The sequence below is a fragment of the Alterinioella sp. genome, from assembly GCF_058343375.1.
In genome coordinates, this window is record NZ_JBTUJH010000028.1 from 1 (window position 1) to 52514 (window position 52514).

Genomic DNA, 52514 nt, shown 5'->3' on the forward strand with positions numbered 1-52514 from the left:
TTCATCGCAGCCGTCTCCAGCACCGCCGCAAACTTGTCGCGCGATGCCCAGCCCTCAGGGCCAGCATCGGCATCGGGCAAAAGCTGACCCTTGCTGCGCGCCAGAGCCCGCCACTTGTGCAGCGTTGCCTCTGAGATCCCCCCTCCTGCGACAAGCGCCGCACAGGCAGCTTGTTCGGAAGCAGCATCCGCTTCAGCACAGCTGCCCTGCGTTCCGGTGAATATCCCAGGTCATCACCCTATCCCGCCAACCCGAGAAATAGAGCGGCGGACAACATCCTTGACACAGGGGGCCATCCGAATACTTGCCGGGCAGAGCGGCTTTGACCTGCGAAGCGGTCAGCTTGTTCAACGCGCGTGCGCCGTGGTGCATCAAGATATAGCAATTGGATGCTTCTCGACCGCACCAGTTTCATTCCACTTGCCGCCTTCGGTTGCTTGAGGCCGCTTTGGTCCGGGCTTGATCCCCCCACCGGCAGCAAGATCGCGCGATGTGCGGAATCCTCTCAAGACGGCCTTCGCTTTGATGGAACGAACAGAACCTCTGCCGCTCTGGTCCCGGATCGCAGCTTTTTCCGGCACTGATCCAGGGCGTCATCTCATGACAACCATGGTCTTGACAGCGGCGCAGGATTGCCAGCCTCCTGCGCTGGAATTCCAGGGAGGTGGCACCATGCGGTCGCAATTCGATCACGCGCTGGAGACCCGGCTGATGCGCTATGTTGCCATTGACAGCCAATCCGATGCTGCCTCACCCTCCAGCCCGAGCAGCGCCATTCAACTGGACATCCTGACCGGGTTGAAAACCGAGTTGGAGGAGATCGGGGCGCGCGATGTGCGGCTGACCGATTACGGCGTGGTGCTGGCGACGATCCCGGCCAGCGAGGGCGTCACGGCCCCGGTGATGGGACTGCTGGCGCATGTCGATACTGCCCCCGCCTATGCTGCGGCGGGCGTCAAGCCGGTGGTCCATCGTGGCTGGAACGGCGGCGATATCAGCTTTGCCGATGCGCCCGATCTGGTGCTGTCGCCCGCCGCGTCCGACTATCTGGCGACCAAACAGGGCGATGACATCATCACCGCCAGCGGCACCACATTGCTGGGGGCCGATGACAAGGCCGGTGTGGCGATCATCATGACAGCAGCAGAGCATCTGCTGTCCAATCCCGATATCCCGCATGGCCCCATTCGCATCGCCTTTACCCCCGATGAGGAGATCGGGCGCGGTGTTGACGCCCGGCTGCCCGCCGATCTGGGGGCGGATTTTGCCTATACGTTCGATGGGGCCAGGCCGGGCGATCTGAATTTCGAAAGCTTTTCGGCCGATGGTGCCGAGGTGCGGGTCACCGGCGTTTCGATCCATCCCGGCGACGCCAAGGGCACGCTGGTCAACGCCTTGCACATCGCCGCCCGGATCATCGAGACGCTGGCCCATGCCGCCGCCACGCCCGATCTGACCGAGGCCCGCGAGGGGTTCATTTTCGCAAGCGAGATGGCGGGCAATGCCGCCGAGGCCCGGCTGAGCTTTATCCTGCGTGATTTCGAGCTGGACGGGCTGGCGGCAAAAGGCGCGCTGATGCAGCAGGTCTGCGCCACCATTGCGGCGCAGGAACCCCGCGCCCGGGTGAGCTGCGAGATCCGCCCGCAATATCGCAACATGCGCTATTGGCTGGAACAGGATATGGGCCCGGTCGATCTGGCGCGCGCCGCGATGCGGGCCGAAGGGATCACGCCGCAATCGAAGCCCATTCGCGGCGGCACCGATGGGTCACGCCTGACCGAGATGGGGGTGCCGACACCGAACATCTTTACCGGCATGCAGGAGATCCACGGGCCGCTGGAATGGATCTCGGTGCAGGATATGGCACTGGCGACGAAGGTGTGCCTGCGGCTGGCCGAACTGGCGGGCAAGGCGGATCCGTAGCACAGGTTCCGGAGTGAAAAGGGCGAACCGCCTGGCCCGCCCACTTTCTTTTTGGCTGTTCGCTTGTTGGCCTATTCGGCTGCGCTTGGCACCGGCATGCCGCCGGATCCAGATGCCTCGCGCCGGCCATCCCGATACAGTGCCTTGATCAGCGAGATGCACATCAGCCCCATCACCATGGTAAAGGGCAAGGCACCGATGATCATCGCCGATTTCAGGGCCTCGAACGGGTCGGCCCCGCCATTGGTCTTGCCCGCGATCAGCAGCGTGCCGATAACGGCGGTCAGGATCAGGCCCCAGACGATCTTGTGCTTGTTGCCAACCTCCTGATCGCCGCCCGACATGATCGTGTTCATCACCAGGATGCCGGAATCCGCCGAGGTCACCAGGAAGGTCATGATCAGGATCACCGACATCACGGTGATGGCTGTCAGCAGCCCGCCATCGATCATCTGCGCCAATGTCACAAACAGCTTGTTGGTGTTGGACGCGCCGATGATTTCGCCATTGGCCCCGCCGGTCAGTTCGAGATCGATCGCGGTGGCCCCCAGAATGGTCATCCAGGCGAAACAGACCAGCGCCGGGGCAAAGACGCAGCCGACGATGAATTCGCGCACGGTCCGGCCCCGCGAGATCCGTGCCAGAAACAGGCCCACGAAAGGCGAGAATGCGATCCACCAGGCCCAGTAGAAGGTGGTCCAGCCCGCTTGCCAACCAAATTGCCGCCCGGCAATGCCGGCCTCATAGACCGCCATCAGCGTGGCCTCGTCCAGTTCGGCCGCGCCGCCTTCGAGACCGCCGACAAAGCCGGCATAGCTGCCCCAGGCACCTTGTGCGCCCGACAGGTCGGCGGCAAAGGGGCGGGCGGCTTCGGGCAGGGCGGTGGCAAAGGCATCGGCCGATTGCGGCCCGTAAGCGACAAAGCTGAGCTGCACCAGATTCAGGATGTAATCGACAAAGGCCGTGGCATAGGTCGTCATCGCAAAGAGGAACGAGCCGAAGATCACAAAGACCAGCAGCAAGATGATCGACAGCACCAGGTTGAGGTTCGAGAGGTATTTCACCCCGCGCCCGACGCCCGAGACCGCCGAGACGATCGACAGCGCCATGATCACGCCAAGCCCGGCCAGCAGGCCAACGGTGCCCGGAGCGGGGGCCTCGCCGGTCAGATCCATCATCCAGCCCATGCCGGTGATGGCATACATGCCGTCGATGAACTGGCTGACGCCGAAACCGATGGTGACCGAGACGCCCAGGATGGTGGCCACCACGCCAAGCACGTCAACGACATGGCCGAGAAACCCGTTCATCAGGCCGCCAAAGAGCGGTGTCAGCGCCGAGCGGATCGTCAGCGGCATGTTGCGCGTATAGGCGTAATAGGCCAGGCTGAGGCCGGTCACCACATAGATCGACCAGGCGCTGAACCCGTAATGCAGGAAGGTATAGCGATAGGCCGATTGCAGCGCTTCTTGTGAATTGGGCGCAACGTCGCCGGCCAGGACCACGGGGTTCGATCCCCACAGGCCAAGCGGTTCGGCGGTGGCAAAGACCATCAGCCCAACCCCCAGACCGGCCCCGAACATCATCGAGAACCATGAGAAATTGGAAAATTCCGGGGCCTCGCCCGGTGTGCCCATGATCCGCCGCCCGGTTTGCGGCAGGATCGCGACGACCAGCAGGAAGAACACGAAAAATCCCACTATGATGATGTAGAAGCTGTTGAAACTGGCCAGAAGCTGCCAGTTCAGGCTGTCCAGCGTGCCATTGGCATTGGCCGGAAACAGCAATGCCCAAAGCACGAGCGCCACCATGATGCCCTTGCTGATCAGTGCAATCTCGATGCTGTGGCCCTGATAAAAGCCCGATGCGGCCCGTTGTATCTGGAGGTCGGTAAACGGTGGTTTGATGGACATGATGCCCCTCCCTGTTTTCGCGTGTATGCAGCGTAGCCCCGAGGTGATGGCGCGATAGCTGGATTCTGGCAGGTCGGGGCCCGTTTGCGACATTTCTTATATCAGATACGTGTTTCACCCGAGGATGGATGCGATTCTTTCCAGCGTGGCTATGCTGACCGTGACGCCGTTTCGGGGCGCGTTGGCGCGCTTGGCGCGGTGCCCGTCACCGGGCAAATGCGCGCCGCCCTGGGCCCGGATTGCGGCGATGCGGCCGGCGTTTCTTATAGAATAAATGCCGCCGCTGGTCGTGTCGGGATCGATGGCGATACAGCATTGGCCGGTATTGGGCGGCCCGCCTTTGGTGCCCGAAAACGGGGCCGCATGGATGCCGACCAGACCGGACAGGTCCGAGGGGTTGGGGTTCTCGATCTCGGAGCTGCGCGCACCGGCGATGAGGTTGAGCCATGTCGGCACCATGGCAGCTTCCTTTGGCGGGCAGAGGTCGCGTGCAGGAGGGGCCGCAGGGGCGGCATCAGTCAAATTCAAGGAAATGAATGGTATTTCAGAACTATTGAAGGGGGGCGGATATGGGCCGGTCAGGTCATCACGTCAGGGTCGCTGCGCCCGGTCCATTTCTCCAGACCGATCATGGATTTGACGGCCCTGTTGACCGGGTTCAGGGCGCGTTGGGTCTCGACCCCCAGATCGCCATCCGGGGCCACGTAATGTTCAAGATAGATCCGCAAGGTCGCGCCTTCGGTGCCGGTGCCCGACAGGCGCAGCACCGCGCGGGCACCGCCGTCAAAAATGATCCGCAGGCCCTGATTGCGGCTGACCGAGCCATCGACCGGGTCGTGATAGGAAAACTGATCGGCGCTGGCCACGCGACAGGTGCCAAAACTCTGGCCCGGCAGGTCGGCCAGGCGCGCAATCAGGGCGTCCATCAACCCCTTGGCGCGGGCGGGCGCAATCGCCTCATAATCGTGGCGTGAATAATAGTTCCGCCCGAAACGCGCCCAGTGGTCGTGCAGGATACCCTGCACCGTCAGCCGCCGCGCGGCCAGGATATTCAGCCACATCAGCACCGCCCACAGCCCATCCTTTTCGCGCACATGATCGCTGCCGGTGCCGGCGCTTTCCTCGCCGCAAAGCGAGACCCGGCCGGCATCCAGAAGGGTGCCGAAAAACTTCCACCCGGTGGGGGTTTCATAGCAGTCCAGCCCCAGGGCTTCGGCGACGCGGTCCAGGGCCTGGCTGGTCGGCATCGACCGCGCCACACCGGCCAGACCGCCTGCATATCCCGGCACCAGATGCGCATTGGCGGCCAGCACGGCCAGGCTGTCAGACGGCGTGACATAGATGCCGCGCCCGAGGATCATGTTGCGATCGCCATCGCCGTCCGAGGCGGCGGCGAAATCGGGGCCGGTATCGGACATCACCAGATCGACCAGCGGTTTGGCCCAGATCGGATTGGGGTCGGGGTGGCCTTTGCCGAAATCGACCGAGGGTATGCCGTTCAGCACGGTGCCCGCAGGGGCCTCCAACAGGCCCTCCAGAATGGCCGTGGCATAGGGGCCGGTCACCGCATGCATGGCGTCGAATTTGAGGCTGAAGCCGCCGGTGATCAGGTCGCGGATGGCGTCAAAATCAAACAGCTCCTGCATCAGGTCGGCATAATCGGCCACCGGGTCGACGATCTGGACATCCATGCCCCCAAGCGGGCGCGACCCGATCGCCGCAAGGTCCAGATCGGGCGTATCAAGCGTGTGATATTCGGTGATCGTTTCGGTCTGGGAAAAGATCGCGTCGGTGACCTGCTCGGGGGCCGGTCCGCCATTGGCGATGTTGTATTTCAGGCCGAAATCAGCGTCGATGCCGCCCGGATTATGACTGGCCGACAGGATCAACCCGCCATTGGCGCGGTGCAGCCGGATCAGATGCGAGGCGGCGGGCGTCGAGAGCAGGCCGTTTTGCCCGACAATGGCGGATTTGGCATCCCCGGCGGCGGCCATGCGCAGGATTGTCTGAATGGCCTCGGCGTTGAAGTAGCGGCCATCGCCACCGATCACCAGCACCTTGCCCGCAACCCCGCCAATGGCGTTGAAAATGGCCTGCACGAAGCATTCCAGATAATCGGGCTGCATGAAGACGCGGGTCTTTTTGCGCAGCCCCGAAGTGCCGGGTTTCTGGCCCTCGAACGGGCGGCAGGTTTTGGTCAATCTGGTCATCTGGTCCTCGCTCACGGTTCAGGCCGTTTTGATGTCAGGCGGTTGGCGGCCCCGGTCGGCTGGCATCAACCGGTCCAGTTGGCGCAGGCCGGGGGCGGCGCCCAGATCCTCCACCGGCAGGGGCAGGCGGCGGCGCCAGTTGGGGTGTTCATCGATCGTGCCGGGCAGGTTCTGCGCCGCGCCCAGGCCCAAAGCATCATCCAGCTGGATCGCCAGCAAGGCCGAGGGCGCGCGGGCCAGGGTCTGGTGGATCGCCTGCGAAATGGCGCTGCAGGGCGCATCGGGGGCAAGGCCGCATTGGCTGCGCAGGCTGGCCCGCTGGCGTGACCGGTGGGCGTGACGGGCGCGGGCCGTATCGGCATTGATCCAGCCAACCCGCTGCCACCATTCAATATCCTCGCCATACCAGAACCCTTGCAAGGTCGGGGTGTCATGGGTGGCGAAACAGGCCAGGCTGTTGGCGGGCAGGGTCTCGGGCGGGCGCAGGTGGCCGCTATGGTCGGCCTCGAACTGCCACACGGAATAGCTGTAGAGGCCCGCGCGGTTCAGCATGTCGCGAAAACCATCGGGGACCAGGCCCAGATCTTCGCCCACGATGATGCATCCCGCCCGCTCGGCCTCGATCATGATCACCGCCAGAAGCGCCTCGATGGGTTGGCTGACATAGCCGCCGGGGCTGCCATCATCGGGCAACCAGAAACTGCGCAAAAGGCCAAGCGCATGGTCGATCCGCAGCAGGCCGCATTGCGCCATCAACCGGCGCAGCATGGCGCGCAGTGGCGCATAGAACGCTTGCGCCAGCGGGCCGGGGGCATGGGCGGCCAGCGCCCAGGATTGGCCCTCGGGGTTGAGATGATCGGGCGGCGCGCCGATGCTGACACCGCGGGCAATGGTATCTGCATTCATCCAGACCTCGGCCCCGCCGGGGCGCGACCCGACGGCGAGATCAAGATAGAGGCCAAGCGACATGCCCGCATCCAGCGCGGCGCTCTGGGCGGCCTTGATCTGGGTCTCGGCGCGCCATTGCAGCCAGGCATGAAAGCCCCTGCGCGGACCGGCCTGTCTGGACGCCGAAGTGCCGGGGCGGCGCAGATCGGCGGGCCAGGTGCGAAAATCAGGGCCATGGCGTTCGCTAAGCGCCTCGAACCGGGTGAAATCCGCCAGATCGGGGCCTTGCGCCTTGCGCCAATGGTCAAAGGCCCCGGTCTGGGATGACCCGGTAAAGGCGGCATATTCGGCCTGCAACGCGGCGCGGTGGCGGCGGCGAAAGCCCGGATAGTCGATCAGCGCGGCATCCGGCGTTGGCCCCAGCCCGGCATCGGTCGCGATGTGATCGGTGTTGAAAAAGCCGCGATGGCTGGGGGAATAGGGGCTGATCATTGCGTCCGCCGCCCAGCCAAGCGCGTGGATCGGGTTGATGCCCAGAAACTGCGCGCCGTTTTGCCCCAATGCGCGGCCCGCCTGGGCCAGATCGCGGTAATTGCCAAGACCGCCATTGTGGCGGCTGCGAAACCCGTAAAGTGGGGCGGTGATGCCCCAGATCCGCGCCTGACCGGTCTGGCTGTGCAGATCGGGCGCGGTGGCGGGCCGGGCCAGAAGGCGCATCTGTTGCGGTGCCTGCGGGCCGGTCGCGATCAGCGTGTAATAGCCTGCGGGAAGGGCCGCGAGGGTCACGGCCGTGTCGGCCCGGCCTTGGCCGACCTGGGTGCCGGTTTCATCCAGCAGCACCCATTCGCAGGGTGCCCTGACCGGAATGGCCGCGATCTGACCGGCGCGGATGATCTGTTCCTCGGGCAGGAAACGCGCGGCGCTGGTGGCGCTGTGATCTGCCAAGGCCTGCGTGATCTGGGCATCGGTGGCGGCCGCAACCCCTTGCGCGGCCAGAAGCGCGCGCAGCGTGTCGGGGCTGGCGGCGTGATAGTGCCCGTGCAGATCATGAAAGCCGGTATGAACGCCATGCGTCCGGGCGAGGGCGTGCAGATCAGGCTCCGGTGCCGTCATGCCGGCCCCGAAGGGTGCAGGCAGAAGGCCGACAGGGAATTTGCCGGCAGGGTCAGCCTGCCCGCAGGAACTGGCATTGCCGATTGGCGGGCCTGCGCGGTATCAATCTGGCGTATCCAGACCGCCCCACCGGGGTCGGGCAGGTCCAGATCCAGCGGCTCGGATTCGCGGTTGATGGCCAGAAACACCTCGTCGGTCAGGGCGTCGCCGCGCGGGCTGTCGGCGCTGCCGCGCAGATGCAGGCAGAGGCTGGCCAGAGCGGGATCGCGCCAATTCAGCGCGGTGCCGTCAAAACCGCGCCATTCGACATCCGGCCTGTCATCGGATGCGCGCCGCGCGCCATGCAGGAAATCGGGCTGGCGCAGCACCCGATGGTCGCGGCGAAACTGCGACAGGGCGGCGGTGAAGGCGATCAGATCGGGGTCCATGGCGGCCCAGTCGATCCAGGCGACATCATTATCCTGACAATAGCTGTTATTATTGCCCGACTGCGAATTGCCGCCCTCATCACCACAAAGCAGCATCGGGGTGCCTTGCGACAGCATCACGGTGGCCAGCATGTTGCGGGCTCGCAAGGCGCGTTGGGCCAGAATGGCGGGATCGGCGCTGTCGCCCTCAACCCCGAAATTCTGGCTGTAATTTTCGCGATGGCCATCGCCATTCTGTTCGCCATTGGCATGGTTGTGGCGGGTCTCGAACCGGGTTGTGTCGGCCAGGGTGAACCCGTCATGCGAGGCCGCGAAATTGACCGAGGACCAGGCTCTGCGGCCGCGGGTGTCGAAAATATCGGCGGTGCCCAACAGCGCCCGGCCCAGATCCTGGCCGCTGTGATGATCGCCGCGCCAGAACCGGCGCAGCGTGTCGCGGTAGCGGTCATTCCATTCCGCAAACCCGGCCGGAAACCCGCCCAGTTGATAGCCGCCGGGGCCGATATCCCAAGGCTCGGCGATCAGTTTGACGCCTGCCAGCACCGGATCCTGGCGCAGCGCATCGAGAAACCCGCCGCGCCGGTCAAAGCCCTGGGCCTCCCGCGCCAGAATGGTGGCCAGATCAAAGCGGAACCCGTCCACCCCCATGACCTGCACCCAGAAGCGCAGGCTGTCGAGGATCATGCGGATCACGAACGGGTGGCGGGCATCGAGCGTGTTGCCGCAGCCGGTATCGTTGACGTAATAGCGCGGCTGGCCATCGGAGAGCCGGTAATAGGCCTGATTGTCGAGGCCGCGAAAGCTGAGCGTCGGGCCAAGATGGTCGCCCTCGGCGGAGTGGTTATAGACCACATCCAGAATGACCTCGATCCCGGCAGTGTGAAACCGGTCGACCATGGCGCGAAAGCCCTGCACGCCGGAAGGCCCGAAATAGCGCGGCTCGGGGGCAAAGAAACCCACGGTGTTGTAGCCCCAGTAATTGACCAGCCCGCGATCCAGCAGCGCGCCTTCGGATTTGATCGCCTGCACCGGCAACAGCTCGACCGCGGTGATGCCAAGCCGGGTCAGATGGTCCAGCATCACGGGCGCGGCCATGCCGTCATAGGTGCCGCGCTGATCGGGCGGGATGCCGGGATGGCGGATGGTGGCGCCCTTCACATGCGCCTCATAGATCAGGGCATTGTCCCAGCCACGACCCAGGGTTTCGGCATCGGGCGCAAAGAGCGCCGGGTCAGGGACCACGCATTTCGGCATATGGGGGGCGCTGTCGCGGGGGTCGAAAGACAGATCCGCCTCAGCCGCGTTTTGCTGGTAGCCGAAGGTGGTGCTGTCTTGGGTGAAGGAGCCAAAGAATTCATGCGCGTAGGGATCTGTCAGCAATTTGTTGACGTTGAAGCGGTGGCCCCGGTCTGGATCATAAGGGCCCGCCACGCGGTAGCCGTAAAGCGCACCGGGGCGCACGCCCGGAACGTAGCCATGCCAGATGGAACCGCTGCGTTCCGGCAGGGCCAGGCGCTGCGTCTCGGCCCTGCCATCGGCAGAATAGAGGCACAAAAACACCTGCTGGCCGTTTTGTGAGAACAGCGCGAAATTGGTGCCTTCGCCATCGAAATGCGCCCCCAGCCTTGTGGGCGATCCCGGTTCGACCCGGGCCGAGACCGCGCCATGGCGGCTCATGCGGCAAGCGCCTTGTAAAGCGCGGCGTAGCTGGCGGCAGAGGCCTCCCAACCGACCGGGTGGCGCATCGCCGCGCGTTGCATGGCCTGCCATATCCTGGTGTCGCCATAGGCGAGAACCACCCGGTCGATCACCTGTTTCAGATTATCGGGCGTGACCGTATCAAACACGAAACCGGTGGCCGCCTTGGCGTTTATCGCGGCAAGATTGGCATCGATCACGGTATCGGCCAGCCCGCCGGTGCGCGCCACCACGGGCAGGGTGCCATAGCGCAGGCCATAAAGCTGGGTCAGGCCGCAGGGTTCAAACCGCGACGGGATCATGATGGCATCGCTGCCGCCCTGCAGCAGATGCGCCAGCGGCTCATCATAGCCGATATGAACCCCGACCTGGCCCGGATGGGCGCGGGCGGCGGCCTGAAACCCCTGTTCGAGTTCAGGCGCGCCACTGCCGAGAACGGCCAGTTGGCCGCCGCGCGCCACAAGATGCGGCACCGCGTCCAAAAGCGCATCCAGCCCCTTTTGTTCGGTCAGGCGGCTGATCACGCAAAACAGCGGCCCGGTGCTGTTCGGTTCCAGGCCCAGGCGCTCTGCGATGGCGGCGCGGGCCAGGGATTTACGCCCCAGGCTGCGCGCGTCATAGGGGCGGGGCAGCGCGGTGTCGGTCGCGGGGTTCCACACGCCCGTGTCGATACCGTTCAGCAGCCCCGACAAGACATCCGCGCGGGCCTGCAGCACGCCCTCCAGCCCCATACCGAACGCGGGCGTCAGAATCTCGCGCGCATAGGTCGGGCTGACGGTGGTGATGCGGTCCGAATAGACCAGACCGCCCTTGAGAAAGCTCAGATCGCCGTGAAATTCCAGACCCTCGGAGTGGAACCAGTCAGGTTTCAGCCCCAACGGGCCCATCTCATGGCGTCCAAACCGGCCCTGAAAGGCGATATTGTGGATGGTGGTGATGGTGGCCGGGCGCTCGGCCCCGGCCATTTTCAGATAGACCGGGGCCAGCGCTGCCTGCCAGTCATGGGCGTGCAGGATATCGGGGGTGTAGCCCGCGACGGCCCCCATCGCCACGCGCGCGGCACCCTGCGCCAATGCGCCAAAGCGCAGCGCATTATCCGGCCAATCGCGGCCATCCTCATCCCCGTAAAGCCCGCCGGGGCGATCATAGAGCTGCGGCGCGTCCAGCAGCAGCAGCGAAATGCCCTGCGATGTGGCGCGCACCAGGCGGCCCGGCCCGCCCGGCAGATCGTCAAACCGCGCCATCTCGGCCCCTGTGCGCAGCAGCGGAAACAGCGGCGGATAGGCCGGCAACATCACCTGCGCTTTGATGCCATGCGGGGCAAGGGCTGCGGGCAACGCCCCGACCACATCGGCAAGACCGCCGGTTTTCACGAAAGGCGCGCATTCCGAGGCAACCATCAAAACCTGCATCTCAGCCATCCAGCCTGTCGATCATGGCCTGAGTGATCAGGCAGATGCCGTTTTCGGTGCGCCGAAACCGGCGCGCGTCAAGCTCGGCGTTTTCGCCCACCACCAGTTCAGCCGGGATTTTCACGCCGCGATCAATCACCACATTCTTGAGATAGGCATGGCGGCCGACCTCGCAATAGGGCAGCGCCACGACGCCGTCCAGTTGCGAAAAGGAATGCGTCTTGACGCCGGTAAAGAGCAGGCAGCGATGCAGCGACGACCCCGAAATGATGCAGCCGCCCGAGACCATCGACGACACCGCCTGACCGCGGCGGCCTTCCTCGTTATGGATGAATTTGGCCGGCGGTGTCAGCTCTGAATAGGTCCAGATCGGCCAGTCATTGGCGTAGATGTCAAGTTCGGGTTTGAAATCGGTCAGGTCGATATTTGCCTGCCAATAGGCGTCGATGGTGCCGACATCGCGCCAATAGGGTTCGGTCTCCATGCCGGACATCACGCAGGACCGGCTGAAGGGATGCGCGCGTGCGCCGCCCGCGGCGACAATGTCAGGGATGATATCCCTGCCGAAATCATGGCTGGACTCCGGGTTGGCGGCGTCCTTTTGCAGAACCTCGAAGAGGTATTCGGCCTCGAATACATAGATGCCCATGCTGGCCAGTGATTTGTCGGGATCGCCCGGCATCGCGGGCGGATCGGCGGGCTTTTCCATGAAATCCAGGATCTTGTCATTGCTGTCAACTGCCATCACGCCGAATTCTGACGCCTCATCGCGCGGCACGGCAATGCAGCCGACAGTCACTTTGGCACCGGTTTTGACATGTTCCTCGATCATGAAGGAATAATCCTGTTTGTAGATATGATCGCCCGCAAGGATCAGCACATATCTGGGCCCGTAACCGCGAATGATCTCGATATTCTGGGTGACGGCATCGGCGGTGCCCTTATACCAGTTTTCCGCGTCCAACTGTTGCGAGGCGGGCAGGATATCGAGCGATTCATTGCGTTCGGCGCGAAAGAAGCTCCAGCCGCGCTGAATGTGGCGGATCAGGCTGTGGGCCTTGTATTGCGTGGCCACGCCGATGCGCCTTATGCCGGAATTGACCGCGTTGGACAGGGCAAAATCGACGATCCGGGTCTTGCCGCCGAAATAGACCGCAGGCTTGGCCCGGATCTCGGTCATTTCCTTCAGGCGGCTGCCGCGTCCGCCGGCAAGCACAAAGGCCATGGATTGCTGGGCCAGGGTGAAACGATCTTCAATCATTGTTTAGTCTCCCCAATGGGTGCGGCCGGGCCGGGCCGGGTGTCCGACAATCTGAAAAACACGGTCGCCAGCGGCGGCACGGTGATCTCGATGGAGGCCGCGCAGCCATGTGCAGGCAGGTCTTGCGAAACTGCGCCGCCGGGCGTTCCGGCATCGCTGCCGCCATAGATCGCGGCGTCGGAATTCAGCACCTCGTCCCAATGGCCCGGAACCGGCACGCCGATCCGGAAACCGGGGCGCGGCACCGGCGTGAAATTGGTCACCACCAGCACCGGCGGCGCGCCGTCATTGCCAAACCGCACAAAGGACAGGATCGAGTCCGCCGCATTGCCGCCGTCGATCCAGCGAAAGCCTTCGGGCGTGGTGTCGCGTTGATAGAGCGCCGGCGTGGCGCGGTAGAGCCTGTTCAGGTCGCGCACCAGCGCCTGCATGCCGTGATGCGGGGCCTGGTCCAGCAGGTGCCAATCCAGACTGGTTTCGTTATTCCATTCCCCGGGCTGGGCAAATTCGCAGCCCATGAATAACAGTTTCTTGCCGGGATGGCCCCACATGAAGCCGTAATAGGCCCGCAGATTGGCAAACCGCTGCCAATCATCGCCGGGCATGCGCGCCAGCAGCGAGCCTTTGCCATGCACCACCTCATCATGGCTGAGCGGCAGGATGAAATTTTCGGAGAAGGCGTAATGCAACCCGAAGGTGATCTTGTCGTGATGGTATTTGCGGTTGATCGGGTCTTCGGACATGTAGCGCAGGGTGTCGTTCATCCAGCCCATGTTCCACTTGAAGCCAAAGCCCAGCCCGCCGGCCGATGTCGGGGCGCTGACGCCGGGAAAGGCGGTCGATTCTTCGGCCGCCGTCAGGATGCTGTCATCTTGCGCGTAGACCACCTCGTTCATCCGTTTCAGAAAGGCGATGGCCTCAAGGTTTTCGCGCCCGCCATCCTTGTTGGGCACCCATTCGCCCTCCTTGCGGGAATAGTCCCGATACAGCATCGAGGCCACGGCATCGACCCGGAGGCCGTCGATATGGTATTCCTTGAACCAGAATTTCGCGTTTGAAATCAGGAAGTTTCGAACCTCGGCCCGGCCATAATTATAGACCAGTGTGTTCCAGTCGGGATGAAAGCCTTCGCGCGGGTCGGCATGTTCGTAAAGCGCGCTGCCATCGAATTGGCCAAGCCCGTGCGGGTCGGACGGGAAATGCCCCGGCACCCAATCGATGATCACCCCCAGGCCCGCCCGGTGGCAGGCATCGACCATGGCGCGGAATTCATTCGGCGTGCCAAAGCGCGATGTCGGCGCAAACAGCCCCACCGGTTGATAGCCCCAGGACCCGCCAAAGGGATATTCCGAAATGGGCATCAGCTCGATATGCGTAAAGCCCATGTCACAGGCGTAATCGACCAGCCGCTGGCCAAGTTCGAGATAGCTGAGCGAACGGTTGCCCTCTTCGGGCACGCGGGCCCAGCTTTCCAGATGCACCTCGTAGATCGAGATCGGGTGGTTGATTTTCTGCCGGGAACCACGGGTTTCGATCCAGTCGGCATCCGACCAGTCATAGCCCGCCAGATCGCGCACAACCGATGCCGTGCGGGGCGGCAGTTCGGCCCCGAAGCCGACCGGATCGGCCTTGAGAGGCAGCAAGCGGTGTTCGCGATCGAGCAGCTCGTATTTGTAAACCGTGCCATCGCCCAGACCCGGCACAAAAATCTCGTGCACCCCGCTTGGCCCGCGTCGCCGCATCACATGCCTGCGGCCATCCCAGCCATTGAAATCGCCGACCACCGAAACCCGCGCAGCATTCGGGGCCCAGAGGGCGAAATGCGTGCCGTCGACGCCTTCATGGGGTCCGACATGCGCGCCCAAAGCCTGCCAGAGCTGGCCATGGGTGCCTTCGGCCAGCAAATGTTCATCCAGATCGCCCAGACGCGGACCAAACCCGTAAGCATCATATTCGTCCCAGCTCTGATCGCCGCGCGTCAGGCGCAGCTTGTAGGCGAACCGTTTCTTGCGGCGTGGAATGCGGGCGGCAAAAACCCCGTCCGCGCCCGCGACCGGAGCCAGCTCCACGACCAGCTTGCCGGTTTTGGCATCCAGCATTTCGACCTTGTCTGCCTCGGGGTGAATGGCGCGCAGGACCAGCGCGCCGTCTTTCAGCACATGCAGCCCCAGCACGGAAAACGGATCATCATGGTGGCCCGCCACCAGCTTGGCCGCTGCGGCCTGATCGATCGGTTCCGGCGCGGTGGTCATGCGGATTTCTCCAGCGCTTGCCCCGACGCGCTGACATGCCAGATATCGCGGGCATAGCCTTTGATCGTGCGATCCGAGGAGAACCAGCCCATTCCGGCAGTGTTGCGCAACGCCATGGAGGCCCAGTTGCGCGGGTTCTGAAAGGCGATATCGGCGCGCCGCTGCGTGTCGAAATAGCTGTCAAAATCGCAGGTCACAAGAAAATGGTCGTGATCATACAACATGCCGACAAGCCCGTGATAGCGGTTTGGATCCTGCGGTGAAAACCGGCCTTCGAAGATCTGGCCCAGAACCCGTTGCAGACGCGGGCTGGCCTCGATCGCGGCGCGCGCATAGCCATGCTGCGCCCGACGTTCCACCACCTGGGCGGCGGTCAACCCGAAGAGAAAGAAATTCTCGCTGCCGACATGGTCGCGAATCTCCACATTGGCCCCGTCCAGCGTGCCGATGGTCAGCGCCCCGTTGAGGGCAAATTTCATGTTGCCGGTGCCCGACGCCTCTTTGCCCGCGGTCGAGATCTGTTCCGACAGGTCGGCGGCGGGGATCAGGCGTTCGGCCATGGTGACGTTGTAATTTGGCGGGAACAGAATCTTCAGACGCCCATTTGTCACCGGATCGGCATTGACGACGCAGGCGACGTCATTGATCAGGCGAATGATCTCCTTGGCCATGTAATATCCCGGGGCCGCCTTGCCGCCAAAGATCTTGACCCGCGGCGTCCAGTCGCGGCCCGGATTGTCCTGCATCTCGGTCCATAGCGCGACGGTTTCCAGCAGGTTCATCAACTGGCGCTTGTATTCGTGGATGCGCTTGACCTGTATATCGAACATCGCGTCGGGGTCGATCCGAACCCCGCAAATGCCCGTCAGCCAGTTTGACAGGGCAACCTTGTTGGCCCGCTTGGCGGCCTGGAACGCATCGAGGAAAGCCCTGTCATCGGTCTTGGCTCTCAACTGGCCAAGCTGTTCCAGATCGGTGATCCAGCCATCGCCCAATTCAGCGGTGATTAACCCGCTGAGCGCGGGATTGCAGCCATGCAGCCAGCGGCGCGGCGTAATGCCGTTGGTCTGGTTGATGATCCGGGTCGGATGGATCCGGTGCAGATCGGAAAACACCGTTTGCTTGACCAGATCACTATGCAGCGCTGAGACGCCATTGACCTTATGGGCCATGATGAAGGCAAGTTCGCCCATCCGCACCTCGCCATGTTCGACAATGCGCGGGCTGCCGGGGTTCTCGGCCTGCTGGGCATCGTCAATGGCGCGAATGATTTCCAGATGGCGCGGCAGGGTGCGCCCCAGCAGGCCCTCGCTCCAGCGTTCCAGCGCCTCGGGCAGAAGCGTGTGATTGGTATAGGCCAGACAGCGACGCGCCAGTTTGATCGCATCGGGCATCGCCATGGCGTGGTCATCGACCAGAATGCGCACCAGTTCCGGCCCGGCGATGGCAGGGTGGGTATCGTTGAGCTGGATCGCGACCTGATCGGGCAATTCCAGCAGATCGGTAGTGTCGCGCAGGAAGCGGCGCAGAAGATCCTGAAGCGAGGCGGCGGTAAAGAAATATTCCTGCTTCAGGCGCAATTCCTTGCCCGGTTCGGTGGTATCATCGGGATAGAGAACCCGGCTGATGGTGCGCGCCAGCGCCTCGGACCGGCTGGCGGCCAGAAAATCACCGCTGTTGAAACTGGCCAGGTCAAACTGGGTCACCGGACGCGCCGACCACAGCCGGAGCGTGTTGCACCAGCCGCCCTGCCAGCCGATCACCGGCGTGTCAAAGGCCATCGCCAGCACGGTTTCGCCGGGGTGCCAATGGGCGCGCCCGTCATGATGATCGACATGGCCGCCAAAATGGATGCGATATTGCAGTTCCGGGCGCTCAAATTCCCAGGCATGGCGTTGCGCCAGCCAGGTTTCGGCGGTCTCGATCTGCTGGCCTTGCACGAAATCCTGTTCAAAGAGACCATGCTCATAGCGGATGCCATAGCCATGGGCCGGGATGCGCAGGGTCGACAGGCTGTCCATGAAACACGCCGCCAACCGCCCCAGACCGCCATTGCCAAGGGCTGCATCCGGCTCATCATGCACGATCGTATCATAATCCTGGCCAAGCGCTGTCAGGGCCTGTTTGGCCTTGTCGACCAGTCCCAGATTGGCGGCGACATCCTCGACCAGCCGCCCCATCAGGAACTCCATCGAAAGGTAATAGACCCGCTTTTTCCGCTCCGTGCGGGCCTGTTTCAGGCTGTCATGCCAGGGTCCGATCATTTCATCGCGCAAGGCAAGCGACAGCGCCATGCGCCAATCATAGATGCTGGCCGATTCCTGCTGCTTACCAAGCGAAAAGCGGAGACGATCGAGAATTGCGTCTTTCATGAAGGATCCAGCCAAAAGGTTTCAGTTAGCGCTAACATGAGCATCTATTGCATTAACGCCACGTTTGAAACCTACTCTGATGCGATTTCCGTGACCAGTGGCCGAAAGCCGGTCAGGGCCGGGGCTTTCAGATGAGCTGATTGATCATGACCGCAACGAGGCATGCGGGCCGTGCTTTGGGGGCCAGATGGGCTGCTGCCGCCGAAGAAATGGCGCGCGCAGGTCGCGCGAAGCGGAACAAAACAATAAAGCACCTCTCGCAATAGCTGAGACATGACGGTAGTGGGTCACTTTGAAATCCGGGCCCATGCAGCTTTGGCTTGCGACCAGCGCAAGCCCTTCCCAAAACCCCTGGATTGTGAATGCGTGAAGTTTGCAGCCTATACCGGTCCTGACCTTGAAGCCGGGAAGGTTTTTAGCGCCCCCCGGCGCTCATGCAATCGGGGGCCACCTTCCAAGCCGTCAATTCCGGGCCGCGGAAGGCAATGACCGGATATGGCCAAGTTTCCAAATGATTTCGATAAAATAGAGCGCGTCGCGCCGCGCCGAAGGAGGACACAAAGGGGGGCGAAGCCAACGCCACAAAGCGTAACTATTTGATACTATTTGAATATGTGGATTGAAACTGGTGCGGTCGAGAAGACTCGAACTTCCACGGGAGTTACCCCACAGCGACCTCAACGCTGCGCGTCTACCAATTCCGCCACGACCGCACGTGATCAGGTAGGTGGCGGGCTTGTACCCGCCCGCATGGCGGATGTGAAGGGGGATTCTGCACCGAGATTCCGCGCCCGCGGGCAGCATGCAAAAAGGGCCGCACCAGATACCGGCACGGCCCATTTCAAACTGCGATCGCTGGACTTACTTGGTGTCCTGTATCGGGTATTCCGGCGTGATCGAGGCTGCGGTCGGCGGCGCAACAATCACGGTTTGCGCGGGCGGGGCGGCCACATTGGTGGGCTGTGTCGGCTGCGGCGCAACCTGGGCCGACCGATAGGCCATCAACAGCGGCTGGCCATAAAGCCCGGTCTGGGCGGAGCCGCCATTCATACCCCAGTAATAGGCCCGCATCAGCTCGTTGTTCTGATATTCCATATAGGCCCGGCCATTGACCGGATATCCCATGGCCGCCTGATAGCGTTCGATCGCGCCGCGGGTAGTGGGCCCGACCTGGCCATCGACGGCGCCGGCATTGAAGCCAAAATAGTTCAGCGCGGTCTGCGTGTCGCGGCCCAGCTGGGTTGCCGGAATGGCGGCATGGACGGGGGCCTGAGGTTGCGTGGCGACCGGATGCGGGGCGGCGGCCGCGTTGGCGGCGTTATTGCCATTGGCAATCGCGGCACCGATCAGGCCACCGACAATCAGCCCGCCAAGCAATTCTTCAACATCGGCGCTGGCCTCTTCGGCGGGGAAAATTGCAAGGGCGACGGCAAGGGTCGCTGCGGTCAAAGCTTTAAAGATCATGATATGGTCCTCCGAAAATGGATCTCGAACATAGGTCGCAGATTAGCACATCCGGGTTCAATCAAAAGTCCGATTACCTGTCGCTTTGCGCGGAAAACCGAAGGTTTCAGGCGGGTCCGGGTGCCAATCCGCCCTGTTCGCATCGGCACCCAGACCCGGAAATGGACGATTCGTCGCCGTTGGCGCATCCCCGGTGCTGCCCGTTGCCAGCCGCCATGATCTTGACTTTGGCCGTCAGGCGGGCGACCCCGACAGATGGGCGAAACATCCCACATCACAGCACGGAGGCCGGTCAGCAGCCGGGCATGAACATGGTCGAATGGATACGCACGGATCATCCGGTGCCCTACCCGGAGGCCGTGACATGGATGGAGGCCCGGGCCGCCGCCATCGCGCGCGGCACGGCCGATGAAGCGATCTGGCTGCTTGAACATCCCCCCCTTTACACCGCCGGCACCTCGGCCAAAGCCGCCGATCTGACCGATCCCGACCGGTTCGACGTGTTCGAGACCCGGCGCGGCGGGCAATATACCTATCACGGGCCGGGCCAGCGGGTGGCCTATGTGCTGCTGGATGTGGCCGCGCGCGGCCGCGACCTGCGCAAATTCGTGGCGCAGATGGAGGATTGGGTGATCGCGACGCTGGCCGAGTTCAACCTGCGCGGCGAAAGGCGCGATGGCCGCGTCGGAGTCTGGGTGGCGCGCCCCGACAAGCCCGCCCTGCCCGACGGCACCGCGCGCGAAGACAAGATCGCAGCGCTTGGCGTGCGGCTGACGAAATGGGTCAGCTATCACGGGCTTTCGATCAATGTCGAACCCGACCTGGGCCATTTCACCGGCATCGTGCCCTGCGGCATCTCGGGCCATGGTGTGACCTCACTGGTCGATCTGGGCCTGCCGGTAACGCTGGATGACGTTGACGTCGCGTTGCAGAAAACCTTTGCCGATATATTCGGAACGGCGCAAATTGCCCGCCGCAGCAGGGTTGATCCGGCGGTAAACTGACTGTTTCCAAACCGCACCCCAACCTGCCTTTTTTTCGCCACAATTCCTGCCGAAAACCGGCCCCATCGCTGCCCGGCAAGGGGCGCGCCGAATTGGGTAAGGCAATGGGTAAGGCAATGGGTTTGCGGTTAATTCTCGCTCCCGCCTGCGGATGCGACAGCAATCCAGACCGAACACATTCCCGACCTGCCAGACAGTAGGGATCGGTTAATCATATCCGGGCATGGTCCCGGGGCGCTGGCCGGTCGAGACCGGGCCGAAGGACAATTGAAAGGACGGGCATCTTGGATTTCGACGCGATGATCAAACGCAATAACCGCAGCGAGGTTCGAGTGCTGTTGACCGCCCTGTTCGCGATGGCGTTGCTGGTCATGGCCTCGGTCGTGATCGCCGTGAACGATGTCACCAGCGCCACGGCGCGTCAGGATGACACCGCCACCCTGGCACCCGCCTCCGGCAATCGCGCCGCACCCAGCGTGTTCGATTGACCCGCACCGCGCGTTGACCTGCCCCCCGGCTTGCACAAAAGGCCGCTTATTTGCGCCTGAGGCAATTTTTCCCACTTGAACGCTGCCAAACGCATTGCGCGGACTGGCCGGGCTATTTAGAACGGCGGGAAGGAAATGATGCGCGCGTGGCCAGGACCCGCCAGGGCCAGGGGCGCGCAGTGCAAAACAGGAGACGGCTATGGCTGACGCTGCCACGACCGGGCATGACCACGAAAAGCGGAGTTTCTTCGCCCGTTGGTTCATGTCCACCAACCACAAGGATATCGGCATCCTGTATCTGTTCACCGCAGGGGCCGTTGGCCTCATTTCGGTGGCGTTTACAGTCTATATGCGCATGGAGCTGATGCAGCCCGGCGTGCAATTCATGTGCGCCGAAGGGGCCCGTTTCCTGGGCGGTATCGGGGCCGAGGATTGCACCCCCAACGGCCATCTGTGGAACGTGTTGGTCACCTATCACGGCATCCTGATGATGTTCTTCGTGGTGATTCCGGCATTGTTTGGCGGCTTTGGCAACTATTTCATGCCGCTGATGATCGGCGCGCCGGATATGGCATTTCCGCGTCTGAACAACCTGTCCTACTGGATGTATGTGGCCGGTGTGGCGCTTGGCGTCGCCTCGATGCTGGCACCGGGCGGCAATGGTCAGCTTGGCTCGGGCGTCGGATGGGTGCTTTACGCACCGCTTTCGACGCTGGAGGCGGGCGTCTCGATGGATTTCGCGATCTTCGCGGTGCATGTCTCGGGGGCCTCCTCGATCCTGGGGGCGATCAACATGATCACCACCTTCCTGAACATGCGCGCACCGGGCATGACGCTGCACAAGACGCCGCTGTTTCCCTGGTCGATCTTCATCACCGCATGGCTCATTCTGCTGAGCCTGCCGGTTCTGGCGGGCGCAATCACCATGCTGCTGACCGACCGCAACTTCGGCACCGGCTTTTTCAACCCGGCGCTTGGCGGCGACCCGATCCTGTATCAGCATCTGCTGTGGTTCTTTGGTCACCCTGAGGTCTACATGATCATCCTGCCGGGTTTTGGCATCGTCAGTCACGTCATCGCGACCTTCTCGAAAAAGCCGATCTTCGGCTATCTGCCGATGGTCTATGCGATGGTCGCCATCGGTGCGCTTGGCTTTGTCGTCTGGGCCCACCACATGTATACGGTCGGCCTGACCCTGAACCAGCAGGCCTATTTCATGATCGCCACAATGGTCATCGCGGTGCCCACGGGGATCAAGGTGTTCAGCTGGATCGCCACGATGTGGCAGGGCTCGATCGATTTCAAGACACCGATGCTCTTTGCCATGGGCTTTCTGTTCGTCTTCACCATCGGCGGTGTCACCGGCGTCGTGCTGAGCCAGGCGGGCATCGACCGGGTCTATCACGACACCTATTACGTCGTGGCCCATTTCCATTACGTGATGTCGCTTGGGGCGGTGTTCTGTCTCTTTGCCGGCATCTATTACTGGATCGGCAAGATGTCGGGCCGGCAATATCCTGAATTCTGGGGCAAGGTGCATTTCTGGACCTTCTTCATCGGGGCCAATGTCACCTTCTTCCCGCAGCATTTCCTGGGCCGCCAAGGCATGCCACGCCGCTATATCGACTATCCCGATGCCTTCGCACTGTGGAACTATGTCAGCTCGATCGGCGCGTTCATCTCCTTTGCATCCTTCCTGCTGTTCATCGGGATCGTGTTCTACACCATCCGCTATGGCAAGAAGATCGAGAAAAACGCCTATTGGGGCGACCATGCCGAAACGCTGGAATGGACCCTTCCCAACCCGCCGCCCGAGCACACTTTCGAGGAGCTTCCCACACAGGATATGTGGGACAAGCAACCCGGTCACTGATGCCGGTCAGTATTACCCGATTTGACGAAGGGGCCCCGGAGGATTTCGGGGCCCTTTTGCATGACACCCACGGCCCCCCCCGCCTGCATCTGCTGATCCGGCCGCATAAATCGCTGACCCCGCCGGGCTTTGTCTGGTTCATCGGGCTGACTGCGGGGTTGATGGCGCTGCCGCTGATCATGGTTCTGGGCCGCCCGGTTCTGTGGGGGTTGCTGCCCTTTTTCCTGGCCACGATTGCCGCCATCTGGTGGGGGCTGAAACGGTCCTGGCGGGATCTGGAACTGCGCGAGGATCTGGTGATCTGGGATGGCTGGATGCGCCTGACGCACAAAAAACCCCGCAAAGCGGCACAGATATGGCAGGCCAACCCCTATTGGGTGCGGCTCAGGCATATACCCAAAGGGGCCAAGGTGCCCGATTACCTGACCCTGAAGGCGGAAACCCGCGAGGTTGAAATCGGTGCCTTCCTGTCCCCCGCCGAACGCCGTGACCTGCATGCCCTGCTGGAACGCGAAATTCTGCCCATAGCCCGGTCCTGACGCCAGCGTCAAAGCCCGGTCCCGGCATCAGACACGCCTGCCGGAACTGCCTGCTTGACGCTGCATTCTTGCGCCTCTATTGATACTGCGAGTTATTCGCAATAAAAGATGAAACACATGACCGACCGCGCAAACCGGCCTGCCGCCTTTCCCGGCAATGGTGGATGGAAACAGGACCGGCGTGAGCCGTCCTTGCCGGAATCCAATCGCTCGGTCACGGTTCGATCGGGGTCTTTCTGGCGCCGGTTCGCGTCGTTTTTCGGCCCCGGATACCTTGTCGCCGTGGGCTATATGGACCCCGGCAACTGGGCTACCTCGCTGGCGGGCGGCTCGGCCTTTGGCTATACCCTGCTATCGGTGGTTCTGCTGTCGAATTTCATGGCGATCCTGCTGCAGGCGCTTGCCCTGCGTCTGGGAATTGCCAGCGGCCGCGATCTGGCACAGGCCTGCCATGATGCCTTTCCCGGCCTGACCAGCTACGTGCTGTGGGTGCTTGCCGAAGCCGCCATCATCGCCACCGATCTGGCCGAAGTGATCGGCACCGCCATCGCGCTGAACCTGCTCTTTAACATACCGTTGGAGATTGGCGTTATTCTGACCGCGCTGGATGTGTTTCTGATCTTGTGGTTGCAGAACAAGGGTTTCCGCTATCTCGAAGCGGTGGTCATTGCCCTGATACTGGTGATTGCCGCCTGTTTCGCGGTGCAGATGGCCTATGCTGATCCGGTTATCGGCGATGTGTTGGCGGGCTTCATTCCGCAGGTGAGCCTGATCACCTCGCCGGTCATGCTGTATCTGTCGCTCGGCATCATCGGGGCGACCGTGATGCCGCATAATCTCTATCTGCATTCCGCGATCATCCAGACCCGTGATATCGGCGAGACGCGCGCCGAAAAGCTTCAGGCAATCCGCCTTGGCACCATCGATTCCACCGTCGCGCTGATGTTTGCCCTGTTTATCAATGCCTCGATCCTGATCCTTGCCGCGGCGGCCTTCTATACCACCGGGCAGTTCGAGGTCGCCGAAATTCAGGATGCCTACCGCCTGCTTGATCCGACACTTGGCACCACCATCGCCGGAACGCTGTTTGCCGTGGCCCTGCTGGCATCGGGGCTGAACTCGACCGTTACGGCCACGCTGGCGGGGCAGATTGTGATGGAGGGGTTCATTCACCTGCGGGTGACCCCGGTTGTGCGCCGCCTGATTACCCGCGGCATCGCCATTGTTCCGGCCGTGTTCGTCACCGTGTATTTCGGCGAAAGCGGAACCGCGAAACTGCTGATTGCCTCGCAGGTCGTGCTCAGCCTGCAATTGCCCTTTGCCATCGTGCCGCTGATCTGGTTCACCTCTGACCGCAAGAAGATGGGCGATCTGCCGGCCCCGCGCTGGCTGACAACGGTCTGTTGGGTGATCGCGGCGGTGCTGATCATTCTCAATCTCAAGCTGATCTTCGACGTGGCAACCGGCGCTGTCGCGTTCTGAAGCCCAGGGCCGGGCACCGGGCCGGCAAATCCGCCAGGCATTAACCCCGCGTTAGGGGTAATGCCCTATCAATGGTCCCCGGTATACCAATCGCGGATCACCCCGGGCGGCCCAATCTGCCCCGATCCGCAGCGTTTCATATCGGTCAGGTATTCTGCCCAGGACAGCCCCGACAAGGGCCAAGGCAGGTGCCCCACCAGATATCGCTTTGACCACGTGACGCGCGCCCTCTTTGGCGGGCCCGCCAATTCAAGGTTCCTTCCTGGCCGATCGCGCATCGCGCGGCGCGCCAAAGAAAAAGAGGCCAGCGCTTTCTCCCTCGCGCGGCCTCTTTTTTTCGCTTCGTCAGAGCAGCCCCACCTGCCCGCCGCTGTCACACCAGCCGGTCGCGCACCTGTGGGCCGACCGTGCCGAAATCCATCTGGCCGGTATATTTGGCCTTCAGCGCGCCCATCACCTTGCCCATGTCGCGGATGCTGTCGGCCCCGGTGGCGCTGATCGCATCATTGACCGCTTTGGCGACCTCTTCATCGCTCAACTGGCGCGGCAGAAACTCCTCGATAATGCCAATCTCCTCGCGCTCCTTTTCGGCCAGCTCCAGCCGCCCGCCCTCTTCATAGGCGCGCGCGCTTTCCTGGCGCTGCTTGACCATCTTGCCCAGGATGGCCAGCACTTCGGCCTCGCCGACGCCGTCGGAATTGCCCTTGGCGCGCGCCGCGATATCCTGATCCTTGATGGCTGCACTGATCAGGCGCAGCGTGGAAAGCCGCGTTGCATCCCTCTCCCGCATTGCCGTTTTCATACCATCGGTGATCCGTGTTCTGAGTGGCATTCGATATGTCCCTGAGATGTCCAACAGCCCTTGAACATAATGGATGCGCAGGCTCACAACAACCCGTCCCCGGGGTGGCTTGACCACGGCCCTGCCGGTCTCTAGGTTGCGCCAGATTTTGCCCCCCACAATACCGGAGTCTCACCGATGACCGCCCGCCCCACCGCCTGCCTGGTTCTTGCTGATGGAACAGTGTTTTACGGCCGCGGGTTCGGCGCCACCGGCCAGACCGTGGCCGAACTGTGCTTCAACACCGCGATGACCGGCTATCAGGAGATCATGACCGATCCGTCCTATGCGGGCCAGATCGTGACCTTCACCTTCCCCCATATCGGCAATACCGGCGTCAACAGCGATGATGACGAAACCGCCGATCCCGTCGCCGCCGGCATGGTGGTGAGATGGGACCCGACCGAACCATCGAACTGGCGTGCCGAGGCCAGTCTGACCGACTGGCTGACGTCACGGGGCCGGATCTGCATCGGCGGCGTTGATACCCGCCGCCTGACCCGCGCCATCCGCCAGCAAGGCGCGCCGCATGTGGCGCTGGCCCATGACCCGGACGGCAATTTCGACCTTGAGGCGCTGATTGCCGCGGCGCGCGGTTTCGCGGGCCTGGAAGGGCTGGATCTGGCGCGCGAAGTGACCTGCGCGCAAAGCTATCTCTGGGATGAAATGCGCTGGGCCTGGCCCGAAGGCTACAGCCGCCGCGATACCCCCGGTTTCAAGGTCGTGGCGCTCGATTACGGGGCCAAGCGCAACATCCTGCGCTGCCTGGCATCGGCCGGATGCGATGTCACGGTGATGCCCGCCACCGCCACCGCCGATGAGGTGCTGGCCCATCAACCCGACGGCGTTTTCCTGTCAAACGGCCCCGGCGATCCGGCGGCCACCGGCATTTACGCGGTGCCGATGATCCGCGATATCCTCAAGACCGATCTGCCGGTATTCGGCATCTGCCTGGGCCATCAGATGCTGGCGCTTGCGCTTGGGGCCAGGACCGTCAAGATGAATCACGGCCATCACGGGGCCAATCATCCGGTCAAGGATCTGGAAACCGGCAAGGTCGAGATCACCTCGATGAATCACGGCTTCACGGTCGACAGTCAGTCCCTGCCAGCGGGCGTTGTCGAAACGCATGTGTCGCTGTTCGATGGCTCCAATTGCGGCATCCGGCTGCAAAACAAGCCGGTCTTTTCGGTGCAATACCACCCCGAAGCCAGCCCCGGCCCGCAGGACAGCTATTACCTTTTTGAACGTTTCGTGGCCGCAATGCAGGCCCGGGCCGCCGCGCCGGTGTGATCGGGTGGCCGCGCCCGCGGCCTGCGGGCACGGGAAATCTGGCAATTTAATCAAATGTTAAGCAATCAATCGCTTGCTGGTTCTCGGGCAAAAGCTCGGGGACAAGACAATTGGCTGAAAGCCGGAATCTTTCTGAGGCGCGAACACAGCGCACGCGCCACGCGCAGCGGTCGCATTTGCGGGCAGTGGCATCAGGTGCGGATGCGGCCCGGCCCCGGATAGCCGAAATTCTGATTGATCAGGGCGCAATCAAACCCGATGACATGCTGACCGCGCTGGCGCTGCAACGCCATCAGGATCTGCCGCTTGGTGAGATTCTGATGGCGCATGGCGTGATTTCCGAAGTGCAGCTGCTGCGCGCCCTCTCGGCCCAATACGGCACCCGTCTGGCCGATACCGGCGCTGAGGCCCCGGACCCTCGCCTGACCCCTTTGATGCCGGCAAAAACCGCCGCCGCGCTGAATGCGTTGCCATGGCGACGGGCCGGCGCGGCGCTGGTGGTGCTGACCAACCGCCCCGACCGGGCCGAAGCGATCCGCGCCGCCCTTGATCATGATGGTCCGATCCTTCTGGCCCTGGCCGGGCGCGCCCGGATGCATGATCTGCTGACCCAGGCCTATGGGTATGCGCTGGCGCGCCGGGCCGAGGCGCGCACACCGGGCAGTTTCAGTTGCCGCAACTGGCGCTCCGATCGGGCATTGCGGCAGTGTCTTGTCCTGGCCGTGGCGCTGGCCGCGCTCAGCCTTGTCGCGCCCGGAGCGCTGCTGCTCATGCTGTTTGGCCTGGCTATCGGAATTTCAGCGGCCAACCTCCTGATCAAATGGCTGGCGCTTCAGGCCGAATTTACCTCGGCCCCGTTTCGCGCCCGCGAAGCGGCCGCCGCCGATGATCGCCCGGCCCCGATCCAGCGCATGCCGGTGGTCTCCATCCTGCTGCCGCTGCTGGGCGAACGCGATATAGCGGGCCAGTTGATCGACCGGATCTCGCAGCTCGATTACCCACGCGAATTGCTCGATGTTCTGCTGGTGGTCGAGGCCGATGACGCCACCACGCGCGCGGCGCTGCGCCAGGCCACGCTGCCGGCCTGGATGCGCGCCGTGATCGTGCCACCGGGGCAGCCGCGCACCAAGCCGCGGGCGATGAATTACGCGCTCAATTTCGCCCGCGGATCCATCATCGGGGTCTATGACGCCGAGGATGCGCCTGAGGCTGACCAGATCCGCAAGGTCGCCAACCGCTTTGCCGAAATGCCCCCCGATGTGGTCTGCCTGCAGGGTCAACTGGATTACTACAATCCGACGCATAATTGGCTAAGCCGTTGTTTTACCCTGGAATACGCAGCCTGGTTTCGCCTTATCCTGCCCGGCATCCAGCGCCTTGGCCTGTTCGTTCCCCTGGGCGGCACGACGCTGTTTTTCCGCCGCGACGCGCTGGAGAAGATCGGTGCCTGGGACGCCCATAATGTGACCGAGGATGCCGATCTGGGTCTGCGTCTGGCGCGGCGCGGCTATCGCACCGAGATCGTCGAGACCACAACCTATGAAGAGGCCAACGCCGCCGTTCTGCCCTGGGTCAAGCAACGATCGCGCTGGCTCAAGGGCTATGCGATGACCTGGGCCACCCATATGCGCGACCCGGTCGCATTGTGGCGCGATCTGGGGCCAAAACGGTTTTTCGGCTTGCAGGCACAGCTATTGGGGGCGGTTCTGGGCTTTGCGCTGGCCCCGCTGCTCTGGTCGCTGGTGGTCAAGCTGTTCGGCGTGGCGCACCCGTTGGACCGGTTCGTATCGCCCGCTGGCTATCTGGGGCTTGCGATATTTTTTCTGGCCAGCCAGGCGCTGACATTCCTGGCCGCATGGCGGGCCACGCGCCTGGCGCGCCATCGCAACCTGCGCTGGTGGATCCCGGTGCTGGATCTGTATTTTCTGCTGGCAAGTGCGGCCGCGATTCTGGGCCTGTTTGAGCTGATGCACCGCCCGTTTCACTGGCGCAAGACGGCCCATGGCGGGTTTTCGCAAGCCCGGCGCACGGGCCCGTCGCCGCCCGCGCCCACGGCTCAATTCGAGGCCGCTTCCTCCTTCAGCCGCACCTCGAACGCGGTTGACAGGTGATGTTTCAGCGCCGCCGCCGCGGCGTCCCCATCGCGCGCGGCAATCGCGGCAACGATCGCGCCATGTTCGTCCAACGCCACCGGGCCGCGGCCTTTGGCGGCCAGGGACGTGGTCGCCATCAGCGCCATCGAGCGATGCACCAGATCAAGCTGCTGCACCAGATAGGTATTATGTGACGCCAGGTGGATCTGCTTGTGAAAGCGCCGATTGGCCAGGCTGAGCGCGTCAGGGTCACCCAAAAGCGCCTGATCATCCTCCACCATCTGCTGCAAGACCCGGATTTCTTCGGCGGCGGCATGTTGCGCCGCCAGCCGCGCCGCCAGCCCCTCAAGCTCGGCGCGCACCGCATAAAGCTGCGCCATCTGGCCATGATCCAGCGAAGCCACGATCAGGCTGCGCCCGTCACGGCTCAGCAGACCTTGCGTTTCCAGCCGTTGCAGCGCCTCTCGGATCGGCGTGCGCGAGACGCCGAAACGCTCGGCCAGCTCGGATTCAACCAGCCGCGCGCCGGGCCGGTAAGTGCCCCTGTCGATGGCCTGCAAAATCAGCTGGTAGGCGTCTTTTTGCGGTGTCTTGGCTCCGGCCATTGGCAGGTCCCCTTTTTTCGGGCAAGGCTAGGGCGGCCATAGCCCAAGCGCAACCCTGCCCGCCCGCCGCAAGGACCCCGAACATGCCCGCGCATCTGTTTGATCATGTCGCCACCTGGGTCTTTGATCTGGACCACACGCTCTACCCGCCCGAAATGGCGCTGTTCGACCAGATCAACATCCGCATGACCGAGTATGTGATGGCGGCCCTGAACATGGACCGCGACAAGGCCGATCTGCTGCGCCAGACCTATTGGCGCGACCACGGCACCACGCTGGCCGGGCTGATGGATATCCATGGCGTCGATCCCGGCCCCTATCTGGCCGATGTCCATGAGATCGATTTTTCGGTGCTGGAGGCTGACCCGGAACTGGCGGCCCGGATCAAGGCGCTGCCGGGGCGGCGGATCGTCTATACCAACGGCACCGCGCCCTATGCCGAAAACGTGCTGGCCGCGCGCGGGCTGGCGGGGGTTTTCGATGCGGTTTACGGCGTCGAACATGCCGGGTTCCGCCCCAAGCCGGAGGCGCGTGCCTTTGCCGCCATCTTTGCCCGCGACGGGCTGGAGCCCACCCGGGCCGCGATGTTCGAGGATGATCCGCGCAATCTGGCCGCGCCGCATGCGATGGGGCTGCGCACGGTGCATGTGGCACCGCGGCCCGACCCGGCCCCCCATATCCATCACCATACCGCCGATCTGACCGATTTTCTGGAGCGGATCACGCGTGGCTGAGGCCCCTGGTTGGGACCATCTGCCGCTTGGACCGCGCAGGCGCGAGGGCGTAAGCCGGGCCATATGATCCATTTGCGATGCACGAGGCCCCATGTCTGAGACCATCGAAACCGATATCCTTGTCTCCGGCGGCGGGGTGGCCGGGCTGGTGGCGGCGGCAGCGTTCGGCGCGGCGGGGTTTTCCGTGATCTGCGTCGATCCGGCCCCGCCGATCATTGCCGAAGACGCCGACGGGGCCGATCTGCGCACCACCGCGTTCTTGCAACCGGCGCGCGGATTTCTGGACCGCGCCGGGCTCTGGGACCGGCTGGAGCCGCATGCCAGCGCGCTGCGGATCATGCGCATTGTCGATGCCGGTGGCAAGACGCCCGAGCCGCGCGCATCCTATGATTTCGACGCCGCCGACATCTCGGAGCATCCCTTTGGCTGGAACCTGCCCAACTGGCTGTTGCGCCGGGAAATTTCGGCGGCTCTGGCGCTGATCCCGAATGTCGATTTTCGCCCCGGCACCGGCACGCAAAGCCTTTTGGCCCGCGAACGCGAAGCGCTGGTCGGGCTGAGCTGCGGCACACGCGTGCGGGCGCGGCTGGTGGTGGCCGCCGATGGGCGCGGATCGCCGATGCGCGAGGCGGCCGGAATCGGCGTGCGCACCACGCGCTATGGGCAAAAGGCGCTGGCCTTTGCGGTCGCGCATGATGGCCCGCATGCCGGTATCTCGACCGAGATCCACCGCTCCGGCGGGCCCTTCACCCTGGTGCCGTTGCCCGATCATGACGGGGGGCCCGCATCGGCTGTGGTCTGGATGGAGCGCGGCCCCGAAGTGGCCCGGCTGGCGGCATTGGAGAGCGCCGCGTTCGAGGCCGAAATGACGGCGCGATCGGCGCAGCTCTATGGGCCGCTGCGGCTGATTTCCCGGCGCTCGGTCTGGCCGATCATCAGCCAGATCGCCGACCGGATGGAGGGCACAAGGCTGGCACTGGTCGCCGAGGCCGCGCATGTGGTGCCGCCGATCGGTGCGCAGGGGCTGAACATGAGCCTGGCGGATCTGACCGTATTGCAGGACCTGGCCGAGGCTGACCGCGCCGGGCTGGGCGGCCACAAGATGCTGGCGGCCTATCACAAGGCGCGCCACGGTGAGGTGCGGGCGCGTGTGGCGGGGATTGATGCGCTCAACCGGGCGTCGATGGTAGAAAGCCAGGGCTGGCGCGATATGCGGTTGCGGGCGCTGCGGGCGTTCTATTCGGTCAAGCCGGTGCGCACGGGCCTGATGCGTGCAGGGCTTGGGACGGGGCGTGCGGAATAGGGCGTGTCGCCGCCTTTGGCGGCGATCCGCGGGGGCCAGCCCCCGCACCCCCGGGATATTTCCGGCGCAAAGAAGGCCGGATCGGGTGCATATTGGTCAGGTAATCGCCTGATCGAGGGCGCTTTCCAGCCGGGCCATCGTGGCGTCGACATCGTAGAGCTTGTCGAGACCGAAAAGGCCGAGGCGGAACGTGGAGAAGCCTTCGGGTTCGCCCACCTGCAAAGGCACACCGGCGGCGATCTGGATGCCGAGTGCGCCGAATTTGGAACCGTTCTGGATGCCTGGATCATCGGTGTAGCTGACCACCACGCCGGGGGCACCAAAGCCATCGGCGGCCACCGAGCGGATGCCACGGGCCGCCAGCGCCGCACGGACCCTGCTGCCCAGGTCCCATTGCGCGTCACGCAGTTTTTCGACCCCATAGGCCCGTGTTTCCGCCATCGTGTCGCGGAACGCCAGCAGCCCGTCGGTGGGCAAGGTGGCGTGATAGGCGTGACCGCCGCCCTCATAGGCGGCCATGATCGCGTGCCATTTCTTCAGATCGGCGGCGAAGCTGGAGGATGTTGTTTCCTGCAGCCGCGCAAGCGCCCGATCCGACAGCATCACAAGGCCTGCACAGGGGGTGGACGACCAGCCCTTTTGCGGGGCCGAGATCAGCACATCGACACCGGTGGCCTTCATGTCGATCCAGACGCAGCCCGAAGCAATGCAATCGAGCACCATCAGCGCACCGACCGCATGTGCGGCATCGGCCAGCGCCTTGACATAGGCCTCGGGCAGGATGATGCCCGAGGAAGTTTCGACATGCGGCGCAAAGACCACCCCCGGTTTTTCGGTATGGATGCGGGCCACGACCTCTTCGATCGGGGCCGGCGCGAAGGCGGCGGTCGGGTCATTGCCGATCTGGCGGGCCTGCATCACCGTGGTCTCGGCTGCGATATCGCCGATCTCAAGGATCTGTGACCAGCGAAACGAGAACCAGCCGTTGCGCAGGATCAGGCAGGTCTGGCCGGTGGCGAACTGGCGCGCCACGGCCTCCATCGCGAAGGTGCCGCCGCCGGGCACGATTGCCACGCCGTCTGCATCATAGACCGTGCGCAGCCCGTCGCTGATGTCGCGCATCACCTGCTGGAACCTGGCGCTCATGTGGTTGAGCGACCGGTCGGTGAAGACGACGGAAAATTCGAGCAGGCCATCGGGATCAACGGTGTCGAGCAATGCGGGCATCGGGAGGACCTCCTGAAATGGAACCAATTGGGCTTCTTCTTTGTCCAAATACTCACCTTTCACAGCAGTAAAGGCCAGAGGGAGCGGTTCGATTTCCTACGATACCGCCGATTAACCTGTAGCCGCAGCGCGGCGGCCTAGCCGATCGGGCCGGGACGGCGTTCCTCGGATAGAAGCACATTGGCCTCCACATTGCCCACCCCCGGCAAGGTCATGATGCGGCGGCGCAGGACGCGTTCGAAATCGGCCAGGTCGCGGGCGGTGACGCGCAGGCGGTAATCATAAAGGCCAAGCACGTGGCTGACCGTCTGCACCTCGGGGATGGCGGTCACCGCGCGCTCAAAATCTTCCAGGCTGACGCGGCCCTTGGTGGCCAGTTTTATGCCCAGAAACACCGTCACGCCAAAGCCCAGTTTGGCGGCGTCGAGATCGAGCCTGCGCCCGGCAATCACGCCGGCATCGGTGAGCCGCCGGATGCGCCGCCAGGTGGCCGGTTGGCTGAGCCCCAACCGTCGCCCGAGCGTGGAGGATTTCAGCGTTGCGTCATCGACCAGCGCGCGCAGGATGGCGCGGTCGGTATCGTCGAGCTCGATCATAGTGGCAGGCTTTCGGCATCCTTGATGGTGGCGACAGTCATCAGCGCCTCGATATCGGCGATATGGGGCAGCGCCAGGATCCGGCTGCGGTAGATCTCCTGATAATGGCCCATATCGCGGGCCAGAACCGAGAGCCGGGTATCGACGCGGCCCAGAAAGGTCTGGATCTCGGTCACTTCGGCGATATCGCGGGCGGCGGCCAGAAATTCATCGAAGGCGCGCGGTTGGGTCTTGTCCAGCGTGATGCGCAACGAGACCTCGACGGTGAAGCCCAATGCCGCCCAGTTGATCACCGCGCGGGTGGCGCGGATCACGCCGGTATCATGCAGCCGGTCGAGCCGCTTGTAGCAGGTGGCAGCGGCAATGCCGGTGGCGGCCGCCAGATCCGAGACCGACATTTCGGGGTGGTCCTGCAATTGGCGCAGAAGGCGTCTGTCGGCGTCGTCGAGCATGAGTATTTTACCAAAGAAGAAATTTACGAATGATTTTCTATCATCAGGAGGGTTTTATGCCAATGGCCTAGCGTATTTTATCCAGCTCGGGGCGTAGAGTGCGCGCAACATCCCTATCGCCAAGGAGCGAACCCATGCGCGTTTATTACGACCGAGATTGCGACATCAACCTGATCAAGGACATGAAAGTGGCCATTCTGGGCTATGGCAGCCAGGGCCATGCCCATGCGTTGAACCTGCGCGATTCCGGGGCCAAGAATGTGGTCGTGGCGCTGCGCGAGGGATCGGCCTCTGCCGCCAAGGCCGAAAGCGAGGGTCTGAAGGTGATGGGCATTGCCGAGGCCGCCGCCTGGTGTGATCTGATCATGTTCACCATGCCCGATGAATTGCAGGCCGAAACCTATCGCAAATACGTGCATGACAACCTGCGCGACGGGGCGGCGATTGCCTTTGCCCATGGGTTGAACGTGCATTTCGGCCTGATCGAGGCCAAGCCGGGCATCGACGTCATCATGATGGCCCCGAAAGGCCCCGGCCACACTGTGCGCGGCGAATATTCCAAGGGCGGCGGCGTGCCCTGCCTGGTGGCGGTCGATAATGATGCGAGCGGGCGCGCGTTGGAGATTGGCCTCAGCTATTGTTCCGCCATCGGCGGCGGCCGCTCCGGCATCATCGAGACCAATTTCCGCGAGGAATGCGAGACCGATCTGTTTGGCGAACAGGCGGTTCTGTGTGGCGGGCTGGTGGAGCTGATCCGGATGGGGTTCGAGACATTGGTGGAGGCCGGTTATGCCCCTGAAATGGCCTATTTCGAGTGCCTGCATGAGGTCAAGCTGATCGTCGATCTGATCTATGAGGGCGGCATTGCCAACATGAATTATTCGATCAGCAATACCGCCGAATATGGCGAATATGTCTCGGGGCCGCGGATCCTGCCCTATGATGAGACCAAGGCCAAGATGAAGGCGGTTCTGCGCGACATCCAGACCGGCAAATTCGTGCGCGACTTCATGCTGGAAAATCAGGCAGGTCAGCCGTCCTTCAAGGCCACGCGCCGCCTGAATGATGAACATCAGATCGAACAGGTCGGCGAAAAGCTGCGCGCCATGATGCCGTGGATTTCGGCTGGCAAGATGGTGGATAAGGCGAAGAACTAAGCGCGTTTTGCACTGACATTCCGGCCCCGGCGAAAGACCTTGCCGGGGCCGTTTTCCGTTCCACTGCGGGGCTGCACAATATTGGTGCGCGGATGTGGTATTGTTATAATATAACCTTGCGCCCATCTGCCTTCGCATGACCCGACACAGCATCGACACAAGACAGGGCCTGCCCTCTGAAATGCAGATCCTGCTTCGGGATTATCCGCGCGCAACCTGGCCGCAGAACCCGAATCTCGCCCGGTCCACCCAGAACTGGATGGCCGCCCATTCCATGTTCCGCCAATTGGCGGCGATCATCACGGAGGATACGCAGGGCTTTCTCGACAAGGCCGGTGAGCCGCAGATCTATGCCGGGCGGCTGGCGCATTTCGGCAATCTGCTGGTGCGCAACCTGCATGGCCATCACCATTGGGAGGACCGCGAATTCTTTCCCGAACTGGAGGCCGCCGACCCGCGTTTTGCCGCCGGGCTGGCGATGCTGGAGGGGGACCATGCAGACCTGGATGCCCTGTTGGACCGCTTTACCCGCACCGCCAACCGGGTGGTGCAACTGGCCACGCTGGAGGAGGCGCAAATGCCCGATGAGGCCGGGCCGCTGGCCGAGGTGAGCGCCGGGATCGAACGGTTTCTGCACCGCCATTTGACCGATGAAGAGGAGCTGGCGGTGCCGATCCTGCTGCATTACCGGCTGCGCGGGTAGCCGCGGGGCCATCCGTTTCACCACCCATGATTGACCCCGGCCGCGCGCCGGGGTCTGACTGTGGCCAACCCGGAGGGACCGCCCCAATGACCACACCACAGATCACGCCGAGAAGCTGGCTGATGATCGGTATTCTGGGCCTGACCTGGGGGGCCACCTTCCTGGTGATCGAAATCGCGCTGCGCGGCATCACGCCGTTTTGGCTGGCGGCGGGCCGGATCGGGTTTGCCGCCGCTTTGATGAGCGTCATCTGGGGGGCGCGTGGCGCGGCGCTGTTTACTGGCCCGGCCCGCGACTGGTCCGGGTTGATTTTCGTCGCCCTTCTCAGTTCGGCCCTGCCCTTCATGCTGCTGTCCTGGGGGCAGCAATATGTCACCTCGGGTTTTGCCGGTGTGTCGATGGCCGCGATGGCGCTGATCGTGCTGCCGCTGGCGCATTTTCTGGTGCCGGGCGAGGCGATGACGCTGCGCAAGACGGTGGGCTTTGTGATCGGCTTTGCCGGCGTTGTGATCCTGATCGGCGGGCAGGCCTTTGAAAGCAGCGGCGCGGGGCTGGAGACCTGGGGCCGGTTGGCCTGTCTGGGGGCGGCCGCCTGCTATGCGGTCAGTTCGGTCTATCTGCGGCGTCTGCCGCCGATTGACCCGATCGGCCTGGCCACCGTGCTGCTGCTGATCGGGGCGGTGATCGTGGTGCCGCTGGCCTGGGCCCTGGAAGGCCCACCGCCATTGCCGCCGACCGATACCTTGCTGTGGCTGGCCGGGCTTGGCCTGATCCCGACGGCGGCGGCCAATATATTGCGGGTGATCGTGGTGCGCTCTGCCGGGCCGGTTTTCATGGGTCTGGTGAATTATCAGGTGCCGCTATGGTCGGTGCTGTTGGGGGCGGCATTTCTGAGCGAGCCGCTGCCGCCCTCGCTGCTCTGGGCCATGGCGTTGATCCTGAGCGGCGTGGCGCTGAGCCAATGGGGCGCGCTCAGGCGGCTTTTCGGGCACCGGAGCCTGGCGCGCATTCGCCGGGCGCGTTGAAATCTTTGATTTCAGGCAGCGTCAGATGTTACGGGTTTTTTCGAATATGCTATAGGATCACGGCCCGGGATGGCTGATCAAATGGCGGCCTCGACCGCTGCCACCACTTCGCCCACGACGTTTTCCAGCAGGCCCTGATCTTCGCATTCCGCCATCACCCGGATCAGCGGTTCGGTGCCCGATTTGCGGATCAACAGCCTGCCGGTGCCTTGCAATTGCGCCTCGGCCGCCGCAATCGCCGCGATTACCGCGACTGCTTCCAGCGGTGCTTGCCCATCCGCAAACCGGACGTTTTGCAATAGTTGCGGCACCGGTTCAAAGCTGCGCGACAGGGCGCTGGCCGGTTTGCCGGTGCGCACCATTTCGGCCAGAAATTGCAGCCCCGCAATCAGCCCGTCGCCGGTGGTGGCGTAATCTGTCATCACGATATGGCCGGATTGCTCGCCGCCCAGGTTGAGGCCGTGCTTGCGCATCGCGGCCACCACGTGACGATCGCCAACCGGCGTGCGGTGCAGCACGATGGAGCGGTCGGCCAGATAGCGTTCGAGCCCCAGATTGGACATCACCGTCGCGGCCAGCGTATGACCCTTCAGACGCCCCTCATCGGCCCAACGATTGGCAAACAGCGCCAATATCTGATCGCCATCGGCGATCTGACCCTTTTCATCGATCACGATCACCCGGTCGGCATCGCCATCCAGACAGATGCCCAGATCGGCCCCGGTTTCCAGTATCATCGCCGCCGCCGCCGCCGGTGCGGTCGATCCGACGCCATCATTGATGTTGAAGCCGTTGGGACTGACGCCAAGCGGGATCACTTCGGCCCCCAGTTCCCACAACACCTCGGGCGCGGCGCGGTAGGCGGCCCCGTTGGCGCAATCAACCACGACCTTGAGCCCATCCAGCGTAAGACCCGCCGGAAAAGTCCCCTTGACCCGTTCGACATAGCGAAAGCGGCCATCGTCGATACGCTTGGCGCGACCGATATTTTCAGCCTGGGCCGGGGTGATATCGGACAACACCAGGCGTTCAATCTCCGCCTCGGCCGCATCGCTGAGCTTGTAGCCATCGGGGCCGAAAAACTTGATGCCATTATCGGTGGCCGGGTTGTGGCTGGCCGAGATCATCACGCCGACATCGGCCCGCATCGAGGGCGTCAACATGCCCACCGCAGGCGTCGGCACCGGCCCGAGCAGCAGCACATTCATACCGGTCGAGGTAAATCCCGCCGTCAGCGCGTTTTCGATCATGTAGCCCGACAGCCGGGTATCCTTGCCGATCACCACGCGGTGGCCGGGGCTTTTGTCGCGCCGGAAAAAGCGCCCCGCCGCCGCCCCCAGTTTCAGCGCCATCTCAGCGGTCATCGGATCGGTATTGGCGCGCCCGCGCACCCCGTCGGTTCCAAACAGCCTGCGTGTCATGGTGCCCCTCTTTGCGCCGCGCGCCACAGCGCGATCATCTGCCTGTGCAGCTTTGTATCATGAACGCGCAGCATCTGAACCCCCTGCCCCAGGGCGTATAGGCCAATAGCAGCCGATGCAGCCCCCCTGTCGTGAGGATCGGGGATGCCCCCGATGCGCCCGATACCGGCCTTGCGCGAGACCCCCAGCAGAATGCCGCAGCCAAGCCCGTGAAACAGCGAAATGCGGTTTATCAGGGCCATGTTATGGGCATCGTTCTTGCCAAAGCCGATACCGGGATCGACCAGAATGCGGCCGCGCGGGGTGCCGGCGGCCTCGGCCACGCGCATTTGTGTTTCAAGACTGTCATAAACATCGAGCACGACATCGCCGTATTCGGGGTTTTGCTGCATCGTATCGGGCAGGCCCTGGGCATGCATCAGCGCCACCGGAGCCTGCGCCCGGGCCGCCAGCCGGGCCATATAAGGGTCAAAATGAAACCCCGAGACATCGTTGATCAGGCTGGCCCCGGCATCAAGGGCGGCGCGGGCGACGATGGATTTGCGGGTATCGATGGAAATGGGCGCGGTGACGCCCTGGTTTCGCAACGCGGCAATGACCGGGGCGGTGCGGGCGATTTCGGTGTCGACTGGGACTTCGGCGGCACCGGGGCGGGTGCTTTCGCCGCCAAGGTCGAGCATATCGGCCCCCTCCGCCAGCATGTTCTGCGCCTGGGCAAGCGCCTTGTCGGGGTCGTCAAATTCGCCGCCATCCGAGAAACTGTCAGGCGTCAGATTGAGGATACCCATGAGGCGGGGGCGATCCAGTGACAGCCCGGCAATGGCGGGCCTTGGGGCGGTCAGGCGGGCAAGGGCTGCCTGCGGCACCGCATTGGCGGGGATGATCCGGGGGGCGCGGTCGCGGGCCAGTTCCTCGACATGGGTGAACCAGGCCCAGGTGCCCGCAAGGCTGACAGCATGGGCCGGGCGGGCGGCGTCGATCTGAGGGATGGGGCGGTAATAGAGCGTCATATCCGGGGTCCTACAAGGCAGCGGTCAGGTGGCGGGCAGTTCGGTAATCTCGATCTTGTCCGAGGCTGGCACCGAGCCGCCAAGACAGATCATCTTTTCGGCGCGGAACTGACCTGCCAGCCACAGCGCCAGCGCCTCGCCCGTGGCGGATTTGGGGCTGTCGAAACTGTCCAGAACCAGCTTGGACGGGGCCCAGACCGACACAAGGCCATTGTTCAGCGCCCAGTCCAGTTCGGTGCGGCTGGCGGCAATGACGAAAGCCGGATCGCGGGCGGCCAGCGCCCAGGCGTTTTGTTCAATCTCCAGCAGGTCGATGCGGCGCTGCGCGGTGGCATCGCTGACCCGCGCCACCGGCAAGGCACCGGGGCCAACGCACAGGATCAGCGGCGCGCCCTGCCCGGTCAGCCGGTCGAGAGCAGCGCTCAGATCGGGGCGTTGCGCGGCTGCATCTGACAGATAGACCACCAGCGGGCGCGGTGTATCGGGGTCGGTCACCTGCCGGTCGGACGCACTGCGCACGATCTCGACCCCCAGAACATATGGCCCGCGATCCAGCTTTTCGATGCGCAGAAAACAGCGCGCCGCCAGCGGATGGGCCAGGATACGATCGGCGATGCGCGCGGCCAGCGTTTCCAGCAGGTTCAGCCGTTCGCCGGCCAGTTCGCCATCCACCGCCTCGCTGAGCGCATCATAAGACAGGATCCGGTCGACATCATCGGCACCATCTTCGGCCGCAGTTAGCACCTCGGCCACGATAGAAAAGCGCAGGCGCTGGATGATCCCGCGTTCCTGCTGAAAAGCCCCGATTTCAACGGCTCGCTCCAGACCCGTCAGGCTGATCCGGTCCAGGGCTACGCGGCCTGTGGTGGCCGACACGCGGTCAGCCAGCGGGGCAAAGGCAAGGGGGATTTCGTCAGACATGGGGCGCAAGCTGCTCAGGCTGGGGCTGTAACTCCTGCCTTTTAACAGCCGCCAGCGCGAATGAAAGCGCTTCAGGATGGCCGACGGTAAAACAGATGCACCCCGATCTGGGCGGTTTGCGGATAGACCTGCGCCCAGGACGGGTTGACCCAATTGGCATGGTAATTCGTGGCCCCACCGGTCAGGTTGCGCGGCCCGCCATCGATCATGATGCGGGCGATCTTGCCCAGGCGACGTTCAATCGCGGGTTCGGTCACCACTTCGGGGATGCCGTCGCAGGTATAGGAAAACTGACAGGCATTCAGCCGCCCGGTGCCTTCATAGACGACATCGCAGATATTGTCGGGGTAATCCGGGCTGTCGACACGGTTCAGAACGACCTCTGCCACCGCGAACTGGCCGGCGGTGATTTCGCCGCGCGCCTCGAAATAAATCGCTTCGGTCAGGCAGGCCCATTGCCGGTTGCCGCGCGCCCTTGGCATGGCGTCAAGTTCAGCTGCCGTATAGGGCGCATTGCCATCCGCCCTGCCGCCGCCTGCGGCCGATCCATTGCCCGAATAGGGGGCGCCAAGCGCCCGGACCCGGCCCGGGCTGAGCGCCCGCAGCGCCGAGCGTTCGGTGCCCATCACAGCAGCCAGCGTCGCGGTCAGGGAAAAGCCCGGGTCGGTCGAGGTGGATGCCACAACCTGGGCCTGCGCCGTTGCGCTGAACCAAAGCAATACCGATACCGCCACGCAAAAGGCGCGTTTCATACTCAAAGATCCCATTCTGGGCATCCCCCATCTGCCGGGGCTTCCGGCCTTCAACTCCTCAACATGCTGAAGCGTCCGACACGAGGAGCCGTCCAGCTACTGCACAATCTAGCGATCCCGGGTTAACAACCGCCCAACAGGGTGGGGCGGGTATGCGCACCAGAGAATCATTTCTCTGACAGGGTTAATGGCCGAGAATCGGGGCGATTATGTGTCGGAATCGGACAATGTTTGCGCATCTGCAACCGCAAGTTGTGCCGCCGCCAGCTTGGCCACCGGCACCCGGAAGGGCGAGCAGGACACATAGGTAAACCCGGCATCGCGCGAAAACGCAATCGAATCGGGATCGCCGCCATGTTCGCCACAGATCGAGAGCGTGATATCGGGCTTGACCGCCCTGCCGCGCGCCGCCCCCAGAAGCAGCAATTCGCCGACGCCGTCGATATCGAGCCGCTGGAACGGATCCTCGGCAAAGACACCCTGTTTGACATAGGCCGACATGAAGCGCCCGGCATCGTCGCGCGACAGGCCATAGGTCATCTGGGTGAGGTCGTTGGTGCCGAAGGACAGAAAGGCGCAATATTCGGCAATCTCGCCGGCGCGCAACGCAGCCCGCGGCGTTTCGACCATAACGCCCAGACGAAAGGCGAAATCCTGCCCGGTCTCGTTGCGCACCGCCGCCGCGATCGCATCGACCCGATCCTTGATCAGCTCTACCTCGCGCTTGGCGCTGACCAGCGGAATCATGATCTCGGCCAGCACCGGATTGCCCGCCTTGGTTTCGGCGGCGGTGGCCTCGAAAATGGCGCGCGCCTGCATCTCGTAGATCTCGGGCATGGTGATACCAAGCCGCACGCCGCGCATGCCCAGCATCGGGTTGAACTCCTGCAGGTTTTCGATCCGCGCGGCAACCCGGCTGACCGGCAGGTCCATGGCCTCGGCCAGCGCGCGGATACCATCCCGGTCGCCGGGCAGGAATTCATGCAAGGGTGGGTCTAACAGGCGGATGCAGACCGGTTTGCCCTGCATCAGCTGAAACAATTCGGTGAAATCGGCGCGCTGCATCGGCAGGAGACGGTCCAGTGCGGCGGCGCGCTCAGCGGCACCCTCGGCAAAGATCATCTCGCGCATCACGGTCAACCGGATGGGATCAAAGAACATGTGTTCGGTGCGGCACAGCCCGATGCCATCGACGCCGAACTTCAGCGCCAGGCGGGCATCTTCGGGAGTGTCGGCATTGGCGCGGATGCCGATGTCACGCGCCGCATCGGCCCATTCCAGCAGCGTCGCGAAGGCCCCGCCCATATTGGGCTCGATCATCTTTGCGGCCCCGACCAGAACCTCGCCGGAACTGCCATCGACGGTGATGATGTCGCCTTCGTGAAACACCTTTCGGCCCGGCACGGTCAGGGTTTTCTTGCGCATGTCGAGCTGCAATTGGATGGCCCCCGAGACACAAGGCACGCCAAGCCCGCGCGCAATGACGGCGGCGTGGCTGGTCATGCCGCCGCGTCCGGTCACGATGGCATCGGCGGCATGCATGCCGCGGATATCCTCGGGGCTGGTTTCACGGCGCACCAGGATGCAAGGCTCGCCCTGGGCGGCGGCGGTCTGGGCGGCGGCGGCGGAGAACACGATCTTGCCGGTGGCCGCACCGGGGGCCGCCGAGATGCCCTGCGTCAGCACGTCGCGCGCGCCGTCGGGGCTGATCTGGCGGTGCATCAACTGGTTGAGCGTGAAGGGCGCGATACGGTGCAGCGCCTCGTTGCGCGAAATGACGCCGGTTTCCGCCAGATCGACAGCGATGCGAACCTCGGCCCGGGCCGAACGCGGCACCTTCACCGCATCCAGAATTGCCAGCTTGCCCTCCATCAAGGTAAATTCGATCTGCATTTCCTCGCGCAGGCGCTGGCGCATGATCTGCCCGGCCTGACGCAGCGCGGCCACCTGATCGGGGCAGCGATCCTCCAGCGAGGGCCCGCGCGGATCCTGCTCGATGAACTGTGCGTCAACCTCACGCAGAGCGGCACGGCCCTGGCTTTGCGGCAGATAGCGCCCGGTGATCTGCGCCTCGCCGGTATCGGGGCTGACATATTGCACGACGCCGGCACCGGTTTCGCCGCGGCCAATGCTCAGCGCCATGCGCTGCACCACCAGCCCCAGACCGACATCGGCGGGCGCGCCCTTGGCCTGACGCAAAAGCCGGGCGGTGGTGCCCTCCCAGGCGCGCGCCATCGAGCGCAGCACCTCGGTCAACTGGGTCACGACATCCTGCGGGAAAGGCTCCTCCATCTCGTCTTCGAAATGCTGTTTGGCAATGCGCGGCGTGATCGGATCGGCAAAGAGATCCTCGTCCAGCCGCAGCACATCGACCGCATAGGTGCGGATGAAGGAGAGGTAGAGCGCATTGGCGGCGTCCTGGCCGTGATCGGCCGCAATGCGCGCCGCAACGGCATCGTTCATGCCGATATTGAGCACAGTGCCCGGCCCGCCCCAATCGGGCGATTGGCTGGAGGCGCGCACCGAAAGCAGATCGCCATCATCGAAGATCGCCGTCAATGCCGCGAAATCGGGCATGTCGCCCTTGGCCAGCCGACGCACCGCATTCCACGAAAGCGCCACCGATAACGGCACTGGCAAATCAAGACGCACCAACCGCTGCAGGCATTTCGCCCGGCTGCCATGCTGGTCTGCGGTGATCGCGGCGGTCGGCGTGATCAGGAGCATATCGGGCGGTTGCGGCATCGGTTTATATTGCACCTGCGAAGGGGGTTTTCGCGTGACCATACAGGGTTGCGACCGTGGGTCCAGCCTGTGATGCCGCAGGTGCGAAATTGCGGGTTCGGGTGTGGCCATGGGGTATTTGGGGGCGCTGCCCCCCGCCGCCCTTCGGGGCGACGCCCCCCGAGGTATTTTTGCCAGGATGAAAGCGAGAGGCGGGCGCGTTAAGGTTAATGGCGGATGAAGGCGGGGCCTGCGGCCGGGCCGAGTGGCGGCGACGGCGCGCAGGGGGGGGAGCGCGATGGCGGGGCGGTGCCCTGCAAACCCGGGCCGGGCCGGCTTTGGCGCAATGGTTCCGGGGCGTTGCGGATCGGGGCCGCGTTAACCTTGATTGCGGGTCAGCCTTCGATCATCGAGAGATCGGCGATGCGGGCGCAGGCGGCTGTGATTTCATGCAGCAGGTTGAGACGGTTGCGGCGCAGGATCGCGCTTTCTGCATTGACCTGCACTGCCTCGAAAAAGGCATCGATTGGTGCGCGCAGGCCCGCCAGTGCCATCATCGCGGCAGCGAAATCATCTTGTTCGAGCGCCGGGGTGACGGTGGCCTCGGCCTTGGCCAGGGCTGTGAACAGCGCCCGCTCTTCCTCGGTTTCGGCGAATTTGGCATCCGCCCCGTAGCGGTATTCGACGCCATCTTTCTTCTCGGCCTGGGCCAGGATATTGGCGGCGCGCTTGTAGCCCTGCAGGAGGTTTTCGCCATCATCGGATTGCAGGAAAGCGGAGAGCGCCTCGGCACGTTTCACCAGCAGGGTGAGGTCATCATTGCCGGGCATGGCAAGGCAGGCGTCGATGATGTCGTGACGGATGTTTTTATCTTTGAGATAGGTTTTGAGGCGGTCGTGGAAGAAGGTGAGGAGGTCGAGGTTTCGCGCAGGCCTCATGTCGGTCATTGATACAACGGTGGCCGCCTCGGTGTTTTCAGGCCGAAGTGTCGCCTCCCAATACTTAAACAAACGCAACAACCCCAACCGCAGCCCATTCTCCAACACCAACCGAATAACCCCCAAGGCCGCGCGCCGCAGCGCATAGGGATCTTTCGACCCGGTCGGCTTTTCGTCAATCGCCCAGAAGCCTGTCAGCGTGTCGATCTTGTCGGCCAGCGCCACGGTGACGGAGACCGGGTTGGTCGGCACATCGTCTGACGGCCCAAGCGGCGCATAATGTTCCTGGGCGGCGGCGGCGACATCCTTGCTGTAGCCTGCGGCACGGGCATAATAGCGCCCCATCAGCCCCTGCAGTTCCGGAAATTCATAGACCATTTCCGACGACAGATCGGCCTTGGCGATGCGGGCGGCCTGCTCACACTCATCGGGATCCGCGCCGACCATTGGGGCCAGTTCGCGCGCCAGCGCCGCGATGCGGGTTATGCGGGCGGCTTGCGTGCCGAGCTTGTTATGGAAGGTCACGTTTTCAAGCGCTTGCGTCCATTGCGATATGTCCGTGCTGGCCACGCGCAGATCGTTTTCCCAGAAGAATTTGGCATCCGACAGGCGCGCCGAAAGCACCTTGGAATTGCCCGCAAGGATGGTGGCGCCGTGATCGGCGGTGGCGCGATTGGCGACGGTGATGAAGCGTTCGATCCGCCCGGTTGCCGGGTTTCGGACCGAAAAGAACTTCTGGTGTTCGCGCATCGAGCTTTGCAGCACTTCGGGCGGCAGTTCGAGAAACTCCGCGCCGATTTTGCCCATCAGGACCACGGGCCATTCGACCAGCCCCGCGACCTCGGCCAGCAGGCCCTTGTCTTCGACCAGTTCAAGCCCGGCGGCAAAGGCCATATTGGTGGCGTCGTGCCAGATATGATCGGCGCGATCCTGCGCCGACAGGATCACATTGGCGCGCTTCAGCCGGGCGGTGTAATCCTCAAAGGAGGTGACCGGGAAAGACCCCGGTGCCATGAAACGGTGGCCTTGCGTCCTGTCGCCGGCTGCAATGCCATCGACATCGAAACCCACGATTTCGGTGCCGTTTTCATCGCTGAGAATGCAGAGGATGGAGTGCAGCGGGCGCACCCATTTCAGATTGCCCGTGCCCCAGCGCATGGATTTGGGCCAGGGGAAATTTCGGATCACGGTCGGGATCAGTTCGGCGAGGATGTCTTCGGCCTTCCGGCCCGGTTTCGTCACCGTGGCAAAATAGATCTGGCCCTTCTTGTCGTCGCGCAGCTCCAGCTGATCACGGGTCAGGCCGGTGGCGCGCAGGAAGCCCTCCAGCGCCTTTTCGGGGGCGTTGGCGCGGGGGCCTTTGCGGTCCTCGGTCAGGGTGGGGCTTTCGCCGGTCAGCCCTTCCACCGTCAGCGTCAGGCGGCGCGGCGTCGAGAACGCGCCGGCGCTGGCATAGGTGAGGCCCGCCTCGACCAACCCGTCAGTGACCAGTTTTTTCAGATCGGCAGCAGCGCGCGTCTGCATCCGCGCCGGGATTTCCTCGGAAAAGAGTTCGAGCAGCAGATCGGGCATGTCAGTTTCTTTCCGGTGGCGGCGGGCAGCCTTGCGGGGCAGGTTCACCTTCGTAGACGGCAGCGCCACATGGGTTGATCTGGTGCCAGGCATAGCCCTGCCCGGTTTCAGTGATCAACAAGATACGGTCAAAGCCGTAGACGTAATTGGCCTCGCCCAGATAGGCGCGCGCGGTGCCATCGGCCAGCGCATTGGACAGGGTTTCGGCGTCATAGCAGGTGAACCATCCCGGCGTGACCAGCGGCGTGGCACCCGGATAGGGCTGATAGGTCTGGTCCATCTCAGACAGGCTCAGCGGGGTGGTGAAACAGCCGCGAAAGCGCAGCGGCGAGGTGAAGGCGTCGATACCCTCGAAATCGGCGATCGGCAGCGGCTCGAGGATGCCCGCAAGCGTGGTTGCCCGGATCTGGGCCGCGGGCGCGTCGGCGGTCAGCGGCTCGTAATAGGCGCGGGTCTGGCTCCACCACAGGGCGGTGCCGAACACGAGGATGAAGAGCCCCATACCTGAGACCAGGACTTTACCATTCATGTCAAATTACCTTCTTTGGCGGAATACCCGCCCGCTTCGGTTGTCAGATAGGCATCGGCGCAGGCCCGGGTCAGCGCCCGCACCCGCCCGATATAGGCCTGCCGTTCGGTCACGGAAATAACCCCGCGCGCATCCAGCAGGTTGAAAAGATGGCTGGCCTTGATCGCCTGATCATAGGCGGGATGGGCCATCACGATGCGCTGCCCGGTCTTGGGGTCATCGGCCGCAGCCGCGAGGATGGCCTGACATTCGGCCTCGGCATCCTCGAACTGGCGCAACAGCGCGTCGGTATTGGCGATATCGAAATTGTAGCGGCTGTATTCCTGTTCGGTCTGGCGGAACACATCGCCATAGGTCATCGCAATCGGCGCGCCAGGGTCATTGAACGGCATATCCATCACGTGATCTGCGCCCAGCACATACATTGCCAACCGTTCCAGCCCATAGGTCAGCTCGCCCGAGACGGGGCGGCAATCATGCCCGCCGACCTGCTGGAAATAGGTGAACTGGCTGACTTCCATACCGTCGCACCAGACCTCCCAGCCCAGACCCCAGGCCCCGAGCGTGGGGCTTTCCCAATCATCCTCGACAAAGCGGATATCATGCAGGCCCATATCGATGCCGATGGCCTCGAGGCTGCCCAGATAGAGCGCCTGCAGATCCGGCGGCGAGGGTTTGATCAGCACCTGATACTGATAGTAATGCTGCAACCGGTTCGGGTTTTCGCCATAGCGCCCGTCGGTCGGGCGCCGCGAGGGTTGCACATAGGCCGCCGACCAGCCGCGCGGCCCAAGCGAACGCAGCGTGGTGGCCGGGTGAAACGTGCCGGCCCCCACCTCCATGTCATAGGGTTGCAGGATGGCGCAGCCCTGTGCGGCCCAGTAGGACTGAAGCCGCAGGATGATCTCCTGAAAGCTGCTTGGGGGGCGGGCAGGCTCGGCCATGTCGGTTCATCCGGGAGTTCTGAGAAGGCAGGGGTTCCATACGTGGCCGCTTTGGCAGGGTCAATTGGCGCCACCGGCAATTTTCTGCTGTGCCCCGGGGCCGGTCTGATAGAGTATCGCCGAAACGGGACGGGACCTGCCCGCCGAAAAGAAGGAGATTTGACCCGATGACCATGGCAACCCGACCGATTTTCCTGTGCCTTTTCTTTGTCATGGGCGTGGTATCTCTCATGGCTGGCCCGGCACGAGCGCAGGCGGATCGGGTCTGGCTGCAACTGGAGGCGCATCCCGATCTGGCCACCGCCGAGACCCGGGTGCGCGCCTATTCGCGGGTTCTGACAAACATCAATGGCTACAGCCTGCGGACGGGCTGGTATGCCATCGCGCTTGGCCCCTTTTCACCGGCCGAGGCTACCGCCGCGCTGAGCGCCCTGACCACGCAGGGCCTGATCCCGACCGATGCCTATCTGGCCGACCCCGATATTTACCGCACCCAGTTCTGGCCGATCGGAGTCAACAACCTGACCGGCCCGGCAACGCTGGCCCCCGTCGGCGTCACGGACGCGCCCGCCGCGCCGGTCGAACTGGCTGACGAAACGCTGGCCGAAGCGCGCAACTCCGAGGCCGCACTTGACCGCCCGGCCCGCGAGGCGCTGCAAATTGCGCTGCAATGGTTCGGGCATTACAGCGCCGGCATCGACGGTGCCTTCGGCCCCGGCACCCGCGGCGCAATGACCGCCTGGCAATCTGCGATGGGGCTGGAGGCGACCGGCATCCTGACCAGCCGCCAGCGCGCCTTGTTGCTGGATCTCTATCAGGCCGATCTGGACGCGCTCGGCATGGCGACAATCCGCGATGACCGCGCCGGGATCGAGATCGACCTGCCGCTGGCGATGGTCGAATTTGCCCGCTACGAATTCCCCTTTGTCCAGTTCGATGCGGTGGGCGGCTCCGGTATCCGCGTGCTTCTGATCAGCCAGCAAGGCAGCAGCACCACGCTTGGCGGTCTGTATGAGATCATGCAGACGCTGGAGATCGTGCCGCTGCAGGGCGAGCGCAGCCGCGATGCGGACAGCTTCATCCTGACCGGCCGGAACGAACGCCTGCGCAGCCATACCCAGGTGCGGCTGGAAGATGGCCAGATCAAGGGCTTTACCCTGGTCTGGCCGCCGGCGCGCGATGCGGCGATGGCCCGCGTGCTGCCGATGATGCAGGCCAGCTTTGCCACATTCGGCGGCACGCTCGACCCCGGCGCGGTTGATCCCGCCCTTGATCAGGGCGTCGACCTGATGGCCGGGCTGGACCTGCGCCGCCCGGCCTTGGCGCGCACCGGGTTCTATGTCGATGGCAGTGGTGCCGTGGTGACCACATCCGATGCCGTTGCCGCCTGCACCCGTATCCTGGTCGACAGCCAATATGAGATGAATGTTGCCTTGAATGACCCGGCCACCGGCGTCGCGGTGCTGCGCCCCACCCAGAGTCTGGCCCCCCGGGCCTATGCGGGATTTGCCCGGATCACGCCGCGCCTGCGCTCCGACATCGTGGTTGCGGGCTTCCCCTATGAGGGGGCGCTCGGCGCGGCCTCGCTCAATTTCGGCACGCTGCAGGCGCTGCGCGGCCTGAATGATGAGGCCGGTATCCAGCGCCTGGCGATGACAATCGAGCCCTCCGAGGCCGGCGCGCCGGTGCTCGATGGCACTGGGGCCGTGCTTGGCATGGTGCTGCCGGACCCCGGCACCGGTCGGGCGCTGCCCGACGGGGTCAGCTTCGCGCTCAGCGGCGATGGGCTGGCATCCGTTCTTGCGGCGGCGGGCATCGCGCTCAGCCAGGCACCCGAACGCGACCAGCCGCTTGGCCGCACCGGGCTGGCGCGTTACGGCATGGATCTGGCTGTGCTGGTGACCTGCTGGAACTGACCGCCCGCGCCCGCGCCACAAAACGCCACCGATGGGCCTGACCCGCCCCCTGGCCTTCTTTGCGCTTCAAATATCCATCTGACCTGACCAGCCGCACCGCCCCTCACGGCCCCTGCCCGCACAGAATAGACCAGGCAGCGCCCGGAAACCGGGGGCGAGTCGAACCCGCCTCAAGCTCAGGACCGCCAGAACTGCGCCGTAAACAGCACGAACACCGCCATCAGCTCCAGCCGCCCGATCAGCATTGCCGCCGACAGGATCCATTTGGCACTGTCATCGAGCGTGGAAAAATTGCCCGCCGGGCCAATCACCGGCCCCAGACCGGGCCCGATATTGCCAAGTGCGGCCGCCGCCCCCGACACTGACGTCATGAAATCCAGCCCGGTCAGCCCCAGCAGAATCGCAAACACCCCAAGCGTCACAAAGAACATCACAAAGAATGCCATCACCGAGGACAGCACTTCCTCAGACACCTTGCGCCCTTCATAGCGCGGCTCGAATATGCCATGCGGCGCATAAAGCCGTTTCAGCTGCGTCGAAATCGACGTCATCAACAACTGGTAGCGAAACACCTTGATCGAACAGGATGTCGACCCGGCACAGCCACCGATCAGGCCAATGAAGAAGAACAGCACCACCGCCTCGGCCCCCCATCTTTGATAATCGACACTGGCATAGCCGGTGCCGCTGATGATCGAGGTCACGTTGAAGATCGCCTCGCGCAAGCCGGATTCGAGATGGTCGCCATTGATCACCAGCCGGTAGATTGCGAAAAACACTGTCAGAACCAGGATCGTCGCCAGATAGGCGCGCGCCTGTGTATCGGCGAAAAACGGTCGCGCTGAGCCGCCGAGCATCTGCACGTAACGCACGAAAGGCAGGCTGGCGAGGATCATGAATAACGCGGCGGCATATTCCAGCGGCCCCTGAAACGCGCCGAACGAGGCGTCCGTGGTCGAAAACCCGCCCGTTGACACCGTCGTCATGGCATGGACGACAGCATCGAAAGCCGACATTCCAAGTGCTGCATATACGGCGGCGGCGGTGACCGTCAGGGCAAGGTAGATCACCGAGATCTGTTTGGCGATTTCGGCCGCGCGGGGCAGGATCTTGCCCATCGTCTCAAAGGCCTCGGAGCGAAAGATCTGCATGCCGCCAACCCGCAATTCGGGCAGGAACACCATGGCCACCACGATGATGCCGATACCGCCGAACCATTGCATCAACCCGCGCCACAGCAACAGCCCCTCGGGCAGGTTTTCCAGCCCCGTGAACACGGTCGACCCGGTCGTGGTCAGCCCCGACATCGCCTCGAAAAACGCATCGACATAGCGCGCCTCGGTGGCCCCGAAGACAAAGGGCAGCGCGCCAAAGACCGGCAGTGCCAGCCAGACGCCGGTGGTCAAGAGAAAGGTCTGCTGGATCGTCAACTGCTTTGCCACACCATTGGCGCAGGCCAGTGCCACCAGCCCGCCCGCCAGCGATGTCAGAACCGCGCTTTCGAAAAACGCCTGCCAGTGATGATTGCCCAGATACATATCCAGCGCCATCGGCACCAGCATGGTCAGACCGAGCACAAGGACCAGAAGGCCGATCACATATCCGACGGGGCGCGGGTCAAACATGGGGGCCACGGTTGGCCCGGCACCGCCGCCCTGTCAACTGCGGATGCGGTCAGATATGGATCAATTTGCGGAACACATATTCCGGTATCTGGTCGCGGGTCAGGGGCGCAAGGTTCAGCCGGTGTGAAACAGTGTCGAGAAAAGCTTGGGGTCCAGGCTGGCGGCGGCAAAGGTCTCGCCTTCGGTCAGCACCGATACGGCATCATGGCTGTGCAGGCTTTCCTGATGGCTGGCCACGATGCGGAAATCACCGATCCGGGCGTCGCCATGCAGCATCTGCGCAAACAGACGGGCGGCGTCCTCGACAAAAATCGGATTGGCGGCATTGAGTTCGGCAAAGGCCTGTTCATCCTCGCGCTTGACCATCACCTGGGTCTCGGTCGGCACGGCGGCGCGCGCCATGTCGATCAGATCCTCATACCACAGGCAGCGCGGGTCAGAGCTCAGCTCGGCCGAGATCCGCGCCACCGAGCGTTGCGAATGTGGCGTGGCCAACTGGCCGCGGATCTCGCGCGCATGTTCGGCAAGCTCCAGCGAACAGGGGCAGGTCGAGCTGTAGACATAATCCAGATGGACAATCTTGCGCCGCGCCCCGGCCTGTTCGATCAGTTCCAGCGCGATATCGTAATACTGGTAGCCCGAAAGGCCCGAGCGCAGGCTTTCAATGCGCATCGGAAAGGAAAACCGCATCTGGATTCGGGCGTCGAAACTGTCCAGATCAGCCTTGTAATCATCAAGTGCGGCTTCCATCACCTCAAAGCTGAACACGCTTTCGGCATGGTTGTAGAAGCTGCGCATGATGCGCGACATGTTGATGCCCTTCTTTTCCGCCTCCAGACTGACCGAGCCGGTGACCGAAGTTTCCAGAATCAGGTCGCTGCCATCGCGCCGGTGATAGCGAATGGGCAGGCGAAAATTGGAAATGCCGACATGCTGGATAACCCGTTTCTGGCCGCGAATAAGCGAGGCCGGGCCGTTTTGCAGATCCGGCAGCGTCGCTCTGTAGGCGGCATCGGCGATGAAATCCTCGGGGTAGTGCCGCGACAGGGTCGGATAATCGTCATGGTTGGGCAGATAGCGCGCCACGGCGGGATCAAGCGCTGCCAGATCCTCGGGCAAAGCGGTGCTGGCCCAGGCCTTCAGCACCTCGATGGCAGCGCGCGCTGCATCGGCGTCGGGCGCATCCGCGATATCGGCCAGATGGAGGTTCATGACACGCCCTTCCCTGTGCAAGCAATGCGCCAATATGCGCCACGCGGCCGGGTTTTCCAAGCCGCGCGTAAGAAATCGGCCCCGCTCTGCCGGTCGCAGCGCAGCCCTGGCGCGAAAATCGAAGTGAGCTGGCCAAGGAGAACGGGCCGCATCAAGCGGCGGCCCGGCGATAGCGGGTCACGAAATTGCGCAGGATCTGTTCGGGCACGGTGATATTCTCGGCCAGGCAGGCAGCGGTCAGCGCATCGGCCTCATCGGGATGAAAATAGCCCTTGTCGCGATAGATGCGGATGCGGGTGGCAAAGCTTTGGCCATTCGCCTCCGGGTGGAACTGCGTGGCATAGACATTGGTGCCATGGCGGATCACCTGAATCGGGCAGTTTTCGGCCGCCGCCAGATGCACCGCCCCCGGCGGCACATCCTGCACCGCCTCTTTATGGCCGACAAGCGCGCGGAAGCGGCGCGGCAGGCCCTGAAACAGCGGATCAGCCGCCCCGGCATCGGACAGGGTGCAATCGACGCCACCGATCGCTTCGCCATAACGGTGCTGGCTGACCTCTCCGCCCAGGTGATGCGCCAGGATGCCAAGCCCGTAGCAACA

40 protein-coding genes and 1 tRNA gene are annotated in these 52514 nt (G+C 63.5%); 14 read left to right on the forward strand and 27 right to left on the reverse strand.

Going from position 1 to position 52514, the window contains the following annotated elements; all coding sequences use genetic code 11:
• The first annotated feature begins 672 nt into the window (after positions 1 to 672).
• Complete coding sequence (pepT, locus tag ACW8PS_RS05045) at positions 673 to 1923, forward strand: peptidase T (RefSeq protein ID WP_491526210.1); 1251 nt, start codon at positions 673 to 675, stop codon at positions 1921 to 1923.
• A 71-nt stretch (positions 1924 to 1994) separates the two neighbouring features.
• On the opposite strand, the gene ACW8PS_RS05050 is transcribed toward pepT, so the two are convergent.
• The 11 genes from ACW8PS_RS05050 to ACW8PS_RS05100 all read right to left on the reverse strand — a co-directional run bounded on the left by ACW8PS_RS05050 (position 1995) and on the right by ACW8PS_RS05100 (position 18934).
• On the reverse strand, positions 1995 to 3836 hold the full coding sequence (locus ACW8PS_RS05050) for a BCCT family transporter (RefSeq protein WP_491526211.1): 1842 nt from the start codon (positions 3834 to 3836) through the stop codon (positions 1995 to 1997).
• Positions 3837 to 3950: 114 nt separating this feature from the next.
• Positions 3951 to 4295: a hypothetical protein gene (locus tag ACW8PS_RS05055; protein WP_491526212.1), complete on the reverse strand. Its 345-nt coding sequence runs from the start codon at positions 4293 to 4295 to the stop codon at positions 3951 to 3953.
• A gap of 119 nt (positions 4296 to 4414) precedes the next feature.
• Positions 4415 to 6046 (reverse strand): alpha-D-glucose phosphate-specific phosphoglucomutase, encoded by a 1632-nt coding sequence (locus tag ACW8PS_RS05060; RefSeq protein WP_491526213.1) that lies wholly within the window; start codon positions 6044 to 6046, stop codon positions 4415 to 4417.
• Positions 6047 to 6064: 18 nt separating this feature from the next.
• Entirely contained in the window at positions 6065 to 8047 is a 1983-nt protein-coding gene (malQ, locus tag ACW8PS_RS05065) for a 4-alpha-glucanotransferase (RefSeq protein ID WP_491526215.1), read from the reverse strand.
• Positions 8044 to 10152: a glycogen debranching protein GlgX gene (gene glgX, locus ACW8PS_RS05070; protein ID WP_491526216.1), complete on the reverse strand. Its 2109-nt coding sequence runs from the start codon at positions 10150 to 10152 to the stop codon at positions 8044 to 8046. The genes malQ and glgX overlap by 4 nt, the downstream gene beginning before the upstream one ends.
• Positions 10149 to 11585 carry a glycogen synthase GlgA gene (gene glgA / locus ACW8PS_RS05075; RefSeq protein WP_491526256.1) on the reverse strand — a complete coding sequence of 479 codons (1437 nt, stop codon included), beginning with the start codon at positions 11583 to 11585 and terminating at the stop codon, positions 10149 to 10151. Before glgA ends, glgX begins: the two co-directional genes overlap by 4 nt.
• A gap of 1 nt (position 11586) precedes the next feature.
• Positions 11587 to 12846 carry a glucose-1-phosphate adenylyltransferase gene (glgC, locus tag ACW8PS_RS05080; RefSeq protein WP_491526218.1) on the reverse strand — a complete coding sequence of 420 codons (1260 nt, stop codon included), beginning with the start codon at positions 12844 to 12846 and terminating at the stop codon, positions 11587 to 11589.
• Positions 12843 to 15098: a 1,4-alpha-glucan branching protein GlgB gene (glgB, locus tag ACW8PS_RS05085; protein ID WP_491526220.1), complete on the reverse strand. Its 2256-nt coding sequence runs from the start codon at positions 15096 to 15098 to the stop codon at positions 12843 to 12845. The genes glgC and glgB overlap by 4 nt, the downstream gene beginning before the upstream one ends.
• Positions 15095 to 17470 (reverse strand): glycogen/starch/alpha-glucan phosphorylase, encoded by a 2376-nt coding sequence (locus tag ACW8PS_RS05090; RefSeq protein ID WP_491526221.1) that lies wholly within the window; start codon positions 17468 to 17470, stop codon positions 15095 to 15097. Before ACW8PS_RS05090 ends, glgB begins: the two co-directional genes overlap by 4 nt.
• Positions 17471 to 18096: 626 nt before the next feature.
• Positions 18097 to 18183 (reverse strand) — tRNA-Leu (locus ACW8PS_RS05095).
• 148 nt (positions 18184 to 18331) lie between these two features.
• Positions 18332 to 18934 (reverse strand): peptidoglycan-binding domain-containing protein, encoded by a 603-nt coding sequence (locus ACW8PS_RS05100; RefSeq protein ID WP_491526222.1) that lies wholly within the window; start codon positions 18932 to 18934, stop codon positions 18332 to 18334.
• 215 nt (positions 18935 to 19149) lie between these two features.
• On the opposite strand from ACW8PS_RS05100, the gene lipB reads away from it, so the two are divergent.
• The 5 genes from lipB (at position 19150) to ACW8PS_RS05125 (ending at position 24320) form a co-directional block, all read left to right on the forward strand.
• Positions 19150 to 19938, forward strand: a complete 789-nt coding sequence (lipB, locus tag ACW8PS_RS05105) for a lipoyl(octanoyl) transferase LipB (RefSeq protein WP_491526223.1) — start codon at positions 19150 to 19152, stop codon at positions 19936 to 19938.
• 284 nt (positions 19939 to 20222) lie between these two features.
• Positions 20223 to 20426: a hypothetical protein gene (locus tag ACW8PS_RS05110; protein WP_491526224.1), complete on the forward strand. Its 204-nt coding sequence runs from the start codon at positions 20223 to 20225 to the stop codon at positions 20424 to 20426.
• 199 nt (positions 20427 to 20625) lie between these two features.
• Entirely contained in the window at positions 20626 to 22299 is a 1674-nt protein-coding gene (gene ctaD, locus ACW8PS_RS05115; RefSeq protein WP_491526225.1) for a cytochrome c oxidase subunit I, read from the forward strand.
• Positions 22299 to 22838 carry a DUF2244 domain-containing protein gene (locus ACW8PS_RS05120; protein ID WP_491526226.1) on the forward strand — a complete coding sequence of 180 codons (540 nt, stop codon included), beginning with the start codon at positions 22299 to 22301 and terminating at the stop codon, positions 22836 to 22838. The genes ctaD and ACW8PS_RS05120 overlap by 1 nt, the downstream gene beginning before the upstream one ends.
• Before the next feature lie 117 nt (positions 22839 to 22955).
• Positions 22956 to 24320, forward strand: a complete 1365-nt coding sequence (locus tag ACW8PS_RS05125; RefSeq protein WP_491526227.1) for an Nramp family divalent metal transporter — start codon at positions 22956 to 22958, stop codon at positions 24318 to 24320.
• A gap of 373 nt (positions 24321 to 24693) precedes the next feature.
• On the opposite strand, the gene ACW8PS_RS05130 is transcribed toward ACW8PS_RS05125, so the two are convergent.
• Positions 24694 to 25152, reverse strand: coding sequence for a GatB/YqeY domain-containing protein (locus ACW8PS_RS05130; RefSeq protein WP_491526228.1), 459 nt, complete (start codon positions 25150 to 25152; stop codon positions 24694 to 24696).
• A gap of 147 nt (positions 25153 to 25299) precedes the next feature.
• Between ACW8PS_RS05130 and carA the strand changes: the two genes are divergently transcribed.
• Both carA and ACW8PS_RS05140 read left to right on the forward strand, forming a co-directional pair.
• Positions 25300 to 26454, forward strand: coding sequence for a glutamine-hydrolyzing carbamoyl-phosphate synthase small subunit (carA, locus tag ACW8PS_RS05135; RefSeq protein WP_491526230.1), 1155 nt, complete (start codon positions 25300 to 25302; stop codon positions 26452 to 26454).
• Between the two features lie 185 nt (positions 26455 to 26639).
• On the forward strand, positions 26640 to 28565 hold the full coding sequence (locus tag ACW8PS_RS05140; protein WP_491526258.1) for a glycosyltransferase: 1926 nt from the start codon (positions 26640 to 26642) through the stop codon (positions 28563 to 28565).
• Here the strand turns inward: ACW8PS_RS05140 and ACW8PS_RS05145 are convergent.
• A complete protein-coding gene (locus ACW8PS_RS05145; protein ID WP_491526231.1) occupies positions 28511 to 29152 on the reverse strand; it encodes a GntR family transcriptional regulator in 642 nt (213 codons plus the stop codon). The two genes, ACW8PS_RS05140 and ACW8PS_RS05145, sit on opposite strands and share 55 nt — an antisense overlap.
• Positions 29153 to 29235: 83 nt before the next feature.
• Here ACW8PS_RS05145 and ACW8PS_RS05150 point away from each other — a divergent pair, with 83 nt between their 5' ends.
• Positions 29236 to 29886 carry a pyrimidine 5'-nucleotidase gene (locus ACW8PS_RS05150; protein WP_491526232.1) on the forward strand — a complete coding sequence of 217 codons (651 nt, stop codon included), beginning with the start codon at positions 29236 to 29238 and terminating at the stop codon, positions 29884 to 29886.
• A 91-nt stretch (positions 29887 to 29977) separates the two neighbouring features.
• Positions 29978 to 31189, forward strand: a complete 1212-nt coding sequence (locus tag ACW8PS_RS05155; protein ID WP_491526233.1) for a UbiH/UbiF family hydroxylase — start codon at positions 29978 to 29980, stop codon at positions 31187 to 31189.
• Positions 31190 to 31285: 96 nt separating this feature from the next.
• Here ACW8PS_RS05155 and ACW8PS_RS05160 read toward each other — a convergent pair whose 3' ends face one another.
• The 3 genes from ACW8PS_RS05160 to ACW8PS_RS05170 form a co-directional block, all read right to left on the reverse strand.
• Positions 31286 to 32416 carry an aminotransferase class V-fold PLP-dependent enzyme gene (locus ACW8PS_RS05160; RefSeq protein ID WP_491526234.1) on the reverse strand — a complete coding sequence of 377 codons (1131 nt, stop codon included), beginning with the start codon at positions 32414 to 32416 and terminating at the stop codon, positions 31286 to 31288.
• 137 nt (positions 32417 to 32553) lie between these two features.
• Positions 32554 to 33012, reverse strand: coding sequence for an Lrp/AsnC family transcriptional regulator (locus ACW8PS_RS05165; protein WP_491526236.1), 459 nt, complete (start codon positions 33010 to 33012; stop codon positions 32554 to 32556).
• Positions 33009 to 33464 carry an Lrp/AsnC family transcriptional regulator gene (locus ACW8PS_RS05170; protein WP_491526237.1) on the reverse strand — a complete coding sequence of 152 codons (456 nt, stop codon included), beginning with the start codon at positions 33462 to 33464 and terminating at the stop codon, positions 33009 to 33011. Before ACW8PS_RS05170 ends, ACW8PS_RS05165 begins: the two co-directional genes overlap by 4 nt.
• A 134-nt stretch (positions 33465 to 33598) precedes the next feature.
• Here ACW8PS_RS05170 and ilvC point away from each other — a divergent pair, with 134 nt between their 5' ends.
• The 3 genes from ilvC (at position 33599) to ACW8PS_RS05185 (ending at position 36349) form a co-directional block, all read left to right on the forward strand.
• Positions 33599 to 34621, forward strand: coding sequence for a ketol-acid reductoisomerase (ilvC, locus tag ACW8PS_RS05175; protein WP_491526239.1), 1023 nt, complete (start codon positions 33599 to 33601; stop codon positions 34619 to 34621).
• 136 nt (positions 34622 to 34757) lie between these two features.
• Positions 34758 to 35324 (forward strand): hemerythrin domain-containing protein, encoded by a 567-nt coding sequence (locus ACW8PS_RS05180; protein WP_491526240.1) that lies wholly within the window; start codon positions 34758 to 34760, stop codon positions 35322 to 35324.
• 86 nt (positions 35325 to 35410) lie between these two features.
• Positions 35411 to 36349, forward strand: coding sequence for a DMT family transporter (locus ACW8PS_RS05185; protein WP_491526241.1), 939 nt, complete (start codon positions 35411 to 35413; stop codon positions 36347 to 36349).
• Between the two features lie 77 nt (positions 36350 to 36426).
• On the opposite strand, the gene glmM is transcribed toward ACW8PS_RS05185, so the two are convergent.
• From glmM to ACW8PS_RS05225, 8 genes are all read right to left on the reverse strand, one after another.
• Positions 36427 to 37770, reverse strand: coding sequence for a phosphoglucosamine mutase (gene glmM, locus ACW8PS_RS05190; protein ID WP_491526242.1), 1344 nt, complete (start codon positions 37768 to 37770; stop codon positions 36427 to 36429).
• Complete coding sequence (gene folP / locus ACW8PS_RS05195; RefSeq protein ID WP_491526243.1) at positions 37767 to 38780, reverse strand: dihydropteroate synthase; 1014 nt, start codon at positions 38778 to 38780, stop codon at positions 37767 to 37769. Before folP ends, glmM begins: the two co-directional genes overlap by 4 nt.
• Positions 38781 to 38804: 24 nt before the next feature.
• Positions 38805 to 39701, reverse strand: a complete 897-nt coding sequence (locus tag ACW8PS_RS05200; RefSeq protein WP_491526245.1) for a dihydroneopterin aldolase — start codon at positions 39699 to 39701, stop codon at positions 38805 to 38807.
• A 71-nt stretch (positions 39702 to 39772) separates the two neighbouring features.
• A complete protein-coding gene (locus ACW8PS_RS05205; RefSeq protein WP_491526246.1) occupies positions 39773 to 40453 on the reverse strand; it encodes a cell wall hydrolase in 681 nt (226 codons plus the stop codon).
• A 207-nt stretch (positions 40454 to 40660) separates the two neighbouring features.
• Positions 40661 to 43198, reverse strand: a complete 2538-nt coding sequence (locus ACW8PS_RS05210; RefSeq protein WP_491526247.1) for a putative PEP-binding protein — start codon at positions 43196 to 43198, stop codon at positions 40661 to 40663.
• Positions 43199 to 43572: 374 nt separating this feature from the next.
• Complete coding sequence (gene glyS, locus ACW8PS_RS05215) at positions 43573 to 45687, reverse strand: glycine--tRNA ligase subunit beta (protein ID WP_491526249.1); 2115 nt, start codon at positions 45685 to 45687, stop codon at positions 43573 to 43575.
• A gap of 1 nt (position 45688) precedes the next feature.
• Complete coding sequence (locus tag ACW8PS_RS05220) at positions 45689 to 46216, reverse strand: DUF6446 family protein (RefSeq protein ID WP_491526250.1); 528 nt, start codon at positions 46214 to 46216, stop codon at positions 45689 to 45691.
• Positions 46213 to 47160: a glycine--tRNA ligase subunit alpha gene (locus tag ACW8PS_RS05225; RefSeq protein ID WP_491526251.1), complete on the reverse strand. Its 948-nt coding sequence runs from the start codon at positions 47158 to 47160 to the stop codon at positions 46213 to 46215. Before ACW8PS_RS05225 ends, ACW8PS_RS05220 begins: the two co-directional genes overlap by 4 nt.
• 167 nt (positions 47161 to 47327) lie before the next feature.
• Here ACW8PS_RS05225 and ACW8PS_RS05230 point away from each other — a divergent pair, with 167 nt between their 5' ends.
• Positions 47328 to 49076, forward strand: coding sequence for a serine protease (locus tag ACW8PS_RS05230; protein WP_491526252.1), 1749 nt, complete (start codon positions 47328 to 47330; stop codon positions 49074 to 49076).
• Between the two features lie 176 nt (positions 49077 to 49252).
• Here the strand turns inward: ACW8PS_RS05230 and ACW8PS_RS05235 are convergent, their stop codons facing one another.
• The 3 genes from ACW8PS_RS05235 to ACW8PS_RS05245 all read right to left on the reverse strand — a co-directional run.
• On the reverse strand, positions 49253 to 50701 hold the full coding sequence (locus tag ACW8PS_RS05235) for a TrkH family potassium uptake protein (protein WP_491526253.1): 1449 nt from the start codon (positions 50699 to 50701) through the stop codon (positions 49253 to 49255).
• 114 nt (positions 50702 to 50815) lie between these two features.
• On the reverse strand, positions 50816 to 51913 hold the full coding sequence (gene folE2 / locus ACW8PS_RS05240) for a GTP cyclohydrolase FolE2 (protein WP_491526254.1): 1098 nt from the start codon (positions 51911 to 51913) through the stop codon (positions 50816 to 50818).
• A 151-nt stretch (positions 51914 to 52064) separates the two neighbouring features.
• Positions 52065 to 52514, reverse strand: a 450-nt coding sequence (locus ACW8PS_RS05245; RefSeq protein ID WP_491526255.1) for a glutamine amidotransferase-related protein, incomplete at its 5' end; no start/stop codon positions are given.

What these genes read in the sequence shown, in the direction of transcription:
- pepT (WP_491526210.1), top strand. Translation starts at nt 673, where the DNA reads ATGCGGTCGCAATTCGATCACGCGCTGGAGACCCGGCTGATGCGCTAT.
- ACW8PS_RS05050 (WP_491526211.1), bottom strand. Translation starts at nt 3,836, where the DNA reads ATGTCCATCAAACCACCGTTTACCGACCTCCAGATACAACGGGCCGCA.
- ACW8PS_RS05055 (WP_491526212.1), bottom strand. Translation starts at nt 4,295, where the DNA reads ATGGTGCCGACATGGCTCAACCTCATCGCCGGTGCGCGCAGCTCCGAG.
- ACW8PS_RS05060 (WP_491526213.1), bottom strand. Translation starts at nt 6,046, where the DNA reads ATGACCAGATTGACCAAAACCTGCCGCCCGTTCGAGGGCCAGAAACCC.
- malQ (WP_491526215.1), bottom strand. Translation starts at nt 8,047, where the DNA reads ATGACGGCACCGGAGCCTGATCTGCACGCCCTCGCCCGGACGCATGGC.
- glgX (WP_491526216.1), bottom strand. Translation starts at nt 10,152, where the DNA reads ATGAGCCGCCATGGCGCGGTCTCGGCCCGGGTCGAACCGGGATCGCCC.
- glgA (WP_491526256.1), bottom strand. Translation starts at nt 11,585, where the DNA reads ATGCAGGTTTTGATGGTTGCCTCGGAATGCGCGCCTTTCGTGAAAACC.
- glgC (WP_491526218.1), bottom strand. Translation starts at nt 12,846, where the DNA reads ATGATTGAAGATCGTTTCACCCTGGCCCAGCAATCCATGGCCTTTGTG.
- glgB (WP_491526220.1), bottom strand. Translation starts at nt 15,098, where the DNA reads ATGACCACCGCGCCGGAACCGATCGATCAGGCCGCAGCGGCCAAGCTG.
- ACW8PS_RS05090 (WP_491526221.1), bottom strand. Translation starts at nt 17,470, where the DNA reads ATGAAAGACGCAATTCTCGATCGTCTCCGCTTTTCGCTTGGTAAGCAG.
- ACW8PS_RS05100 (WP_491526222.1), bottom strand. Translation starts at nt 18,934, where the DNA reads ATGATCTTTAAAGCTTTGACCGCAGCGACCCTTGCCGTCGCCCTTGCA.
- lipB (WP_491526223.1), top strand. Translation starts at nt 19,150, where the DNA reads ATGATCTTGACTTTGGCCGTCAGGCGGGCGACCCCGACAGATGGGCGA.
- ctaD (WP_491526225.1), top strand. Translation starts at nt 20,626, where the DNA reads ATGGCTGACGCTGCCACGACCGGGCATGACCACGAAAAGCGGAGTTTC.
- ACW8PS_RS05120 (WP_491526226.1), top strand. Translation starts at nt 22,299, where the DNA reads ATGCCGGTCAGTATTACCCGATTTGACGAAGGGGCCCCGGAGGATTTC.
- ACW8PS_RS05125 (WP_491526227.1), top strand. Translation starts at nt 22,956, where the DNA reads ATGACCGACCGCGCAAACCGGCCTGCCGCCTTTCCCGGCAATGGTGGA.
- ACW8PS_RS05130 (WP_491526228.1), bottom strand. Translation starts at nt 25,152, where the DNA reads ATGCCACTCAGAACACGGATCACCGATGGTATGAAAACGGCAATGCGG.
- carA (WP_491526230.1), top strand. Translation starts at nt 25,300, where the DNA reads ATGACCGCCCGCCCCACCGCCTGCCTGGTTCTTGCTGATGGAACAGTG.
- ACW8PS_RS05145 (WP_491526231.1), bottom strand. Translation starts at nt 29,152, where the DNA reads ATGGCCGGAGCCAAGACACCGCAAAAAGACGCCTACCAGCTGATTTTG.
- ACW8PS_RS05150 (WP_491526232.1), top strand. Translation starts at nt 29,236, where the DNA reads ATGCCCGCGCATCTGTTTGATCATGTCGCCACCTGGGTCTTTGATCTG.
- ACW8PS_RS05155 (WP_491526233.1), top strand. Translation starts at nt 29,978, where the DNA reads ATGTCTGAGACCATCGAAACCGATATCCTTGTCTCCGGCGGCGGGGTG.
- ACW8PS_RS05160 (WP_491526234.1), bottom strand. Translation starts at nt 32,416, where the DNA reads ATGCCCGCATTGCTCGACACCGTTGATCCCGATGGCCTGCTCGAATTT.
- ACW8PS_RS05165 (WP_491526236.1), bottom strand. Translation starts at nt 33,012, where the DNA reads ATGATCGAGCTCGACGATACCGACCGCGCCATCCTGCGCGCGCTGGTC.
- ACW8PS_RS05170 (WP_491526237.1), bottom strand. Translation starts at nt 33,464, where the DNA reads ATGCTCGACGACGCCGACAGACGCCTTCTGCGCCAATTGCAGGACCAC.
- ilvC (WP_491526239.1), top strand. Translation starts at nt 33,599, where the DNA reads ATGCGCGTTTATTACGACCGAGATTGCGACATCAACCTGATCAAGGAC.
- ACW8PS_RS05180 (WP_491526240.1), top strand. Translation starts at nt 34,758, where the DNA reads ATGACCCGACACAGCATCGACACAAGACAGGGCCTGCCCTCTGAAATG.
- ACW8PS_RS05185 (WP_491526241.1), top strand. Translation starts at nt 35,411, where the DNA reads ATGACCACACCACAGATCACGCCGAGAAGCTGGCTGATGATCGGTATT.
- glmM (WP_491526242.1), bottom strand. Translation starts at nt 37,770, where the DNA reads ATGACACGCAGGCTGTTTGGAACCGACGGGGTGCGCGGGCGCGCCAAT.
- folP (WP_491526243.1), bottom strand. Translation starts at nt 38,780, where the DNA reads ATGACGCTCTATTACCGCCCCATCCCTCAGATCGACGCCGCCCGCCCG.
- ACW8PS_RS05200 (WP_491526245.1), bottom strand. Translation starts at nt 39,701, where the DNA reads ATGTCTGACGAAATCCCCCTTGCCTTTGCCCCGCTGGCTGACCGCGTG.
- ACW8PS_RS05205 (WP_491526246.1), bottom strand. Translation starts at nt 40,453, where the DNA reads ATGAAACGCGCCTTTTGCGTGGCGGTATCGGTATTGCTTTGGTTCAGC.
- ACW8PS_RS05210 (WP_491526247.1), bottom strand. Translation starts at nt 43,198, where the DNA reads ATGCCGCAACCGCCCGATATGCTCCTGATCACGCCGACCGCCGCGATC.
- glyS (WP_491526249.1), bottom strand. Translation starts at nt 45,687, where the DNA reads ATGCCCGATCTGCTGCTCGAACTCTTTTCCGAGGAAATCCCGGCGCGG.
- ACW8PS_RS05220 (WP_491526250.1), bottom strand. Translation starts at nt 46,216, where the DNA reads ATGAATGGTAAAGTCCTGGTCTCAGGTATGGGGCTCTTCATCCTCGTG.
- ACW8PS_RS05225 (WP_491526251.1), bottom strand. Translation starts at nt 47,160, where the DNA reads ATGGCCGAGCCTGCCCGCCCCCCAAGCAGCTTTCAGGAGATCATCCTG.
- ACW8PS_RS05230 (WP_491526252.1), top strand. Translation starts at nt 47,328, where the DNA reads ATGACCATGGCAACCCGACCGATTTTCCTGTGCCTTTTCTTTGTCATG.
- ACW8PS_RS05235 (WP_491526253.1), bottom strand. Translation starts at nt 50,701, where the DNA reads ATGTTTGACCCGCGCCCCGTCGGATATGTGATCGGCCTTCTGGTCCTT.
- folE2 (WP_491526254.1), bottom strand. Translation starts at nt 51,913, where the DNA reads ATGAACCTCCATCTGGCCGATATCGCGGATGCGCCCGACGCCGATGCA.